Origin of the sequence: Thalassospira sp. UBA848, from assembly GCF_002295455.1 — a bacterium.
GTDB lineage: Bacteria > Pseudomonadota > Alphaproteobacteria > Rhodospirillales > Thalassospiraceae > Thalassospira.
The window spans coordinates 1-57,671 of sequence record NZ_DBGS01000079.1 but is presented as its reverse complement, the minus strand read 5'-3'; the positions used below and the strand labels follow the sequence as shown (position 1 = coordinate 57,671).

The following is a 57,671-nucleotide window of genomic DNA, read 5'->3' as shown; positions in this document are numbered from 1 at the left end:
TCAGGACCGCCTTTCAGCGTTACCCCATCACCATCCTTCAGGATTGCCAAATGATGGGTCGGTACATCTTTGCCGCCAACGACCGCATCTCCGACAAAGACGTAAACGACTGCCGTATGGCCCTCTGGCAGCGGAACCGTTAGTTCCGCACCGGCATCAAGTTTGGCATCGACAAAGACCGGGTCCGTGGAAATTCCGTTGATCGGGCCTGTTGCGCCATGCATCGAACCCGCCAGCAAACGCAGCTGCGCGCCCTCGACCGGCGAAACTTCCGGCAGTTCATCTGGCTCCATATTCTGGTAGCGCGGATCAATCATCTTGTCCTTGGCCGGCAGATTGATCCAAAGCTGGAAGCCCTGCAAAAGACCGTTTTCCTGTTCCGGCGTTTCGGAATGCACGATGCCGCTACCCGCGGTCATCCATTGTCCACCGCCTGAACGCAGAACCCCCTCATTACCCATGCTGTCCTTGTGGCGCATGGCACCTTCAACCATATAGGTCACGGTTTCAAAACCGCGATGGGGATGTTCCGGGAAGCCTGCGATATATTCGTCGGGATTGTCAGTCGAAAGCGAGTCCAGCATCAGAAACGGATCAAGCATATCAAGCTGCGGCGTCCCGATGGACCGGCGCAACGATACACCCGCACCATCAGACGTATCCATCGCGCGCAAGACCCGCTCGACACCACGTGCATTGCTAACGGTCTCAGACATTTCAAACCTCCTGCGCCTATCGGCAATACTGCCGGACAAAATTTCATGTCGGGCATGGTCGCACAAAACTGTCGCTAAACAAGATCCAATCAGGCACCTGATTGTTTCCAAAAACCTAACAAAGACCTTGCATTACACGTCAGGGTTGCTTTGATTGGCTGATACCGCGAGTATAGAGATATCTCTTGGCAAGTCGAAAACGCTCGGAAAACGATAAAAACAGGCCGACATCTTCAAAGGACAAACCCATGCCTGCTGTCAAATGCCTTCGCGCTGTGTTCGTAGTGGGACTTCTGATCACCGGCCTTGCGTTCATCAGCACTGCATCCCCCACCTACGCTCAGGATGTTTCACAACGCAAGGCCGACAAAATTCGCGAGCTGATCAAGCTGTCCAACGCTGACAAAATGATTGAGGCAATGATGCCCATGGTCACCGAACAGCTACAGATGAGCATCAAAGCAAACCTGCCCAACGCCCCACAAAAGCACATCGATGTTATGGTCGAGGCGATGAAAGAAGAAATGCGCAGCAGCACCGATATCTTCTTTGAGCTGATGATCCCGCAATATTCCTCGCTTCTGTCGGAGGAAACGATCGACGACACGATCACCTTTTACAAGACACCAAGTGGCCAGAAACTTGCCGAGGCGAACCCTCATTTCACAACGATCGGCTCAAAGGTAGGACAACAATGGGGGCTAATGATCGCCCCCAAGGCAGCGAAGAGAGCCATGAAAAAAGCGCGTGAACTTGGTTACGAGTTTTAGGGCCATCCGGCCAAAAAGAAAGGCAGCACGCGTTTAAGGTGCTGCCTTTTTTGTGAAAGCTGATGCGAAATCAGCCTGCAAGTTTCGCCGCAAGTTCTGCTACGTGCTTGCCCTGGAACTTGGCGATATCAAGTTCGTTCTGGGACGGCTGGCGAGAACCATCGGCACCGGCAAGCGTACCGGCACCATAGGGCGAACCACCGGTGATTTCGTCCATATTGGTCAGACCTGCACAGCTGTAAGGTACACCGGCAATCACCATCCCCTGATGGAGCAAGGTGGTATGGGTCGAGGTGATGGTGGTTTCATGACCGCCATGCTGGGTGCCGGTCGAGGTGAAGACTGAACCAACCTTGCCGATCAGTTTGCCTTCGGCCCAAAGACCACCGGTCTGATCAAGGAAGGTGCGCATCTGACCGGGCATGTTGCCAAAGCGGGTCGGTACACCAAAGATGATCGCGTCATATTCCGGAAGATCTGAAACCTCGGCAACCGGAGCAGCCTGATCAAGCTTGGCGCCAGCACCCTTTGCGACATCTTCGGGCATGGTTTCAGGAACGCGTTTGACATCAACATGCGTTCCGGCAACACCGCGTGCGCCTTCGGCCACGGCATTGGCCATGGTTTCGATATGACCATACATCGAATAATAAAGTACCAGTACTTTCGCCACGTCATCCTCCTTGGTTGAATTTCGTCGGCTTGCATAGTGACTTAAGAATGCACCCCTGATAACGCCCAGCTTGGAAACAGTCTGTTCGTTATCGGATGCGAACCCCATCAGGTATCGGAGTTACGCATCTGGATTACGCATCGGGATTCCGGGCCAGATACTGAACCACCTGATCGGGGAAATCGGTGAAAATGCCATCAATCCCGGCATCATCAAAAATCGCCTTGAGCGCGATCTGCATATCGCCCGCCCATTTCGGCAACTGATCGGCACGCAGGGTATAGGGATGGACCTTCAATTGCGCACGCTGGGCGGCAATCAGGGTCGGCGTCATGATCGCCGTGCCATTTTCGCTCAGGCCTTCGATGACCTGTGGCAACCACGGGCCAATCCCATCAACCACACGCGCCATTTCAACAACGCCTTCGTCGGATTTCAGGTAGTCATAGTCCGTGCCTTCTGGCGGACCCCAGCGGTTTTCGCCCAGAAGCTGCACCAGCTTGCCCTGATAGTTCAGCTCTTGGCGGATGCGCTTGGTTTCAGACCAGTCAAAGCACTGCACAAAGGCGTTTGAGCCGGGGTTGTTATACCCCCACTTCTCCATCACCGCGATCACGGTTTTGGTGATGTCCTGCCCTTCTGCGTGATGGAAGGCAGGGTCCTTGATTTCCGGATAGATGCCGACATTACGCCCGGTGGAGTGGTTCAAGCCACGGATCAGTTTGATTTCTTCTTCAAGGGTCGGGATCTTGAAGATGGCAAACTCAGCCGGAAAGCGATCGGCATAAACCTGCTTGCCGGTATCGGCCTTGAACCGTTCCGTCACGCTCAGTGTCTTGAGTTCGGCAAGGGTGAAATCAATCGCGTAATACCGTCCGTCTTCACGTTTGCGATCCGGGAATTTCTTTGCAACGTCGGTGGTGGTATCGATATGGATGTCATGCAGGATGACGGGCACACCGTCCCTGGACAGAACAACATCCTGTTCGATGTAATCTGCCCCCATGCCATAGGCCAATGCCTTGGCCGGCAGGGTATGTTCAGGCAAATACCCCGATGCGCCGCGATGGGCGATCACCACCATTTCCTGATCAAGCGCCTGAGCATGGGCCGAAGCGATTGAACCTGTTACAGGCATCAATGTGACTGCGGTAAGTCCGCAAACAGCCAGCAACGTCGACTTGATCATTTTGCGTATCAGCATCAAGGGTATCCTTATCCAGCGTCCTTTTAAGCAAAGGACTATAGGCGCGGATTGGCAGCACAAAAACGCGTCACCGCGTCTTGGATGCAATCTTCATGAAACTGTTACAGCAAAGAACGCGGACCTAGCGGTTTAGTTCCCCGGTCATGCGATCAAGCCCGTCAAGGGTCAGGGGAAACATCCGGCCTTCCATCAGCTTGTGCATGATCTGGATCGATTGATGGTGCCGCCACCAGTTTTCCGGTTGCGGATTGATCCAGGCGGCGTGTTCGAAATGATCGAGCAATCGCTGCATCCACACAACACCGGCCTCGGCATTCCAGTGTTCCACCGCACCGCCCGGATAGGTGATTTCATAGGGGCTCATGGTCGCATCGCCAACAATCACAAGCTTGTAATCCGCGCCATAGGTATTGATCACATCCCAGGTCGATACCTGTTCGTTCCAGCGCCGCGCGTTATCTTTCCAAAGCCCTTCATAGGGGCAATTGTGGAAGTAGTAATATTCAAGATGCTTGAATTCGGTTTTGACCGCGGAAAACAGCTCTTCACAGACCTTGATGTGATCATCCATCGATCCACCAACATCAAACAGCATCAAGACCTTGACCGCGTTGTGACGTTCCGGGCGCATCTGAACATCAAGCCAGCCTTGGCGTGCGGTTGATGTAATCGTGCCGGGCAGGTCAAGCTCGTCTGCCGCCCCGGTCCGCGCCCATTTGCGCAAACGTCGCAAGGCGACCTTGATATTGCGCGTGCCGATTTCGACACTGTCATCAAGGTTCTTGAATTCGCGCTTGTCCCAGACCTTGACCGCGCGGCGATGACGGGATTTATCCTGCCCGATCCGCACCCCTTCGGGGTTATAGCCATAAGCGCCAAACGGCGATGTCCCGGCCGTGCCAATCCATTTATTGCCGCCCTGATGACGGCCCTTTTGTTCTTCCAGACGCTGTTTCAGCGTCTCCATCAACTTTTCCCAACCGCCGAGCGCCTCGATCTCGGCCTTTTCTTCATCAGTCAGGAATTTCTCGGCTAGCTTTTTCAGCCACTCTTCGGGGATTTCGGTCTTCTCGACCTCGTCCACGCCGTCAGTCAGGTCGATCACGCCCTTGAAATGTTCGGAAAACACGCGATCAAACTTATCAAGATGGCGTTCATCCTTCACCAGCGCGGACCGCGCCAGATAATAGAAATCCTCAACCGAATAACCGGCCAGACCTTTTTCCACCGCCTCAAGCAATGTCAGGTATTCGCGCAGACTGACCGGCACGCGCGCATCTTTCAGCTTATAGAAAAAGCCGGTGAACATCGGGATTAACGTCCTTCACGCCGTGCCATAAAGGCTAGGCGTTCAAACAGATGCACGTCCTGCTCGTTTTTCAGAAGCGCCCCGTGCATCGGTGGTACGGCGGTTTTAGCACCCTTGGCGCGCAGGGCCTCGGGCGGCAGGTCTTCGGCCATCAAAAGCTTCAACCAGTCAAGAAGCTCTGAGGTCGATGGCTTTTTCTTCAGGCCCGACACGTCACGCATATCGTAAAACAGGTTCAATGCCTCGGCGACCAGACGTTTCTGGATGCCGGGGTAATGCACCTCGATGATCTCGGCCATGGTGTCTGCATCCGGGAAGCGGATGTAATGGAAGAAACAACGCCGCAGGAACGCGTCGGGCAGTTCCTTTTCGTTGTTCGATGTAATGATCACAATCGGGCGGTTGGTGGCTTTGACCATCTGCTGGGTCTCGTAAACGAAGAACTCCATGCGATCGAGTTCCTGAAGCAGGTCATTGGGGAACTCGATATCGGCCTTGTCGATCTCGTCAATCAGAAGGACGGGCGCATCACCATCTGCCTCGAACGCCTCCCACAGCTTGCCCTTAACGATGTAATTGCCGATGTCATGGACACGCTCGTCACCCAACTGACTGTCACGCAGGCGCGACACCGCGTCATATTCATAAAGGCCCTGCTGGGCGCGCGTCGTGGATTTGATCGACCAGGTGATCAGTTTCTTGCCAAGCGACTTGGCGATTTCTTCGGCCAGAACGGTCTTGCCGGTGCCCGGTTCGCCTTTGACCAAAAGCGGACGCTGCAACGTGATTGCAGCATTGACCGCCACCATCAGATCTTCAGTCGCGACGTAATTTTCCGTACCCTGAAACTTCATTTTTGCCCTGCAACATAAGTTGACGTTTGCGTTAACCTAGGGCGTCCAACCGATTTGAGCAAGGGCCCAAACACCACACAGTCTATGCGCTGTTGCGCTTGAGTGCCTGAGCCGGACTTTCGCCGTACCAGTCGCGATAGGACCGTGAAAAGTTGCTGACATGGTTAAAGCCAACCGCTACTGCGACCTGCTTGACAGTGAACTCGCGTGAGGCCAGCAACTCCCGGGCGTGCTCCATACGCCTGGAGCGGATAAAGTCCGCACAGCTTTTGCCCGTCTCATGCTTGAACAGGCTGTTAAGTCGGCTTTCCGTCATACCGCCCGCATCTGCCAACTGCGCAACCGAAACTGCGGATGCCAGATCGCGGGTAATTTTGGCAATCGCGTCTTCGATCACCGTCTTTTCAAGAACACTTGGTTCCGGCGTCTTTTCGCCATCGTGATGCAGCAGGCAATAGGCATCAATCATCTCGGCCAGAAACAGGGTTGATAAACCTTCAAGCTTGAACTTGCGCCCAACGCCGGTCGCTTGGGGGGAGAACATCGCGCTGACGATGCTTCTGATCTTGTTATTAAGGCCCAAAGGCCTGACTTCAATCACGCTTTGATCATCAGACAGATAGGGATCAAGTGCTGCTGGCAGATCATCGCCAAACTTGGCACGCAGCGCATCAAGCCCGATGGTAACCCCTGCATGGCGGATCACTTGTCCACCGGGCAGAAAATAGCGCGTCCCGGGCCGGTCGATGCGCATCATCAAACCGGTTTCGGCGGACATGGCGTGTTTGGCGCCATCGGGGCTATCAAAATCAAGCTCGCCGAGAATATTTGCAGACCCGGCAATCCAGCCCGGTGGCAAAGCGTTTTGAACATCAAATCTGGAATCCTCGCGGACATTCAATTCCGCACGGTGCAAACAGATACCGTTACCGAAATCGATCCGTTCCAGGCGCCCGGTCACACCGGGCAATTCAAACAGTTCACCATCAGCCAGCCTGAGCTCACCGATGCTGTCCACTTGATTACCACCGGACATCATGCCAAACGCATTTCCCGCGCCGTTCGCGGTATCGTCCATAATGTCTTTTTCCTGACAACTTGCTCGTACCAACCGCCGTCAGAACCTTGAACTGACGACCGTCAATCTGTCCTTGGCCTTTATGGCGCTTAAGCACGCCGGGCCTTTATTTATGCCAATTAACAATGGCTTATGTTGATATCAGTCTAAAACGTTGGCACTGATTGGGCAATGAATTCGGCCGATGAAAGCGCATATGTCGGCACATCGCCGACCTAGCGGTCGTGAATGCCCTTGCCCTCAAGAATGCGTGCCCGGTGCTTTTCAATTCGTGCAATCCGGGTCGCAGATTGCTTTGCCCCGCCGATATAAAGCCCATAGCCCCGCTGACGCCCCGGTGTCAGCGCGTCAAACGCGGCTTTCAGTTCCGCGTCCTGATCAAGGCGGTCACGCAACTCTTCGGGCAGTTCAATTACCGAGGGCTTTTTGATTTTTAATCCGGCCTGATTGACCTGAATGGCTGCCTTGACGAAGGCCGTGATCTGATCGGCATTGGCTGTAACCTCGTCGACAGAGCGAAACCGGATTTGCCGACCTGAATTGGAATTGGGTCCGGGCGGGACAAGGACGTCATCCGGGTCGTCAATCAACGCACCCTTGAAAAACATCAACGCCAGAAAATCCTTCATTTCCTGAATGATCGCGATGTTATGACCATCATGCATATAGCACGGCTTGCGCCATTTGATTGCTTCATCAAGACCGCAATCGCGCAAGATGGCACGCAAGCACGATGCTTCGTTTGGCCAGATCCGGCTGTTGGCAAAATAGCTGTCTGGTGACTTCGCCATGCGCTTTGCTCCGTTAAAGCCCACACGATTATATGGCGAGCACAAGATAGCAAAACACACGCAAAGAGGGCAATCAGGAATTGATGCCCTTGGCGGACATAGATCAGCCTGCCGACATCATCCAGACCAGTGGCTGGCTTTGGCGTTCGACTTCCTGTTTCAGGCCGTCAACATCCATGTCTTCGTCTTTGACAAACTCGATAAACATCATGTTCACGTTATTAAAGACAAGCTCACCCGTTGCCGTGCAGTCGATATCCTTGCGCACGACGCCACGCGATTGCAGGGCTTCAAAAAGGTCACAGACCTGTTTGGACAGCCGATGATCAAGTGCTGTGTAACGCTGGGAAAACGGTGTTTCAGGCTGCGCAATCGACAGTGACATCGCCGTGCGCCACATCTCCTTGGACAGATATGTCAGGGAATGATCGTAATATTTCCCGATCAGTTCGAACAAGGCCGTTGCGACATCTTCATGCTCGCGCGCGATAATGGCATCCCCCGCTGCCAGCACTTCCTCGACTTCCATCGAGACGGTGGCCATCAGCATATCGCCCTTGTTTTTGAAGTAGTTATAGAACGTCCCGACAGACACACCGGCCATTTCCGCAATGTCTTCGATGCGCGCACTGTCATATCCGACCTTGCGAAACAGCGTCGTCGCCGCCTCCAGAATACGGCGGTTTTTATCGGCTTTCTTTTGGGCGCGCAGTCCTGACATCGTCACTCCGGAAAAACTGAACGGGTTCAAAATTTACATTGACTCAAAAAATGAACGCGTTCAATATTTTTTCAACGGCGCCGAAACAGAGCACCGAAGAACCCAATTCAAGGGAGGCCTCAAATATGAAATCAGGGAGAGCCTATGTCTCGTCACGTCTCTACGGGGAAGACCCGCAACAAGTTTCTGAGTAGCACTGCGACCTTTATTCTGGGCGCCGTTGCCATGGCGCAAACGGCACAGGCGACCGAAGAGCTTAACGCCCTTGTCTGGTGCGACCACACCGATCCGGCCTTGATCGAGCCGTTCGAAGAAAAGTACGACGTCAAAGTCAATCTCAAGGAATATGAAGGTACAGGCGCCGGCCTTTCAATTATCGAGCAATCCCGTCCCGGTGACTGGGATGTATTCGTGATTGATGGTGTTGATGTCCATCGCGCGGTCGAAATGGGCGTTCTGGCCGAAATCCCCGCCGATGCCCTGCCGACATCCGATATTTTCCCCGAAGTCGTGATGGCCGAGAACAATGTGGTGGATGGCAAAACCTATGCCGTCACCGAGAAGTTCGGCTACAACACTATTTCGTTTGACAAGACCAAGGTCGATCCCAAGGACATGGAAGACATGTCGGTGATCTGGTCGGACAAATATGCCGGCCGCATCGCGGTTTATGACTATTACCTGCCGGTGATCGGCCTTGTTGGCCTGGGTCTTGGTATTGATACGGCTGATCTTGGCGCGGACGACATGCCCGCGATCAAGGAAAAGCTGTTTGCGATGAAAAAGGTCTCCAAACAGGTTGGTGAAGTTGTTTCTTCCCAAACGGCTCTCGCCACAGGTGAGGTCGACATCCTTGTAGGTGGTGGTGAATGGATCACGGCGGTTCTGTCCGAAGACAAACCGAACCTTGATTGGGTCATCCCGAAACAAGGCGGCCTGCGCTGGGCGCAGTCGATTGGTGTAATGAAGGATTCTGAAAAGCCTGACCTTGCGCTTAAATTCGTTCAATACATTATGAGCCCCGAAGGCCAGGCGCGTCTTGCGACCTCGTCTTGTTACTGGGGGATGCCCGCCAACGCCAAGGCTGGCGAAAACCTGACCGATGCCCAGAAAGCGGCCCTTCGCTGGGATGATCAGGAAGGCTACCTGAAGAACTCGCAGCTTTACCCGATCCCGGATGCCGATCTCGATGCCGAGATGCAGGATGCCTGGGTCGAGATGCTCCAGCAGTAAGCAATCCCTTGTCTACTGCCACCTGCCGATGTCCCGCTTTTTGCGGGGCATCGGTGCCAAACTTGCGGTAAGCTGACCCAACTGCGCCCACCATCCCAAGCGAGTTACAAGCAACCATCCCACCCATCCAGGCGGGCCGGTTTGCTAAAAGGATACCGTTATGGCCACTGCCAGCCTTGAAACACGCGAAAATCGCCGCGCATGGGGCTTTGTAACCCCGGCCTTGCTTTGGACCGTCGCGTTTTTCATTATTCCCTTTATCGTCATGGCCGCGATCAGCTTGGCGACCCGCAAGGGGCGCGAACTCGTCATGGCGTGGAATTTCGACAATTACATCGAGTTCTTTGAAAAGGCCCATCTGCTGAAGGGGCTTTTTGTCTCGCTTGAAATCACCTTCACGGTCACGATCATTTCCGTGATCCTTGCCTATCCGCTGGCCTGGATCATTGCCGAACGCGTACCGCAGAAATGGCAGCGTATGGCGCTGATCATGGCGATCCTGCCATTCTGGACAAGCTATGTGGTGCGGTCCTATTCCTGGCTTCTGGTGCTGGCGCAGAACGGGGTGATCAATAACACGCTGGTCTATTTGGGGGTGATATCCGAACCCCTCGAACTGGCCAGCACGCGAAGTGCGACCGTCATCGGCTTTGTGCATTTCTTTGTCATGCTGTTGACGCTCACGATCTATGCCAATCTGGTGCAGATGCCGCCGAACTATCGCAGGGCTGCGGCCGATCTTGGTGCAAACGGGTTTCAGGTGTTCTGGCATGTTGTGTTACCGCTCACATTGCCGGGCATTATGGTCGGTGCGTTCCTGACCTTTGTGCTGTGTATCGGTGATTACATCACCCCGCAGATCTTGGGCGGCAACAATGAACTCGCCCTGCCGCAAGTCATCATGCTCCAACTGGGCCGACGGGCGGATTTCCCGATGGCTGCCACCCTTTCGATCATTCTGATGGTGGTGGTAACGATGGCCTATATTGCCTGTGCCCGATGGCTCAAGATGGAGAGAACATAAAATGATCTCTTCACGCTTTTCCAAACTGCTGTCCTGGTCCTATCTGGCGGCACTTTATGGCTTTATATTTTTGCCCGTGGCGGTCCTTGTCCTGTTTTCATTTCAGGATGGCCGCCTGCCGGTCCCACCCTTTAACGGCGCGACCCTTAAATGGTATGGCGAGGTCTTTTCGGACAGTCGCCTGATGTCGGCCCTGACCAACTCCTTGATGGTCGCCATCGGCTCGGCCACGGTTGCCTGCGTACTTGGTTTCTGTGCGGCCTATGGGCTGGCGCGATTTGTCTTGCCAGCATCGCGTCTTCAGCGTGGCCTTCTGATTGCACCGATGACGGTCAGTTACCTGATCATTGCGCTTGGTTTGCTGACCACTTTTAACTGGCTCGGCGTTTCGCTGTCGCTTTGGACGGTCGGGATCGGGCATGTGGTGATCAATCTACCGCTGTGCTTTGCGATCATTTATGCCTCCATGGGGGACCATCAGAAAAATATCGAACGGGCCGCCCGCGATCTGGGTGCCGCCGAATGGCAGGTGATGACGCAGGTCTCCGCCCCGATGTTGATGCCCTCCATCCTTGCCGCCTTTTTCCTGTCGGTGACGTTTAGCTGGGATGAATTCATCATCGCATTCTTGCTGTCGCGCTTTGACGTCACCCTGCCAGTTGAAATCTGGAGCATGTTGCGTTCGGGCCTGAACCCGAAAACCAACGCGGTCGGAAGTGTGGTCTTCCTTGTATCGGTTGCGCTGCTGCTTATTCTTGAATTGATTGTCTTTAGAAGGACGGCAAAGAAATGACCGCCCCTGTCTCCATCCGCAACGCCACCAAGATCTTTGGCGACTTTACTGCCCTTGACGATGTCAGCCTTGAAATCGCGGCCGGCGAGTTCATCGTTCTTCTTGGCCCGTCGGGCTGTGGCAAAACCACCCTGCTGTCGCTTCTGGGCGGTTTCCTGTCGCCCACCAGTGGCTCGATTGAAATCAATGGCAAGGATATGGGCGATGTTGCCCCCGCCAAGCGCCCGACCACCACGATGTTTCAGGACTATGCCCTGTTCCCGCATATGAGCCTGCGCGACAATGTCGCCTTCGGGCTTAAGATGCGCAAGGTCGGCAAGGCCAAACGACATGCCAAGGCCGAAGAACTCCTTGATATGGTCGGGCTCAGGACATCGGCCAACAAGAAACCCCATGAACTCTCCGGCGGTCAGCGCCAGCGCGTTGCCCTTGCCCGTGCGCTAGCGGTTGAACCCGATGTCTTGTTGCTTGATGAACCGCTGGGTGCGCTTGACCTCAAGCTCCGTCGTCAAATGCAGGATGAGCTGAAAGCCATTCAGAAACGGGTTGGCACCACCTTTGTCCACGTCACCCACGATCAGGAAGAAGCCATGGCGATTGCCGATCGGATCGTGGTGATGAATGCTGGCAGGATCGAAGATGTCGGAAGCCCTGAAAGCATTTACATGCAGCCCAAAACACTGTTCTCGGCAAGCTTCATGGGCGAAGTCAATTTCATCCCCGGCACGCTCGAAAGTGCGCGCGAAAATGCGCTCACCATCAAGACGCCGCTCGGCACTGTTGAACTTCCGGCGTTTGACCATGCCGGCTTTACGCCCGATGCGCCGGTGACCCTTGCCATCCGCCCGGAACATTTCCGTGCCAGCACCGGGACCGGTCCGCGCGTTACCCTTGGCAAGGCCAAGGTCGAAGACGGTTCGTTCTTTGGCACCCATCATCGTGCGCATCTCAGCCCGCTTGATTACCCCAACATGACGATCACCGCCCACATGCCGCAATCGGCAATCATCGAACCGGGTGCCTGGGTTGAACTGACCCTTGATCCGACCTCGGTCGTGCTGTTGCCCGGCCATCCGAACCAGACTGCGCAGGAAGGTGTCACATCATGACGTCAGAAAACATGGAACGCGCCAAGCCCGAAGACTGGTACAGCCTGAAGACCGTTGGCGATGACGTGACCTATATCGGCGAACCGTTTATCGAGGAATTTTACCGCTGCAACATCTGGCATGTGCGTGGCCGCGATGGCGACATGCTGATTGATAGTGGCATGGGGGTGGTGTCCTTGACCCAATGGGTGCCGCTTGTGACCGAACGCGCCGTGCAAGCGGTTGCCAGCCACACCCACTTTGATCATATCGGCTGCCACCACGAATTTGAAAACCGGGTGTGTCATCGCTGCGAAGCCGACCTTCTGGCCGCACCAACCCGCAAAAACACGCTGGCCGACCCCTATGTGACCGACGAGATTTTCACAAAACTCCCGCCGCTGCCATATTCTTCAACCACTTATGCCGTCAAGGCCGCACCGGCCACCCGGATTGTCGAAGACGGCGATGTGATTGATCTGGGCGACCGACATTTCGAGGTCATTCACACACCGGGTCATTCGCCGGGCGGCATTGCGCTATGGGAAAAGGCGACCGGCATCCTGTTTTCCGGAGACATTGTTTATGATGGACCTTTGATCGAAGACACTTATCATGCAAATGCAACCGACTATGTTCGATCCATGGAACGGCTTTATGATTTGCCGGTCCGGGTCGTGCATGGCGGGCATTTTGCCAGCTATGGCGGCGAACGCCATCGCGAAATCATAAAAAGCTGGCTGAGGAAACGAACCTGAAACCGCGCCACCCATGCCGGGATTAACGCCCTGGCCCAACACAGAGAAACTCAGGAAGGCTTCCAATGAATAACGCAGGCAAATTTTACATCAACGGCAAATGGGTTGATCCGATTTCGTCAGAAAAGATGGACGTCATCAATCCGGCAACCGAAGAGGTCATCACCCAAATCACCCTGGCCAGCGAAGAAGATGTCGACCTTGCCGTCGCCGCGGCCAAGCGTGCATTTGAAAGCTACAGCCAGACAACCGTCGAACAGCGCCTTGGCTGGCTTGAAAATCTGCTTGCGATCTACAAGCGTCGGTACGCGGAAGTCGCCGATACCATCACAGCCGAACTTGGCGCCCCGACGACCATGTCGCATGAACAGCAGGCGGCAGCCGGTGTCGATCACCTTGAAGATTTCATCGTCGCGCTCAAAAAGCTCAAGACCGAAGAAACCCTTTATAACGGCGAACAGCTGTTGCGCGAACCCATCGGGGTTTGTGGCCTGATCACGCCGTGGAACTGGCCGATCAACCAGATCGTTCTCAAGGTTATTCCGGCCCTTGCCACCGGCTGCACCTGCGTGCTGAAACCATCCGAATTCACCCCGCTCAATGCCATGCTTTATGCCGAAATGATCCACGAGGCAGGCTTCCCGGCAGGCGCGTTTAACATGGTTCAGGGTGCGGGTCCGGTTGCCGGTGCAACCCTTTCGCGTCATCCCGACATCACCATGATGTCCTTTACCGGATCGACCCGTGCGGGCAAAGCTATTACCAAGGATGCGTCGGAAAACATCAAGCGCGTCACCCTGGAGCTCGGCGGTAAATCGCCCAACATCGTGTTTGATGATGTCGATATCGAAGACCGCATCGCCTGGAGTGTGAACGCCGTTTTCAACAACTCTGGCCAGACCTGCGATGCGCCCACCCGCATGCTGGTGCAACGTTCGATCTATGACGACGCCGTCAAGGTTGCCAAACGCGTTGGCGAAGAAGCATCGGTTGGCGATCCGACCAAAGAGGGCGACCACATCGGCCCGCTGGTCAGCCACATCCAGTTTGACCGTGTACAGACCCTTATTCAGGCTGGCATCGATGAAGGTGCGACCCTTCTTGTTGGCGGTGCGGGCAAACCCGATGGCACCAACGAGGGCTACTATACAAAGCCGACCATCTTTGCCGATGTGAACAACAATATGCGCATCGCGCGCGAGGAAATCTTTGGTCCGGTGGTCTCGATGATCCCGTTTGACACCGAAGAAGAAGCAATCGAGATCGCCAACGACACCCCCTATGGACTGGCCGCCTATGTCCAGACCCCGGATGCCAAAAAAGCAGACCGCGTCGCGCGCAAACTGCGCGCCGGCATGGTGTTGCTCAACGGCTCCTCCCCGCTCGCAGGCAGCCCGTTTGGCGGCTACAAACAATCGGGCAACGGTCGCGAAGGCGGCCTGTTCGGCCTGGAAGACTTCATGGAAATCAAAATGATCCACAAACTCTGATTCCATACCAAGACCATATTGCAAAGGCCCCGGCATGTGTCGGGGCCTTTCAGATTCCAGATACCGGTCCGTGCGAACCCTCTTTCCCAACAGATACTTTTGGCATCCATCCCTATCCGTTTGCGCAACAACCCATAACTTTGAATAGTTTACCCTTTCATCACAGACACTTAAAAATTGAAGTGACGTTGAGGAAAGGGACACAAATGATCAAAAAACTCGTCGCACTTGCAACTGCCGCCTTGCTGACGGGCTGTGTGACTGCCGCAGACAAATTTCAAACCGACATGCCTATCGGAACAGTCGTAACAGACAAGGTTTCAACGCCACAGGGAGACGTACTTCTCCCGCCTGGCAAGTGGACTGTTGTTGGCAAAGATCTATTTCGAAACAACAATTACCATCCATTTGGGCAAGTGGCCTTGGCGCAGATTTCTGTGACCAAAGAATTGGATGGTTTGGTCTTTTTCACGACACCACTTGAAAGCCATTTCGGTTATGGCTTCTATGCTACTGGTGCCTGTGATCGTAGGGAAGGCGACCTGTATCACAAAAAGTCATCCAATCAGGAACTAGGCGTTCAGGGATGCTTTTCGGTACGGGATCTAGGAGTTTCGCTCGACGACTCCGACGAAGCTCATCTGACCCAAGCAGATAGTTATCTAGATACCCATAACGTGTATCGGCATGATTCGATGCTATTCAGCGCGTATCGCGTGGTACGCGGGCATAAGCTGCTTGTTGTACAATACGGGTTCAACTATCGACAGCCTAATGGCAACGTAATTCCCGGCTATACCCCAGCGGAAAAGTTCAACTATGACAAGTCTTTCGGACGGGAACTCTGGAAAACGAACTTGGAAACTGTCATCGCTTGGTCAAAAGAGAAAGAAGACACCATTCGATCGACATTCCTGGACTAAGGCGAATACTAAATCCGTAAAGCAAAGGCCCCGGCACGCTCCGGGGCCTTTTCTGTTTCACCGTCACGCGCAGCCCATGAAAGGCGTCATGAAGTCGTTACCACATAGGGCTGGTAATGATCGGTTTGGTGACTATAATCCCATCGTTAATCGATAAATTTAGGGGTCCGGACAACGGATCATGACTGGATTGGGAGACCACCTATGAATGCAATGTCCTTTTCTGATATGGGGCTTGCGGCCTTGAAACAGCAGCAGTTTGATGCCGCGATCAATATGCTGCGTCAGGCACTTGGCGAAGACATGGATAATCTTGCGGCCCGTTTCGGGCTGGCACGTGCCCTTCATGAAAAAGGTTCGATCATCGAAGCAATCGGTGAATATCGCACGGTGCTGCAATCTGATGGGGGTCACGAAGCCTGCCTGCATCACATTGCACGCGCCCTGTTGCAAAATGGCGATGCACGCAGTGCCTTGAACCATGTTGATATTGTCCTGCGTGGCAAACCAACCGATCCGGAATTTCTGACCCTGCGTGCTCAGGCGCTGATCGCACTTGAACGCTATGAAGCTGCACTTTCCGCGCTGCAATCCGCCGGGCATCACAGCCCCGGCTCTGAAACCATTCACCGCCTGATCGCAAGCTGCTATCGCAGGAACGAGGATTTCGAAAACGAACGCCGTGCAGTCGAACAGTTGTTGCGCATCAACCCATCGTCGCTTAGCGCATCCAACGATCTCGGTGCGATCAACCTGCGTGAAGGTCACCTGATCGCAGCGTTCGAGGCATTCGAACAAATCCTTTCACAAGAACCGGAACACCCGCAGGCAACGCTTAATCGCGCCATCGCCCTGACCGTGATGGGCGGTATGGATCATGATGCGATCTGGAACCGGGTGATGGTGGTCTGCGACGCGATCGAGAATCTTGATGAAATCCGCACTGCTGCGGATCAACTGGCAAAGCTGCCTGACAATGCCCGCAAGGGCACGCCAGAGGCAGCGACCCTGATCAGCATGGCCGCCATCAAAGAGAATGATATCTGATCTGGCTCAGGTCCTTCTTCGAGCACTTCCCGAAATCATTCCTGCCCACAAAACAGACCGGGCGGGAACTGCATGCCTTGCCCGGCGTTTGATCGTATGATGTCGCTTGCGTTTTCCCTGATCCGGATGGCGCTATACTGTTTGATCTGCCTTTGGTTCAAAAAGGGGGCCTTACGTCATGGTTCAACGCCTGATCCGCGTCTGGGAATTTCTGGCCTATAGCCTGTGGGTCTCGCCCCTGCTTTTCGCATTGGGTGGGGCGGCAATTGCCGTTGGGGTAATGGCCCTCCCGCAAGAGGTCCTGCGCAATAGCCTGCCGGATCTTTTGCCGGGCTTCCGCGAAATCGAAACGGTCCGAAGCCTTCTTGAGACCTTGCTGGCCACCATCGTCACCATGACGACATTTGCCCTGTCGATCACAATGGTGGTGCTGACCCTTGCCGCCGGATCGCTGGGCCCGCGCATGATCCGCAACTTCATGGGCGATAACAAAACCCAGAACGCGCTTGGCATCTTTGTCGGCAGCATCCTGTTTCTGATCACATCGCTTGTGATGATGGGAAGCAATCCTGAAAGCGGACCGGTCCCGCATCTTGGCGCGACGGTCGGGATTGCGCTTTTTGTTATCAGCGTCTTTGTCCTGATCCTGTTTGTTCATCATCTTGGCCGGTCCATCGTTGCCGATGAAGTCATTCAGCATGTCGGCAGGAACCTTGAAGAAACCATTCAATCGGCCTGCACCACGTTGGCCGCGCCAATCAAGGCCGCTGAAAAGGCACAAACCACCCTGCCCGACCCGCAGGACATCACCAAGGATCAGGGCATTTGCATCGGCGCATCAGGGTATGTTCAGGGCATCGACTATGAAAAGGTCTGCGAAATCGCCAAGGAGACCGATACCCGCATTTCACTGGTCATCCGTGCCGGACACCATGTGCTGGCAGGTGACATCGTCGGGCAGATCGTGCCTCTGAAACCGGACGGTTCCGGCAAGCGTGTCGCCCAATGCCATGCCGATCTCCTTGAGGTAATCATGATCGGCACCCACCGGACTGCGATGCTTGATGTCGAATTTGCGCTGCGCCAGCTGGTCGAGGTTGCCTTGCGCGCCCTGTCACCTGGCATCAATGATCCGTTCACCGCCATTGCTGCGGTCTATCGCCTTGGCCGTGCGCTGCCCCATGCCATGGAATTCCGCTATCCGGTCGGCATCTGGATTGATGATCACGATGAGCTCCGCTTAAAAGCAAAGCTTTCGGATTTCGACGGAATGCTGGGTGCCGCCTTTGATCAGATCCGTCAGGCTGCAGGCAGCAAACCCGATATCTTGCTGCCGATGGCAGAGGTGCTGGAAAGTCTGATGCGACTGGCCAAGACCGACCAACAACGCGACACATTGCGCACACATGCCCGCATGATCGCAAGTGCCGCGGAACGCAACGTCCCCGAAGAAAACGACCGCAAAGCTGTGCTCAGGGCCGCAACCCGTGTTCTGCGCCATCAGCAACCGGCTGTAAACGCCGATGACGCCAAAGGCGCATAAACCGCAAGAATGGTCAGGCAATCCTTTTCAATTCCGGGCAGACTGATGCAATCAAACCGTCAACCAACTCCGTTGAAAAGCGATCCCGATGACAACCTGCCCGAATGATCACTTGCAAACCCGCTTTGCCCGCGTCATCGCCCACATTGATGCCCATGCAGACCGGCAGTTGGACTTGCCAGAACTGGCCGGGATTGCGGCTTTTTCGCCCTTTCATTTCCACCGCCAGTTCGCCGCCCTGTTTGGCATCACTGCAACCCGCTATATCCGATTGGTTCGGATGCGTCGTGCGGCCCACAGTCTTTTGTTTCGCAAAGATATCCCGATCACCGAAATCGCCTTTGACGCCGGGTATGAGAACGCGGAGTCCTTCTCGCGCGCGTTTCGCAAGCTCCATGATCAAAGCCCGTCAGACTTTCGCAGCCATCCCGACTGGGATAACTGGCAAGCCCCCTATGCCAAACTTCAACAGATTCGGAGGAACACGATGACCGGCACGGAATCTGATAACGTCACCATCATCGAATTCCCGGAAACCCGAACCGCCTGCATGGATCATATTGGCTCGCCGGCCCGGATTGGCGAGACCATCCAGCGCTTTATTGCCTGGCGCAAGATCCATCATCTGCATCCGTCAAAACACGCAACATTCAATATCCTCTGGTGCAACCCCGAAGACACTCCAGCCGATGAATTTCGCATGGGCCTTGCCGTTGCCACCGATCAGGTTTTGTCAGAGGAAGAAAACAAAAAGGGTTTCTATTGCGAAACCCTGCCCGCCGGACGCTATGCAAAACTGCGCCATATCGGCAACGACCAGACATTACGCGACAGTGCGCTTGCGCTTTATCGTGACTGGCTACCGCACAGCGGTGAAACACCGGGTGACTTTCCACTTATTTTCCAGCGGATCGCGTTTTATCCAGACGTCGCCGAACATGAGGCGATTACAGATATTCTTTTGCCACTGGCGTGACTGATAATCATCAGACAAAACAAAAGGGCCCCGTTTGGGGCCCTTTTTATTCTTCATACTTTTGTGGCTGAGATCGCTTATCCCGCGATATGCGCCTCGATCGCGGCCAGTGCGGCATCCGCTTGGGACGGATCAGAACCGCCGCCCTGGGCCATATCCGGACGACCACCGCCGCCCTTGCCGCCAAGCTTCTCAACACCGATGCGCACAAGGTCAACTGCGCTGTATTTGTCTTTAAGGTCTTCGGTCAAACCAACAACGATGGAGGCCTTACCACCGTCACCGGACACAAGTGCAACAATGCCCGACCCCATCTGTTCACGGAGTTCGTCGACCATGCCCTTGAGTTCCTTGGCCGGGATACCGTCAAGCGAACGCAGTGCCAGTTTGACACCATTGACTTCCTTGAAGGCATCGCCACCCGACGTCGCGCCCGAGCCAGCAGTCGCCAGCTTCTTGCGCAGATCAGAAACTTCGCGTTCCAGACGACGACGTTCTTCCTGCAGTGCCTTAACACGTGCCGGGACATCTTCCGGGACAGCTTTCAGATCCGCAGCAACAGTAGCCAGAACGTTTTCACGTGCCGACATGTAGTTGGCAGCATCGGCACCGGTCAGTGCTTCGATGCGGCGCACACCACTTGAAACAGCACCTTCGGAAACGATCTTGAACATGCCGATATCACCGGTGCGCTTCACATGCGTACCGCCGCAAAGTTCAAGCGAATAGGCATGTTCATTGGCAACAGGTTCGCCCATCGAAACAACACGGACTTCATCGCCGTATTTTTCGCCAAACAGCGCCATTGCACCGAGTTCAATCGCCTCGTCCGGGGTCATCAGGCGGGTGGTGACTTCGCTGTTTTCGCGGATCAGGCTGTTCACATCGGCTTCGATCACGGCTGCTTCCTCGGCCGTGACGGCCTTGGGATGCGAGATGTCGAAACGCAGACGATCAGCCGCGACCAGGGATCCCTTCTGGGTCACGTGATCGCCAAGATGCTTGCGCAGAACTGCATGCAAAAGATGGGTGGCCGAGTGGTTGGCACGAAGGCTTGAGCGGCGGGCATGATCGACGCGGAATTCCGCAGCATCGCCCACCTTGACGTCGCCCTCGGTCACCTTGCCAAGATGCACATGCAAGGCACCAAGCTTTTTCTGGGTGTCGGTGATTTCAATGATCGCACCGTTTTCGGTTTTGATCACACCGGCATCGCCCTGCTGACCACCGGACTCCCCAAAGAAGGTGGTCTGGTTGGCAAGAACGGCAACTTCATCACCCGCAGATGCGGATTTGACTTCGGCACCGTCCTTGATCAGTGCGGTAACAACACCCTCGGCGGTTTCGGTTTCATAGCCGAGGAACTCGGTCGCGCCATCACGGTCATTGATGTCAAACCAGACTTCCTCGGTCGCAGCTTCGCCCGAACCGGACCAGGCGGCACGTGCCTTGGCTTTCTGTTCTTCCATGGCGGACGTGAAACCGTCTTCATCAATGCCGATTTTGCGTTCTTTAAGCGCATCAGCCGTCAGATCAAGCGGGAAGCCATAGGTGTCATAAAGCTTGAAGGCGACTTCACCCGAAAGGGTCGCGCCAGCATCCATGCCATCGGTGGCGTCATCAAGCATCTTGAGACCGCGATCAAGCATGGTTTTAAAGCCCTGCTCTTCGAGCTTGAGCGTTTCTTCGATCAGTGCCTGTGCACGGACCAGCTCCGGGAAGGCACCGCCCATTTTGCGGACCAGCGACGGGACCAGTTCATACATCACCGGGTCCTGGGTTCCGATCATGTGCAGGTGACGCATCGCGCGGCGCATGATACGGCGCAGAACGTTCCCGCGACCGGCATTGGACGGCAGAACGCCATCGGCAATCAGGAAGCTGGTGGAACGCAGATGGTCGGCAACCACGCGGTGCGACACATTATGCGGGCCATCCGGATCGGTATTGGTGGCGTCTGCCGATGCTTCGATCAGCGCGCGCATCAAATCGATGTCATAGTTGTCGTGTTTGCCCTGCAGAACAGCCGCAATGCGTTCCAGGCCCATGCCGGTATCGATGGACGGCTTTGGCAGATCGACACGATCACCATTTGCCATCTGCTCGTACTGCATGAAGACGAGGTTCCAGATTTCAATGAAACGGTCACCGTCTTCTTCCGGGCTCCCCGGAGGGCCACCCCAGATGTGATCGCCATGGTCAAAGAAGATTTCCGAGCACGGACCACACGGACCAGTATCACCCATCGACCAGAAGTTATCCGAGGTCGGGATACGGATGATACGATCATCGGTCAGACCGGCGATCTTTTTCCAAAGAGCATGTGCCTCGTCATCGGTGTGATAGACCGTGACCAGCAGCTTGTCGGCCGGAAGACCGTATTCCTTGGTGATCAGGTTCCAGGCAAACTCAATCGCGTTTTCCTTGAAATAGTCGCCAAACGAGAAGTTGCCGAGCATTTCAAAGAAGGTGTGATGGCGTGCGGTATGACCGACATTTTCAAGGTCGTTATGCTTGCCCCCGGCGCGCACGCATTTCTGCGAGGTCGCGGCACGCGAATAATCGCGGTGTTCCTGACCGGTGAAAACGTTCTTGAACTGAACCATCCCGGCGTTGGTGAACATCAGGGTAGGGTCATTGCGCGGCACCAGCGGGCTGGAGGAAACGACTTCGTGGCCGTTCTTGCGGAAGAACTCCAGAAACGTGGTGCGGATATCGTTAACGGTCTGCATATCTCTCCAACCCGGAAAACGCGGAACAACTGCGTCCGCCATGCTGGCGAACGGACTGCCCTATTTAGCGGCTCGGCCCTGCCCTGTCCAGTCAGGCGAAAGGAGTCCGGGGCATTTGCCGCAAGTTTTCCAGAAATTGGCGATCAGATGGCTTTTAAACTGCTTTTGCCGACCCGAAATTCACCACCCTCAAGGCAGAAATGTGAATCGGTCGCGGTTCATTGCCGCAACAAACCCGGCCGGTTCAAACCCAAGCCCCAGCAGCAGTTTGCGCGATGCGGTGTTTTCGGGATGGGCAAAGGCCGTTAACTCCTTGATTGGCGTCATGTCACGCGCATGTTCAAGTGCGGCCATCGCCAGTTCCCGACCAAATCCCTGACCCCACGCCGCCGGGGCCAGGTAATAGCCAAGTTCCGGTCCCCAGCCAGGGTCAAACGGATCGGTATAAAGCCCGCCCCAGCCGATGATACGGCCCGTCTTGCGCAGCCGCACAACCCATGGTGCAAAACCGTCGCGGCGCCGGAACCATTCATGCACCAATACACGCTTGCGACAGGCCGCAAAGCTTTCATCGCACTGGGTGAAGCGCATGGCTGTACTGTCACCAAGGAAGGCATAAAGATCGGGGATGTCAGCCAGCCGCACGCCAGAGAGCTCAAGACGTTCTGTATAAAGCGGGACTGCAGGAATGTGTGCCGTTTTCGGACTAGTCGTTTGCACTGTCCTGGATCGTCTTGCCAAGGTTTTCCATATCGCGCCCGAACCCTTCGGCGGTTTCACAGGCACCAAGGGCAAGACCAAAACCAAGAACCATCAGGATGGCGAGAAGACGCTTTGTGATCGTTTCCATCTTTGCTGAATGCTCCATTCAAGTCCGAATATCGGGCATTGTGCCCGCCTTGTTATTTATTGCAATAGTTTGGCGCGCCATGCATGCGCGTGCAACTGTTATCGCGACGATCAGGTTTGGCCCAAATGCAGAAAGGACGCCATTTTGGCGTCCTTTTTCCAAAGCGTTGCTCGTATCGCAGATTTGTAAATGTCTCAATCAGATGGCTTGATCAAACGGGCGGACGACGGCCGCGGAATGCGTTGACCACAAGGGAAATCACAAACAGCACGATAAAGACGAAGAACAATATCTTGGCAAAGCCAACGAAGGCCCCGGCAAGTCCGCCAAAGCCGAGAACGGCTGCGATCAGTGCCAAAACCAAGCAGAATAGTGCCCAACCTAACATATTCTTATCTCCTTTTTCGGTGTTCGCTGACACACCATTGGCGCAACCTGTTCAGGTGCAGCCAAACGGTCTGTCAGCAACACAAGCAAGGACCGATCTATCAATTAGCTTCTTCCTGAATGGCTTCGCCAGCATCTTCGACGTCTTCGCCGAAACCTTCGGCGGTTTCACAGGCAGCAAGGCCAAGGCCCATGCCTGAAATCATCAGGACTGCGAAAAGCTTTTTCATCGTGTTCGACATGATCTTTCTCCTGTTTGCTCTTGTTGATGCTCACAGGATTTCAAACGACAACAACCGGGAATTGTTCCGGTGACAGTTTTTCAATGTATTCTTTTTATCAACACACCCCATTGGAAAGGCGTATTTTTCCGGGGTATTTTCCCAATCGTGATCATTTTGGGGCAGGTGCAAATGGGGAGACCAATATTGATCCCCCCGCGCCCATCTTGGTGTTGACCGGTCACTTCACGATGCACCGGGATCAAGCGAAAGAAAGCGACTGATTTCATCGATAATCTGGCGATGGATCAGGACGCGGTCCGTGCCTTCGGGGTCTGAACAGATCGGATCATCTTCCATCTTTGCCAAAAATTCGGCCGCCCCCGGATTGCATTCACCAAGGAAGGTCAGATGATCGGCCGGGGCAAAAACCGCATAGGACGGGTTATCCAACTTTCCCAAAAGGTTGCTGCCGGTCTCTGTAATATCTGCTGCCTTCCAGCCATTTTCGCGCCCGAGACGGATAAACAGCAAATCCGGATCAACATCCTCAAGACTGGCGTCATTAACCGCAAATGTCATGCCCGGCTCGATCGCAATGAATTTGGATATGCGGGGGTCTTTTGATCCAGCTTCAAAATCCGCGGGCAGTTGATCAAGACGCACGCCGCCCTTTTGCAGGAAGGCGCAATCCTGAACCGTCGCGCCAAACCGTTGGCAGTATTCGCGATAGGCATCCCGATCAAAACGCATCCCGGCAAGGTTGAGCACCGTCGCCCCGCCAAGCGAAAAGCCCACCGCCGCGATGCGATCAGGATCGATATATGGTTCGAACTCCGGGTGTGAGAGAAGCTGATCAAGGGCGGCATGAAGGTCCATCGCACGCGGGCCAAGCTCTGGCTGGCGGCGCGGCGATGAGTCACCCGATGTGCTGCCGGGGTGATTGACCGCAAGCACCATGGCCCCGCGAAGCGCCAGTTCCGACGATAACCAGCCAATCGCGTCCATATTCCCGCCCGAACCGTGCGACAGCAAAATCAGGGGATGTTTGCCAGGCGCAACAGCCGCGCCGATATAGGCATCCGTGCTTTTCCAGATCGCGCTTTGATTGACCGGGGCGCGATAGATGAATGTATCGGCAGGATACCAGATGGATGCCGCAACCGGACGCGAACGATGGGCAGCATCAACATCAAATCGATCATATCCTGCCAGATCACCACCAGCATGAGCCGGCATGGACCCGAGGGTTGCGAGAATGCCAACGGCAACGACAGGTGCGGAAGTTACGTGTTTCATGATTTCAATCCGTGTTCTAAGTTTCACGGACATCAAATTGCACCTGCCTTGCGGTTTGTGGCGTCCTCGAACCGGTTTCAGGACGTGCAAAACCGGTTTTGGGACATGATCGTCTGGATAGTGCCGCCACCATGATTGCCTTACCCGTTCCCTTGATTGTTGCCCTGCTGCTGGTTTTCCTGTTTGTCCGCTCTGTGCTGTTTGAAAAAACCACACCGTTGCTGGGGGCTCTTTTGCTGGCCTGTGCGGTTCAAAGTGTCGTCGTTTCCATCGTTCACTATTACGGCGTGACGGAATTGCGCCTTGTTCAGCCGATCACCGCATCCGTAATCCCGGCTTTGGCATGGGTCGCGTTTCTTGAAGGCGGCGTGCACCAGCGTTTTCAGCGCAGCGATATCTGGCATCTTGCCACCCCGATCGTGATGGCCGGGGTGGTGACGATCGCGCCAATGCTGATTGATGCGCTGCTGGGGGGATTGTTTGTCGGGTACGGGCTTGCAATTCTTCTGGTCTTGCACCGTCAACGCAATGAACTGGCCCACACGCGTCTGGCATCCGGTCCGGTCCCGGCCTTGATCTGGCGGGTGATTGCCATTGCCCTGATCATCTCGGCAGCAAGTGACGCCCTGATTTCTGCGACCCTGCAACTGGGTGCAAGGGACGCACCGGGCATTATCCTGAGCATCTTCTCGTCGCTGGCCTTGCTCGCCATCGGCTTTTTGGCCCTGTCACCCGCGATTGCGCTTGCGCAGGATGATGATCAGCAAGGACAGACCGAGCCGGACACCGCCAATCATGATCCCGACATTCCGGTTGCAGAAATCATGGAACAGCTGGAAGAACTGGTCAGCCGCGAGAAGCTTTATCTTGATCCCGATCTGACCCTGGCGCGCATCGCACGGCGTTTGGGATATCCGCTTAAACAGGTTTCAACGGCGATCAACGCGGTTACGGGCGAAAATGTGTCGCGCTATATCAACAAATACCGGATCGACCATGCCTGTCGCGCACTTGATGCCGGCGAGAATGTCAGCAACACCATGCTGGCAAGCGGCTTTAACACCAAGTCGAACTTCAATCGCGAGTTCCTGCGGATTACCGGCAAAACACCAAGCCAGTGGCAGCAAAAATCGTCCCCATAGTCCCACATGTGGGCAACGCGACCTGTTGGCGTAAATGAACAAAGAAAAAGGCGGGACCAATGTTGATCCCGCCTTTCTGCAATCCGTTCGAAAGATCAATCAGATCAATCGTCGTTGACCGGATCATCCTCGCTCATGTTGGTCATGGCTTCGGCGATCAGACCGGCGCTCTCGCGAATGCTGGTTTCGATCTCCTTGGTCATTTCCGGATTTTCGCGCAGGAAGTTCTTGGCGTTCTCGCGGCCCTGACCGATACGGGTCGAGTTATAAGAGAACCAGGAACCGGATTTCTCGACGATGCCTGCCTTGACACCAAGATCAAGGATTTCACCCATCTTGGAAACGCCTTCGCCATACATGATGTCGAATTCGACCTGCTTGAATGGCGGCGCCATCTTGTTTTTGACGACCTTGACGCGCGTCTGGTTGCCCACGACCTCGTCACGGTCCTTGATCTGACCAATACGGCGAATATCAAGACGGACAGAGGCATAGAATTTCAGCGCGTTACCACCGGTGGTGGTTTCCGGGCTGCCAAACATCACACCGATCTTCATACGGATCTGGTTGATGAAGATGACCATGCAGTTCGACCGCGAAACAGAACTGGTCAGTTTACGCAGCGCCTGGCTCATCAGGCGGGCCTGCAGACCCACGTGGGTGTCGCCCATCTCACCTTCGAGTTCAGCACGCGGCACAAGGGCCGCAACCGAATCGACGACCAGAACATCAATCGCACCCGAACGTACCAGCGTGTCGGCAATTTCAAGCGCCTGCTCGCCAGCGTCGGGCTGGGAAATCAGCAGCTCATCGGTGTTTACCCCCAGCTTGCGCGCATAGCTTGGATCAAGTGCGTGTTCGGCATCGACAAAGGCACAGGTCCCGCCAAGCTTCTGGGCTTCGGCGATGGTATGGAGTGCAAGCGTGGTTTTACCGGAACTTTCCGGGCCATAAATTTCGACGATACGGCCACGCGGCAGACCGCCAATGCCCAACCCGATATCAAGACCGAGCGAACCGGTTGAAATTGCGGAGATATCAACGGCGCTTTCCCGCTGACCCAGCTTCATAATCGAACCTTTGCCAAATGCCCGTTCGATCTGCCCAAGGGCGGCTTCGAGTGCCTTCTGCTTATCCATAGTATCCTTATCCACCAAATGCAGCGCGGTCTGAATCATTGCTCGAACTCTCTTATTCCACAGGGCCGGGTTGGATGCAACGCAGGCGGTTCCCCGGACCTAGATGCGGAACGCCACCGCTAGACTGTCTTGCCTGTTGCCGCGGCCTGCCACCGCGTTCTCATCAACAAAACAACTGAGAACATAATGCGAACATTCTCACAAAACTTCGGATGTTGCAAGTTTGTTCTCATTTATCTGTTTATCAAGCAGGAAAGTCGACGCCGTTTGCATTCCCAAGAGCTGTCGCGTCCGGGGAAAATCCTGCACAAACAGGGATTGGGCAGCCGTTTAACCAGATCATGGCAATGGCACCGGCACCTCCGACAGGGCAGGCTGAACAATCGACGTCGCAAGAATTGGACGCCATGCACATTTATTTGGATTCTCAGCACATTGTATTCCGGCAGGCAGGCAGTATGCTTCTCGCATCGCGTCCCAAACGCGTATCCCTCAGGGGATGGGAGGTGCAGTTGTCAAATGCCTTGCGGTTTTAGAGCCATCGCACGGCGTCCTCAGACAGCGCCCTCCCGGCCACTGGGTGCTGCCACGCCCGAAAATCAGGTCGAAATTTTCAGATGTTCGTGCTTGTGCGGGTGACCTTCGTGATCACCGCCATGGTGATGGGTCTCGACATGAAGCTCTCCCGGCACGGAATAAAGTTGTCCATGCCGGACACCGGGTTGCGCCAATACCTTGTCTGCAAACGCACGAATTTCGGAAAGGCGTCCGCGCAAGGTCACGCTTTCAAGACAGGTATCATGATCAATGTGGAAGTGAACCGTGGAGACGGTCAGATTGTGGTGTTCGTGCTGGGTGCTCATTAAACGCGATGCCAGCATGCGTTCTTCGTGATCATAAACATAGTTCAGAACCGCAATCCCGACCCCGTCGGCATTTTCTTCCAACTTGGTGTTTTGAAGTTTTTCACGAATCAGATCCCGAAACCCTTCGGACCGATTGGTGTACCCCCGATGATCCAAAAAAGCGTCAAACGCCTCCATCAGATCGTCTTCAATCGATACGGTCACGCGGGTCATATTGACTACCTTTCAAAATCAACGGCTTGACGAGTATGATCTTTTTTGAAAAATTCATACCCGACATTGTTCTCCCATAAAACCAATTTCCCAAAGGATCGCAAATGTTTCAATCAAAGTTCGCAGCCAGCATGGCGATTGGCGCGGCAACATTCCTGATCGGCATGTCGGCAAGCGCCCATGAATTCATCGCAAGCCACACCCCTGCGAACGCAAAACCGGGCGAGAATGCGACACTTGTTCTTGATTCGACCCATCAGTTTGGTCTTCCCGAAGAAGCAGAAGGCGTGAATGATGTTCGCGCCACATTGATTGCGACAGACACCACCAAAGAACTTGCGATCTCCGTTAACGAACATGCCCCCAACCTGATCGGCAGTTTTGATATTCCCAAAGCAGCCAGCTGGATTGCCGCGCATCGTCTGGGTGTTGTCTGGTCACAAACCCCTGATGGCTGGCAGGCTGGTGGTGCTGACGAGCACCCGGACGCCATTGCATCGACCCGCTATGAAAAGTTTGCCAAACTTCTGGTTGGCGGCGAAAGCACTTCTGATTTTGTCACCAAACCGATTGGCGACATGCTTGAGATCGTCCCGCTCAGCGACCCGCGTGACACCAAGGTTGGCGAGGATGCAGAATTCCGGATTCTGCTAAACGGCCACCCGTTGACGACATCGGTGCTGGCAACCTATGCCGGATTTACCGAAACACCGTCCTCCTGGGCTTACGCAACCGAAACACTCAGCACTGAAGATGGCAGCGGCATTGCCAAGATCCGGGTTTCTGCCCCGGGTTTGTGGATTGTGCGTGTCGCGGCCGATATGCCCGATGCCGAGGAAGGCGTTGGCAACCATAACCTCCGCGCGACTCTTTCCTTTGCCGTTGAAGAATGATGATGGCACGGATCGCCGTTTATCGCCTTTTGGTTCTGATGGCCCTGCTGATTGCGGGGCCATTGGCGGCTTCGACATCGGCCCATGCCCATGGTGCTGGTTGGCAGGTCGAAGACAGCGCCCAAACAAAGACCTATGGTTTCCGATATACTGACGGATCCCCGATGGCCTTTGCCGAGGTTGTTGTCACAACCAAGGACGGCAAGGTCTGGCAAAAGGCGCGTACGGACCGGATCGGCCAGTTCTCCCTTGGGCTTGGCAACACATCAACACAAGATGCGCCAAGTGAACTCCACCTCAAGGTGGCCGATGGCATGGGGCATGTTGTGCAATTGACCTATCAGCCAACCGATACCACTGCCGTTCCGGCGGGCGGCCAGAAAGCTGCTGGCGCGTCGGCAATGACCGCAACGACCATCCAGGGCACACCCGCCCTCTTTGATTTGCCGCTTTGGGCAAGCATCCTGTTTGGCTGCAGCATCCTCGCCAACCTGTTTGGCGGGCTTTTGCTTTGGCAGCGTCGCCAGATCGCCCGGAAACCGTCGGACTGATCAGGGCATAAACAGCAAGGCAACCCCGCCAAACGCAAGGCACGTTCCCGCCACTGCCTGAAACCCGACAGGCTTGCGCAGGATCAAGCCTTCATAGACGATCAGAATAACCGGCGGCAGCGCCATCAGGGTTGAGGCAATCCCGACATTGGCATTCTGAACCGCCAGCATCGAAAGCCATACGCCGATGGCAGGCCCGACAAGGGCGCCTAGCAACAGCCATTTGCCAACATCCGGCGCGATACAGGCCGTAACAGTCCGACGCACCCGGCCAAGGATGACCGCCAGTCCCCACATGGCAATTACCGCGACCAGTGTTCTGATCCAGGTCGCGGAAAGCGCGGAATAACCATCGATCAAAGCATATTTCGCGGTGATCAGATTTGCGACCTGCCCGACCGCACCACCAAGACCAAACAAAATGCCAATGACGTAATTGCGCCCCTCAAGCCCGATCGGCCGGCCCTTTTTGCCAAGAATGACAATCAAGACCCCGCCCACACCGCATGCAATTCCGGTGATTTCAATCGGTCGAAGTGTCTCATCAAACAGGACCCAGGCCAGAATCGCGCCCATGATTGGAACTGTCGACATCAACAACATCGACAGTCGCGCCCCAATCAGAACAAAGGCCTGAAACAGCATGGCATCACCAATCACCAGCCCCAGCACCGAAGAAAGCGACAACCAGCCAAGCTGTTCCCAGGTGACGGCGTTTGGCCATGGCTGCCCTTCAAGGATCCAGTGCAAGAAGGTCAGACAAAAGATCGAACATGCCAGACGTCCACGGTTGACGGTTTGTGCACCGGCCTTGCCGCCAACATTGGAAAAGATCATGCTCGATGTCGCCCAACAGAGTGCAGCAGTTAGGGCGGCAGCTTCGCCAAACAGGGGCATCATGGGGCGTTTCCAAAAAATGGTTTATCTATCCGGCTTTAATGCCGGTTATGAGTGCAGGCCGTGGTGACGCATACCTGCCTCTGTCATACAGCGAAGTTTTAAATCATTTGCAATGGATTTTATTACCCGGCAAAGACGCAAGCCTCCATTGGCCAACATGTCTTAGGCCGCATAACGGAAAATAGACTGGTCAGATGATGGTCTTGATGAAGGTCTTGAGGGCGCGACACCGCGGCCAGACGGTGTTTGATGTTCATCGATCGTAGATATCAAGAGCCTGAAAATCAGATTGGTTCAGCACACGCGTGATTTCTGGCAGATATTTTTCATTCTTTTTTGCGAGCCAAAGATAGGCGCGGCCGTGTCTGACCAGGGTTCTGGTCGCAAAAACCAATTGCGCCTCATACTGTTTCAGATTGTCGCTTTCGATCAGAAACGCATCCAGACGACCTCTTAGAAACATATCAACGACGATGTCATATGATGGCAAGAATATCCGGTTGATATGCGCGCCAGAGGCCTCCAACGACCATTTCGTGCCACGCCGAAGCCCCAACGTCACGGCACCAAGATCATCAATGGATGTGATGGTGGGGTCAGAGGTTACCAACATCCCATCATCGGATATCAGCGGGACCGGAACCATTACTGCCTTGCCGCCGACATAAGGCGCAAACTCTGGCAACCTTGGAAAATCTCCGTCAATCTGACCACTCAGAAGCATCGCCTCTGAACGACTTGCAGGCATATATTGCACTGAAAGGCAGGGCTCATGACCTGCAAAGATATGTTCGAGCTTTTCACCGACTTCTCTGCCGATGGCATCTTCAAGACCAGCCAGTTGCAAACACGGTTGTGCTCTTACTGAAATTGGCTGCCCGATGAGAATCACAAGGGCAATCAACACACTAGCGGTACCGAACAACCGCATAAAGCGGACTCCAAGCCTGATCTGAAACATTAGATAAGATGATACAATTTCAACTTATCAGATCAGGTCTGGAGATTCACGACTTTGTTTCGGTTCCCGTTTCCGGTTCCAGCGAAGCTCGGAAAAGGTATGTTCCGCGATTGAATTGCGGCAACAGGGCCTCGTATTCCTTACGAAGCCAGCTGTATGTCGTATGGGCTTCGAGCTCGATCGTGCGATAGCCCTCAGGCACACCTGAACTTTGATTAAGGGAGAAATCGTCAATCAACAGTCCGTCCAGCCGCCCAAGGTGCAACATTCGCAACATCATGTCCGCCCCACCTGGAACCATCACGATATCGGCAAGGCCAACCAGTTCCTGTTTGCCACGATCATCACCAAGCCATACCCCGATCTCCTTGTCCTTAAGATCGCTTAGGGCATGGATCGTTGTATCTGCGGTGATCAGCACGTTTTTGGGACGCCCGACCACGACTGCACCGGCGACAAGCGGCACGCCGGCGGATTGTTGAATGGTATCCCCGCTGGCAAACACGCCATCAATTTCACCGCGCTTCAGCGAAACCGCCGTCCGCTTGTTGGGCAGCCAAACCGGCTGAACACACAAGCCCGCCTCCGCCATTGCCGCACGATACCGTTCGGCGGAACGGTCATGGTCCGCCATTTCTGGCAGGGCAATCTTAAGACAGACTTCCTCGTCTGCACGTGCCGACGGCAAAAGTTCAAATGAAAGGAAAAGCGCTGTCAGAAGAATGACAGCAAACATCCACGAGCGAACGATCGCATTTGGCTTGCGAAGCGCCATGTTAATACCCCCAAGGCAACATCAATCCCAATCGTTGTGGGACAGGTTGCTTTACCTTCCTGATTGCCCGCCGTCATTTAAATGCGGTCGGGTCATTATCATTGATATTCAGGTTCGGCTTTTGCCGTTATGGGAAAAACTATAAGCGCAATCCAAAAGCCCCTGCAAGCTCCTGTTTATCTCCAGGATAAGGCAAACGTATAGGTTTTGATGATCATCTAAGTCGCGCACGTTTCCACACGACAAGCGCCCGACCATACCGATATTTACGAGTTCCAAATTGACGGGCAAATGCGCACATCAAAGGCCAACGTCATTACTGATGACTGAAGCGTATCAGACGCCCTATTGGCCAAGCGCGGCAAGAAAGGCGCTGGTAGCCCGGTCGAACTGCGGCTTGAGTTGGGCATACTCTGCTTTTAGCCAGCTATGAACTTCGAAGTGATCAACTGTGATGGCCTTGTACCCGTCCGGTATGCCCCCGGAGGTCCCGAGCGAATAGGCATCAAGCAGCATGGCATCTATTCGCCCTTCGGCCAGCATTTCCTGCAACATTGATGCGCCGCGTGGAACTTTGACAACATTCGGATAGTTTCCCAACAGCTTGTCACACCATGTCGCGCCAAGCGGCACGCCGAGCACCTCGTCACCAAGGTCTTCGATACCTTTGACGGGACCATCGCGCACAATCAGATAGCCGTTTAGCGCCCCCAACAGGACGTCCCCGCGCACCATCGCGACATTTGCCTCACGGGGCAAATCATCCCGTGCAGCGAAAACACCATCAATCCTGCCAAGGCGCAGAGCATAAACAGCCCGGACCTGAGGATACATACGGGGATGAACGCAAAGCCCCTCATCCTTCATAACCTGATGATAAATATCGAGTTTCCATTGATCGGCAAGGATTTCCGGCATCGCGATCCGAAGGCATCTTTGCTCGGCACTGGCAGAAGGCAAAAGCCCAAAGGACAACAGCAGGGCAACAAAGCCAATTGTTGCGAGCACGCAAATTTTGACAAAACGATACTTTGAATTGCGCACCATACAGCCCCCACGGCAGTTTCATTATTCTTGTTATGCCGCCCCCCCGAAGTTTCTTGATTTAATCTTATCGGGATAAATTTTTTCGGGTCAGTTGCCCTTTTGACAAGACGATACGTGGGAATATTTGGTTTGACCAGCACGAAACACGCCGGTTGGCCAAACCCGCCGAAATGCCCCGGCCCGACAAGGATCAGGTACCGAATTCCCTGGATTGAGAAAAGACCCGCGAACGTGAATTGCCAACCACGAGCATTGCGTTGGCAAACAAAACCCGATGCCAAGGGAACAAGCAAGCCTGCCAGTAGTTACATCATCAAGCCTTATCTGATTGTGGAAAGTCGTATATGCCCTTTGACCTTGGCCAGCAGTCGCTTGGCATGATTGTGCTGACCTTTGCAGTTTGCACGCTGATCATCGGTTTTGCCGGAACCCGCCTTGCGGGGGTGGCGGTTAAGTTGGCCGAACGCACGGGCATGGGGCAAATCATCGCCGGGGCGCTGTTTGTTGGCATGTCGACCAGTCTTCCGGGCAGTGTCCTTTCGGTCACCACCGCCTGGCAGGGGCATACCGATCTTGCCATTGGCAATGCGCTTGGCGGGATTGCGGCCCAAACGACGTTTTTGGCGATTGCCGACCTGTTTTACCGCAAGGGCAATCTTGAACATGCCGCTGCCAGCGCAACCGGCCTTGCGCAAACGACACTACTTGTCAGCATGCTTTCCGTGCCGGTTCTGGCCTATGCCGGACCGGACTGGACGTTCTTGCATATTCATCCGGCATCCATCCTGTTGTTCATTATTTACGGGTTTGGCCTGAGTCTGTTGTCGGAGATCCGCGACGAGCCGATGTGGCATCCCAAGAAAACCGATCTGACCGAAGAAGACGCCAAACAGGATGGACATGACAGTCACCCGGAAACCAGCGCAAGACTGTGGGCCGAATTCCTTGCCTTTGCGCTGCTAACGGCAGTTGCCGGTCACATTATCGGTCAAGCTGGCCTTGCCATTGTTGCCAAAACAGGGATCAGTGAGACCGCAGTTGGAACTTTCCTGACAGCGATTTCAACGTCCTTCCCTGAATTTGTCTCGGCCATTGCGGCGGTACGCATTGGTGCTGTTAATCTGGCAGTCGGGGACATTATCGGCGGCAACGCCTTTGATGTGCTGTTTCTGGCGGCATCTGACATCGCCTATCGCGAAGGGTCAATCTATGCCGCCTTTAGCAATCAGCACCTGTTCACCATTGCATTGGTTATCCTGATGAGCGGCGTGTTGCTGTTGGGCATGCTTAACCGCGAGAGACGCGGCATGGGCAATATCGGCTGGGAAAGTGTGGCGATGCTGGCCCTTTATGGGGCGTCGATCTTTTATCTGGCAGGCTAAACGTTACAACCTTGACCGGCCGGTTCTCATCGCCTTGTGACCACGCAGAAATATTTGCATTCCAAATGCGCATTTTTATCTGTAGAATGAATTCATGCAGTTAAACCGTTTCACTGACTATGCCCTTCGCGTCATGATGCACTTGGCCGCCGCCAACGGACGCCTCATGTCGACACGCGAAATAGCCGACTTGCATGAGGCCAAATACAACCATCTCGCCAAGGTCACGCAGTGGCTGGCCAATGAAGGTTATATTGAGACAATCCGGGGACGCAGCGGCGGGATCGCCCTGGCAAAACAGCCTGATCAAATTTGCATCGGCACACTCGTCCGCAAACTTGAAAGCCAGACTGCCCTTGTCGAATGCATGCGTGAAGATCGCGGCAATTGTCGGCTGTCGGTTGCCTGTGGTCTGGCGGTTGTCCTGAAAGATGCAGAAGAATCGTTTTTCAGAACCCTGGATCAGGTCACGCTGGCGGATGTTTTGAAACGTCAGAGCGGCATGTTTGATCTTTTGATCAGCATGAACGCCAAATAAGTCACTTCATATCAAATCACTAGACTGCAACCGCTCAGTTTGAAATGCGATGTCATAAAATTGGTATTTACAATGCATATTTATAGCTATATATGCATTTAGAATACTTATTAAGAGGTCGCCATGAAACATGTTGATGAGTTCCCCCCGCAAAGGATCACAGAACTGTTGTCGGTATTCTACGGACGCGTGCGCAAGGACCCCGAACTTGGGCCGGTCTTTGACGACATTGTTGAAGATTGGGACGAACACCTCGCCCGCCTCGAAGACTTCTGGTCGTCACTGATGCTGGCATCCGGGCGTTACAAAGGAAATCCGCTTGTGATGCATACGCTGCATTCCGACCGGATTACCCCGAACATGTTTGATCGCTGGCTTGAAATATGGACAGCCACCACCGACGAATTGCTGTCCCCGGAAGTGGCCATGATCATGCAGACCAAGGCCCGGCGCATCTCGTCTCGCCTAAAGGCGGTCATGTATGAACCGTGTCACGGACACCAGCATGCCGATATTCATCCCTGACACAAAACCGGATCAGCGTCTTCAAGACGCCTGACTGAGCTTGCCTCCGTCACGTTTTCGCATCGTGACCGGCACTTCGTCCGAAGTGCCGAACCGTTACCCTTGTCTTTAACCGAAGCCTGAAAAGAGATTTTGCAATGTCAAACCCCCTTTCTCCACGCACCATCGAACTGGTAAAATCAACCGTCCCGGCCCTCTCCGCGCGGGGAAGCGACATCACAACGGTGATGTATGGAAAACTGTTTCAGGATGACCATATCCGGGCGCTTTTTAATCACTCCAACCAGGGTGATAACGGATCACAGGTTCATGCCCTGTCAGGCGCGCTCATTGCCTATGCACAGAATATCGACAAACTTGATGCGCTGGTTCCGGTCGTTGAACGCATTGCCCACAAACATATCGGCTATCATATTCTGCCCGAACATTATGACTATGTAGCCCGCGCACTTCTTGCTGCCATTGAAGAAGTCCTTGCACCCGATATCACGCAAGAGGTTCTTGAGGCTTGGGGAGAAGCATATTGGTTTCTTGCCGATATCCTGATCAATCGTGAAGCCGACATCCGCACAACGCTTGAAAACAGCAAAGGCGGCTGGAACGGATGGCGCAAATTCAAGATAACGGCAAAGCAGCCAGAAAGTGACGTTATCACATCCTTTACGCTGTCACCGGTCGATGGGTTACCTGTTCTGGCCCATCGTCCCGGACAATATCTGACGCTGCGCCTTAAGCTCGAAGATGGACGTACGATCAAGCGGAACTACTCAATATCCTGTGCACCAAATAATGATCACTATCGGATTTCCGTCAAGCTGGAGCCAAACGGCCAAGGCGGGTCGCGCTTCTTGCATGAAACTGCACAGATTGGTGATGTTATTGAATTGACACCCCCAACTGGCGATTTCTTCCTGCCCGATGAACCCGAACGCCCTGTAGTATTGTTGTCAGCGGGTGTCGGCCTGACGCCGATGGTCAGTATGGCAGAAACTATCGGTGCACATTACCCTGATATTGAAACGTACTATGTCCACGGCGCGCTCAACAGCCGGACACATGCGATGGACAAACATGTCCGCCAAGTCGCAAAGCAGCACGGAAAGATGTTTGTCGCGACGTTCTATAGTGACCCGACGAACGATGATCTCTGCGGGAAAACGCATGATCAGGACGGATATATTTCACCAGACTGGCTATCGGCCAACACGCCGTTTCACAATGCCGACTTTTTCCTGTGTGGTCCAAAACCGTTCTTGCGCACAATGGTATATGCACTTGCAAAACGTGGTGTCAAAACCGATCGCATTCACTACGAATTTTTCGGCCCGACTGATGAAAACATCGCCGCATGAACCAAAAAAACAAGGCGTCTGAAAACCAGACGCCTTGTTCATTTCTGTTCGGTCAGTTTACGCCAAAGCGCCTAAAGCACTTCCTTGACCTTGGTTGCCAGATCTTTAAGCGAGAACGGCTTGGGCAGGAAGTGAACGCCGTTTTCTTCGTCCAGTTCGTCGCGGTAGGTATCTTCGGCGTAGCCCGATATAAAGATGACTTTGAGTTCCGGCTTTTGTTCGCGCAGCATGCGAATAAGTGTCGGGCCATCAATGCCCGGCATCACAACATCCGAAATCACCAGATCGATTGTCTTGTCCGTATTGTTCAGGACTTCAAGCGCGTTGTCGCCGTTATTGGCTTCAAGCACCTCATATCCCTTGCTGCGCAGCGCCCGGGCGCCAAATGTGCGCACCGCGTCTTCGTCCTCGACCAACAGGATCGCACCGGTTCCGGTCAGGTCGCGTGACGGGGTTTCTTCGATCACGGCCTGCGTTTCGGCAAGCTCTTGCTCGGATGCCTCATAGCGCGGCAGATAAATGGTGAAGGTCGTGCCCTTGCCTTCTTCGCTGTTGACCGCGATGAAACCACCGGTCTGCTTGACGATCCCATAAACCGTCGAAAGCCCAAGCCCGGTGCCCTCGCCACGCTGCTTGGTCGAGAAGAAGGGTTCAAAGATGCGCGTCAGGTTTTCCTTGGGAATGCCAATACCGGTATCGGTCACCTTGATGCCAATATAATCCCCCGGCGGGATGATCTCGGTACCGGTCGCGGTCGGCTCGTCAATGATTTCGGGGCTGGTTTGCACCGTAAGCGTTCCGCCCTCGCCTGCCATGGCATCACGCGCATTGACGACAAGGTTGATGATCACCTGATCAAGCTGTCCCGGATCGACCTTGACCAATCCGATGTCACGCCCATGACTGACCTTAAGGTCGATCTTCTCGCCAATCAGGCGGCGCAGAAGATTGGACATTTCGGCCAGCGCATCGGTGATATTGATGATCTTCGGCTGCAATGTCTGACGCCGCGAGAACGCCAAAAGCTGCCTGACAAGGTTGGCCGCACGGTTGGCGTTCTGTTTGATCTGCATGATGTCGGCAAAGCTCGGATCGCCCGGCCCATGGCGGGACAACAAAAGATCGCAGAAACCGATCATCGCCGTCAGAAGGTTATTGAAGTCATGTGCCACCCCACCGGCAAGCTGGCCAACAGCCTGCATTTTCTGGGACTGGGCAAATTGTTCCTCAAGGTTCTTCTGTTCAGTCGTATCAAGGAAGTTCAAAAGCAGCGCACCGGCTTCGCCAGAACGGCCTGCGACGCGTTGCAGATAAATCTGTGCGGCAACACCGCGCGCACCGGCAAGGCGGGCCTCAATCTGGCCGCCCTTGCCCATCCCCATCACAGCCTTGGACAGATAGCGCGCCACTTCGTCGCGATCTTCGGGAACGATCAGCTCCAGGATCGAACGCCCGACGACCTTGTCATGTGTCTGACCGGCAGTGACAATAAAGGCACGGTTGGCATCGGTTACCGTGCCCGACATATCCGCCAGAACAATGGAAAGCGGGCTTTCATCAAAGAACCAGCGCACGCGACGTTCGGTTTCGGCAAGCGCATGTTCCCATTCGTGGGCCGGCATCGGATCCGGGAAGACCACGGCCTGACTGCGCACAGGCCCTGTGCCCGGCGCATTGATTGAATGGGTCACAAAGCAGCGAATGGGCTCGCCACCGGCCACCTTGAATTTGACTTCACCATTCACACCGTCCCCAACGATCAGGTCGGCGAGTTCAACCGTGCCGTCATTGAAGTCTTCAGGCTCTCCGCCCAGCCAGCTTGCAAGGCGGCGGTTAAGGTAAATAATGCGCCCGTCTTCATCGAGCCCGCACACCCCGACCGGCAGGCGTTCGATCATCTGATCAGCATGTTCAAAACCACCTTGGGCCGCAGCAACCGGCAGGTTGGCGGCCATTTCAGGTGCCTGTGGCGCAGAAAGGGCAAAGCTTTGCTGTGGCTCGTCTGACGGCAGAAGCACGGACGCGTCGCGATCAGCCAAGACCGTTTGATCAACCCCGTCAACAGTCCAGAGCATTTGACCCGCACGTGCATTGGCCGCCGTAACAGCAATCCTCAGACAAGCACCGTTGGCGGATGTCTTTGTATTCTCGGTGCGGTCGTCTTCGTTGTCCTCGCCGGGTTCTTCGGAACCTTCGTCTTCAGAAGCACCTGTATCATCGGCAAATTTGTCAGAGCGCGACAGATCAACAAACATCTGGCCGCCCTCGCCGCGCATCGCCCGTGTGCGAAGTTCGGCAAGTTCGTCACCGCCGATCCCCAGGAACGACAGACGGGCCTCAAGCGCGGACAACATGTCCGAACCGGCATCAATACCAAGCTTGGACGAAAAGGCCGGGTTGGCATAGATCGTCTTGCCATAGGCATCAATCAGCGCCACGCCAATGTCGGATTTGGCAAAACCGGAAATCAGCGGCGCGAGACCGTCATGCCCTCCATTGCGAAGCTTTGCCGACAGGGAAAGCGACGCCACCGCCACCACAGCCACACCGGTGACCATCGCACCGATAATCCACATCAGACGCGCGTCAAGCCCTGCCTTTGCCAAGACGTCCATCAGGACGAAGACAAACGCAACGAATGCGACACTTACAGCAAGGATAAGCCCCCGAAACAGCACGCGACCGCCTTTAACGACAATAACTTAACAAAATAGTCTATACTTTTAGCTGCTTATGGCCCGACTGGCTACCGACAAGTTTACCGCCCATCGGATGGCCCTGCAATCAACAGCATCACATCATTTCGCTGTGAGATGCGCAAAAGGCAGGAACCGGAATTGGTCCTGCCTTTCACAAAACAAATCTCAGTAGGGTCGCACCGCCCTGACGGGCGCGACGGTCCCTAGCGGCTCAGACGTTTGATCTGAGCGTCATCAAGCTTGGTGCCCTCGAACTCGACGCTGATGCCATCATCACTGACATTGCGCACGATGGCGCGCACCGGGCTATTGATGCCGGGTAGTTCAACCTCAATCTTGGTGCCCGACGCGATGTTGTCACTGCTGACAAGCATCGCTCCGCGTTCCGAGATGTTTTCAAGACGTGCTTTTGACGCCTTGCCACCAAACCGGATGGAAACTTCCTGCGAAGACGGGTGACGTTTTGAAGTCCGGCGATCCACATCAGCGGTCGAGGTTCTGACAACCTCCACCAGCACGCTTCGCAGATCGTGCACAGCACGCGCAACATGCTCCGACAGGCTTCCGACTTCAGCCGCGAGCTGCCCGGTGCCCGACGCTTCAGAAGAAACCTCGTTAATCCGGGCAGAAACCTCACGCGATGCCTGGGCCGTTTCGTTGACGTTGCGCGCGATTTCAGAGGTTGCGGCACTTTGTTCTTCGACAGCTGCTGCAATCGCGGTCGAAACTTCGTCCATCTCGTGGATTTTCTCGGCAATGGTTGCCACCGCACTCACCGCAGAATCCGTTACCGCCTGGATTTCTGCGATCTGACGGGTGATTTCATCGGTTGACCGGCTGGTCTGGGTGGCGAGGTTTTTGACTTCCTGGGCCACAACCGCAAAACCCTTGCCGGCGTCACCCGCACGGGCGGCCTCGATGGTTGCGTTCAAGGCCAGAAGGTTAGTCTGTTCGGCAATGCCTGAAATCAGCTCAACCACTTCGCCGATACCACGCACACTGTCAGCCAGCTGCGAAACGGTGGTTTCCGTCGAACGGCTGGCTTCAACGGCATCCTCACTGACGCGGTTGGCGCGCGAGATCTGATTATTGATCTCACCGAGCGACGAATTCAGCTCTTCGCCAGCACCGGCAACCGCTTCGACCGTTGCCAAAGCCTGCTCGGAGGCCGAAGCCACGGTTTGCGAGTTGCCCTGAACAAGATCGGCAGAGCTCGACATGCGCTGCGCAGCCTCGGCCAGCTCGCCGGTCTGACCGGAAATGGTATCAACAACACGACGGGTTTCGCTTTCAACCCGCTCGGCCATTTCGCGCAGCGACTTGCGGCGCTGCTCTTCGGATGCAAGGCGATCAGCTTCCTGCTGCTCGCGCATCTTGAGATTGTTCAAGCCTGTTTCACGGAAGACATGCATAACCCGAACCAGGTCGCCGACTTCGTCGTTGCGCTTGGTCTCGGTCAGTTTGACGTCATATTTGCCATCGGCCAGTTGCGCCAGTGTCGTGACGCTTTCAGCAACCGGTGCAGAAATACGACGATGCATGACCCAGGCAATCAATGCACACACAATGATTGATGCAATGGTCACCACCGTTGTCAGAACAAAGACAGACTCCACATTGCGCTCAAGCCCGGTAAGCTTCGCAACCAGCTCATCTTCGATCGATTTGCTATAGGTTTCCGTGTGTTCGACCGCAATTTCAAGTGCCGAGGCAAGGTTTGCCGCTGCATCATCGAAGTTTGCCATCATCTTGTTGCCGACTTCCGGACCGCCATCGATATAGCCCTGCGCCATCTCCTTGCCAGCGGCATAATACGCCGGGAACGCCGCCTCGACCTTGTCAAGCGAGGCAAGCAGTTCACTTTGACCGAGCTTTTCAGCCAGTCCTTTCGCCACCGTAAGGTTTTCAGCAAGTCCTTGTGCTGCGGCTTCTGCCTCGTCGAACCCGTCATTGAGACCATCAAGCGCGCGCGTGGCAGAGATATCAGTCAACCACTGCTGAACCTGAATAACATTGTAGCGCGCGCCCTCAATTGCCTTGATCAGGTTCGGGACATCCGTACTGACAACCACGCCAATCTCGGCGGCGTCATAAGTCGCCCGACGGCTCTCGGAATTCACAATACCTATACCAACGGCTACTGCGATCAACATGATGACAATGATCGCGTTCGAAAGGGCAATCTGACCGGCAATCCTCAACTTCATCAAGGTCTTCCTATTAACAACGGCAAAATATTTGCGACTTATCCAAGCCTATTTGGTCATACGTATAGTATTCGAACCAGACAATTGGAACCATTAATTCACAATTACCACCAAAGCCGTAATTGTGAATTGATCCAGATCGTTGCGATCAAAAATTATTTGAATGTTATGCTGAGAGATTTACCGACGGGCCGATGGCAAACGATAAGAATACTTAGCCCAGCTTCTTGCCGCGCTGACGGAACACGAACGAGATGATCTCGGCGACGGCCTTGTAATGTTCTGGCGGGATTTCCTGATCGATTTCGACTGTGGCAAACAATGCCCGGGCGACCGGCGGGTTTTCCATGATCGTGATGTTGTGTTCTTCGGCGACTTCACGGATCTTGAGCGCAACATTGTCCTGCCCCTTGGCGATACACATCGGTGCCCCCATGGTGTCGATGTCATATTGCAGGGCGACGGCAAAGTGCGTCGGGTTGGTGATGACAACGTCGGCCTTTGGCACGTTTGACATCATGCGCTGCTGGGCGCGTTCCATCCTGATCTGACGGACCTTTGCCTTGATCTCGGGGCTACCTTCGGTCTGTTTGAATTCGTCCTTGATCTCCTGCTTGGACATCTTCATCTGCTGATTGAACTCGTACTTCTGATAGGCAAAGTCGAGCCCGGCAATCACAGCAGTCAAGGAAACCGTCGCGATCAACAGGATGATGATCATGTCATAAAGGCGTTCAAGCGTCAGACCGAGTGACAGCTGCGGATACAGTTCGACATCCACCAGTTCGGGCATGATCACCAGTGCAAGGACCACACCGACCAATATGATCTTGCTGACGTTCTTGGCGAACTCGACTAGGCTTTTCATCGAAAAGAGGTTCTTGAGGCCCTTTAGCGGATTAAGCTTCTCGGGCTTGGGCTCGATACGGTCAACCGCGACGACAATCCCGTTCTGAACGATATGCCCGGCCACGGCGAAGAATACCAAAAGCACAAACGGGATGCCCATCACCCACAGCATGCCAAGTATGACGTCTTCAAACAGACCGGGGACACCCGCCTGGGTCACATCAATCATATGCGGGTGTTCAATAAAACCGAAAGCCAGATCGCGCACGCCAGCCGCCATGGTCGGGCCGAGCATGGTCATGACAAGACCACCGCCGAACAGGATCATGAAGTTCCCGACTTCCTTGGAAACCGCTACCTGACCTTTTTTTCGCGCGTCCTCAAGCTTTTTACTTGTGGGGTCTTCTGTTTTTTGGCTGTCGTCTTCTTCTGCCATTGGCACACCCATGCTTGGCAAAACGGGGCAAAACGCCGCCCGTCACGGCTTATACCAAGGAGCAGAAATACTCATCAATAGAGATCGTGCAAACGAGCTATTGGCTAGGAAGAACAGTGCAGGCGATGCGGGGCATCGTCAAGCTGATCTGACGCCAGCCGGTAGTTTGTTTGCGCGACCGGGACGGGACCTTATCACGCCCTCCGGATCGCGTCGTAGCCCACTTCCGATGCTCCGCATCGCCGCGCGAGCCTCTCCTAACCAGAGAACCCGATAAGGTGTCTCTACAGGTGACTATTTCTACTCCTTGGTATTATGGATTGAGAAACGCCTCAAGCCCGGTCTCGAAATATGCAAGAAAGACCATCATCATGGATGGCAGGGCCAAGGTCAACAAAAGCAGCGCAATCGCGATCTGAACCGGCATGGCAACAAAGAACACGGGCAATTGCGGCATCAGCTTGTTCAGCAAGCCCAGCGCAATTTGCAAACAAATCGCCACGACCAGAAACGGTGCAGACATTTGCATTGCGATGACGAAACTGTCATTGAGCGCATTGGCAAAAAATTCGCTCATATCCCCGACGGGCAAAACACCACCGGGCGGGAACAAGGTATAACTTTCAAACACGGCCTGAATCATCAAATGATCCATCCCGGTCGCGAACAAAAGCACAAGCGCGACTTGCATCAACAAGTTACCCGTCACCGCACTTTGCGCGCCTGACAACGGGTCGGCGGTAAAGGCGTTCGCCATCGAAGACAGATAGGCAATAATTGACCCGGCCGTCTGTATGCCCGCCAACATGACCTGGGCAAACAGGGCGAAAAACAGGCCAACCGTAACTTCATATCCGATTCCGACAAGAAGCGACGGCGCATCAGCCGGTTGAGGTGGGAATAACGGCCCGGCCAGCGGCGAGATCACAACCGCCACCCAAAAGGCAAACAAAAGCCGGGCGCGTGCAGGCACGGCACGGGATCCGATTCCGGGCATAAAGGCAAAAGCCGCCCCCACCCTGGCGAAAGTCATCAGGACGACGTAAACATTCAGCGTAAGAAGTTCTTGAAGATCCATGTCGTCTTCGACTGCCTTACATATTCACGCTGGCGTGCGGCGGAGTTAACGCTAGTTTGGCAACCCGATAAAGTGGTCAACCATTCGGCCCATGAATTCGATCATCTCGGTCATCATCCACGGCAGCAAAACCAGAAGCGCGACAAAGATCACCAGAATCTTGGGGACAAAGGTCAGTGTCATTTCCTGGATCTGGGTCAGGGCCTGAAACAGGGCGATGATCAAACCGACACCAAGGGCAATCAGCATCAGCGGCGTGGTGACTTTCAGCAGTGTCCACACCGCGTCATAGGCCACGTCCATGATTTCAGCTTGATCCATTGGGTCTTCCTGTCTCGCCGTCTTGTCTTGCGCGCCGCGTCGGGCCTTTATCCTTCATACAGGATTTATCACGGGTATTGCCATGATTTCCTGTCTTATCAAATGCTTCGTTGTGGATCGTTCCAAAAGAACAAAAAACCGCACGAATAATCGCGCGGTTTTGTCAGTCACGTCTGCGAATGCCGATCAGACCGGCATATTCAGGATGCTCTGATACGCTTCGACGGCTTTGTCGCGAACTGAAACCACGGTACGCAAGGTAACCTCGGCTGCGGAAACGGCGGTGACAACTTCGTGCAGTTCCGCATCACCGGTGACGGCTTTCTGGGTCATTTGCTCGCTCATCGCCATGGTGTCGCGGGCATCATATGCCGCGCCCTTCACCATGTCGGCAAAACTTTCCCCCGGGTTTACGGACTGGCCCGTACCGGTCACGGTTTCCGTAACGGTATTGGTCTTGCCTGCGGCCGCATTGCGGTAGGCAGAAATGGCATCGTTGAAGCTTCCGACCATCGGTCTCAATCCTTAAACGTGTTCGTACCCGGCTATATCGGCTGCTTATTGCAGAATATCAAGGGTCTTGAGCAACATGCTACGCGATGACTGGATCACATTGAGGTTTGCCTCGTAGGACCGCTGTGCTTCGCGCATATCCATCATTTCGACCAGCGTTTCGACATTCGGGGTCTGGACATAACCCTGATCGTTGGCCGCCGGATGGCTTGGTTCGTACTTCATACCAAAATCAGAGCGGTCCGGCATCACCTTATTGACCTTGACCATTTCCACACCGACTTCGCGGTCCATAACGTTCTTGAACGTCAGGAGCTTGCGGCGATACGGATCCTGATTGGGCGCGGTCGGCAAGCTGTCTGCGTTGGCAACGTTTTCTGCCGCAATCCGAAGACGGGTCCCCTGCGCGCGCATGCCGGCAGCAGAGATTTTAAAAGCCTTGTAGAGTTCCATGGTTTCTTACTCTCTGATTACCGGTTAGCGGCCAAGTGCCGAAATGAACATTGTTTTCTGTTTGGCGTACAAACGGGTCATGGTCTGATAATCGACCTGGTTCTCGTTCATCTTGACCATCTGTTCTTCAAGGATGACGGCGTTTTTGCCCGGTGCGACTTCGTAGTTCTTGCGCACTTCCTCGTCCTTGAAGTTCTGCGGTTTGTTAAGACCCTGACTATGGCCCGGCGTAGTCGCCTGCATCGCAAGGATGAACTGGCGGTCGCGGCCGATATTTTTCGGGTCGAATTCCTTGAGATCGTTGGCGCGGTAGTTTGGCGTATCGGAGTTGGCAATATTCTGCGCGATGACTTCCTGACGCTGTGTCAGCCAGTCCATCTTCTCCTTGAGATTGGCGAACATGCCAAGTTTGCCGATATCCATTTCCTGCTCCTTGTCTGCGCGTCGTTCAGTATTGAGTGCGCGGGTAAAGCCGAAGTTAACGTGACGCCCTGATCGGGCCGGGATTTTCCGAAAGGCCGTTTTTGCCGCCCCGTTAAATCCTGCCAACACAAATGCACGTTGTGTGCCAAAACCAAAAACAGCGTTGAATTCACCCAAGAATAGTTCTAATCACTGCGAGTACTAGACCCCGCCTATGAAACCGGGCATATTGGGCTCATCTGACGAATTAAGTTTGTCACCTATCTATCGAAACCGGGACACTGCATGCTCTATCTCACACGAAAAGTTGGCGACTCCGTTGTCATTGATGACAATATTGAAGTCACCGTCGTTGAGGTGCGTGGCAAAACCGTGAAGCTTGGCTTCACCTTCCCCGAAGATGTTCAGGTCCTGCGCCGCGAACTCTATGACCGCATTCAGGAAGAAAACCGTTCTGCAGCTGTCAGCGAGGACCTTATTCGTCACCTTGGCAATGTCGACCCGTCTGACAAAGCCGCTTCCAAGAAAAAAGCCGATGCTGAGTCGACCGAAAGCTCCAGCGACGACTAGCACCCTTGCGCCGGTCACTCAGAGTTCGGACCGGTAACAAATCCCGACAATTTGTCCTACCATCAACAGCATGCCGGCCTAGTGGCCAGTATGGTTTTGCCTGTATTGCCGATCTGATGATCACAAGATTTGGGTCGACATTCAGGTCGACAACGTTTTGTTGACCATCTTGGGTCTATGGTCGACGCTGTTAGCGGTGCCGGCCACTGGCAAAAATGGCAAACCGTCCTGAATTGAAGGACCGTATGAGCGGGAAAAAGCCGACCTATGACATTACCGACACACCGGCGAGCAAGACAGAAGACCTTGCCGCACCGGGGGCGCCTGACCAAAAGGCGGTCGCGCTAAGGTACAAGCATGGGCGGGACAATGCCCCGACACTGAGTGCCAAAGGCGAAGGCAGCGTTGCGGAACAGATATTGCAGGTCGCCTTTGCCAACGGGATCAAGGTCCGCAAGGACAGTGATCTTGCCGAGATTTTGATGGCTGTGGACGTTGAAAGTGAAATACCGCTTGAAGCCTTTGCAGCCGTCGCCGAGATATTGAACTATATATACCGGATCAATCGCATTTATGGCGGTCCGTCGCGCAGCCAGTCCGATCCAGAAGATCAGATCCTGGCAACACCAACAGATGACGTAAACGGGGAAGGCCCATCATGAGCCCAGAGCAATACAAGCCCGATCAGTTCAAAAACGACCTGAAGCGCGTCCTGTCATTGATCCGCACCGGACAACGATATCTCGAAGACGGCAAGGTCGTTGAACTGTCAGCCCTTGAAAGCCGCATTGCCGACCTGTGCGAACAGGCCCGCACCCTTGCCCCGGAGCAACGCCAGGAAGTCGCGCCGCTGCTTGCATCACTGACCGAGGAACTGGGGCAATTCGAAACCCGGATGCAGCAGGAATACAGTGACATTCAGCGCCAGCTTCGTGGCATCAGCAACACCGCGCAGGCAACAAATGCCTATGCACAGGCTGCACGCACCAAATAGCAAAGCCCCCTAAGGCGCTGTTTTGAAAACGGCTATCGTAAAGGCGGGGTTTGGATGTCATCTTGCTTGGCCTTGCACGGCACGGTAAACAAGGACATGAAGACGGTGATCGCAAGTGCGATGGTAATGCTGCCAACAGATGATCACGGGTTGTTGACGGGGAAAGCTGCCTGATGGAACTAAGCGCCTATTTCCGGTTTGTTGCCGCCCTGCTTTTTGTGCTGGGGATTATTGGCGTGTTTGCCCTTTTGGCGCGGCGATTTGTTCCGGGCGCGCGCAACATCAATCGCCGTGGCGTGAAAAGACGCCTGTCGGTCGTCGAAGTCGTTCCTGTCGACACCAAACGCCGTCTGGTTTTACTCAGACGCGACGATACCGAACATCTTGTCATGCTTGGACCACATGGCGACACCGTGGTCGAACGCAATATCGGCACCCATTTCAGCGAAATACTTGGCAATCAGACCCCGTCAGACGAGACCCTGTCGCCTGAAACCACCGAAATTGCCATTGATGCCACAAAAGACGCTGCTCCGACTGACAGGAATACGCCTGCATGAACCGTGATATCCCATCAGCCCGCACCGAGGATGAAAAACCGGCAAAAGCCGGGTGGCGTGCGCCGCGCTGGCTAACCCTGTGTGCGATCTGGTCACTGATCCCGATGATTGCCATTTTGGCGGGCGGCGACACGGTTCAGGCGCAGTCTTTCAATTTTGATCTGGGTGACGGTCCGGGCGTGACATCATCTGGCCGCCTTATTCAGCTGATCGGCCTGATCACGGTTCTGAGTATTGCGCCGGCCATCCTTATGATGGTGACGTCCTTTACCCGTATCATCGTGGTGCTCAGCCTGCTGCGAACTGCACTTGGTATTCAGCAGTCACCACCGAACCAGGTCCTGATCAGTCTGGCGATGTTCCTGACCCTGTTTATCATGATGCCAACCCTTGAACGGGTTTGGGACGAGGGCCTGGAACCGATGATCAACGGCAATATTGACGAATTCGAAGGGTTCGAACGCTCCGTCCAGCCGGTACATGACTTCATGATGACCCAGGTGCGCGAACGCGACCTTCAGCTTTTCGTCAATCTGGCTGGTATTGAGGAAGTCACCGCGCCCGAGGATATCCCGCTGCGTTCCCTGATCCCGGCCTTCATGATCAGTGAACTGCGCCGCGCGTTCGAGATCGGCTTTTTGCTGTTCATCCCGTTCCTGATCATCGACATGGTGGTTGCCAGTATCCTGATGTCGATGGGCATGATGATGCTGCCGCCGGTTATTATTTCCCTGCCATTCAAACTGATCTTCTTTGTGATGGTCGATGGCTGGTATCTGATCGCCGGATCGCTGGTCGAGAGTTTCGGTGGGTAGGCCGGCGGGCCGAAAACGTTCCATTCCAGACGAACAAAAAACAGCTCATCTTAGCGTTCGAGATGATCGCGCAGTCGATAATACCAGATCGCCATCGTGGCATAGGCACGGTGCAGATCATGGGCAAATAACGGTTTGATGTCGCTAAAACGCAGCGGCAGCGGCATATCCGGTCTCAGAAGGTTATCGGCAATTGCCTTGCCCAGTGACGTCGACAGGGCCACGCCGCGCCCGTTATAGCCAACCGCCATGGTCATATTCTCCAGCGGTCGGTGCAGATGCGGGAAATGGTCATAGGTCATGGCAAGCGTGCCCGACCAGCAAAATTCAATCGGCACAGATTTGACCTGCGGGTAATAGGCATGCAGCTCCGAGATAATTTCCCTGAAAGCATCACGGCCAACCGGATCAGCAAACGTCCCGCGTCCGCCCATCATCAACCGCCCACCCGGTCCAATCCGAAAATAATTACCAATGCGCCGACTGTCCGAAACAGGCGTTTTGTTTGGTAGAACAGTGGCAAGTTGTTCCGCGCCAAGCGGGGCGGTCGCAACCTGGAAACTGTTTGCCGGAATCAGGCTTCTGCGCAATTTCGGGAACAGGTCACCGGAATACCCGTTTGTTGCGACTACCACATGGTCACTTCTGATCGTTGCCATGCCCTCGGCAATCTTGCCATGCCATTTTCCGGAAATGCAGTTCATGCTGCGAACTGGCGCGGGGGCAAACACCTGACACCCCGCCGCCTGCGCAGCACGGGTCAAACCACGGATGTATTTAAGCGAATGAAGTTGACCTGCGCGGTTATCAAGCCAGCCACCAACAAGGCGTTTACTGCCTGAAATCGCCTGAACTTCAGCCGCATCAAGCATGCCTACATCCGCGCCGCGCGATTGCCATTCCCGCATACGGGTTTCAAGCAAGTCAAGGTGATCACGCTTGATCGTGCCCTGTATCCAGCCACTTGGCGTGGCGTCGCAATCGATATTGTGTTCCGCGATCAGATCAAATGTGGTTTTGGCGGTATTCCCCGCAAACTCGGTCGAGAACGCACCATAGAGCCGGTCAATCGTTTCGGGGTCATGTTTCAACCCGGGAATAACCTGCCCGCCATTTCGGCCCGAGGCCCCGAACCCCGGCCGCACAGCATCGACTACAATGACCGATGCGCCACCCTTGGCCAGTCGAAGCGCACAGGACATGCCCGTAAAGCCAGCGCCAACAATCATGACATCGCAATCATATTCGCCTTCGGGCTTTTCGGTCTTGGGGGCGTCATTGGCAGTCGCCTCCCACAGCGATGTCAGTTCATCTTTCATGCGGACCTCGGTGGCAGGGCATTTCGCCTCAAGACCAGAATACGTGAAGTAACAGTTTGATTTAAAACCCTAACTCAAGTTCCAATTATATCAATACATTCCGTTGAGCTGATCGGTCCAACACCGCAACAGCACAGCCAACAATATCTGACAGGACAAATAAAAAAGCCGCCTGCATTGCATGGCGGCTTTTGGTCTTCCCTAGACCTGGGCATTGATGCCCCACAGATATCCGGTTTAGCCTTTTTGGCGACCGGATTTAAAAACATCCTGTTCAAGCGGCTTGAGGCCAAAACTGCCCCGACGCGGACCGGGATTTTCGGTCACATATTTCTCGGCCACCTGGCGTTCCCTTTCGCTCATGCGGGCGTAAATCGCCCCCATTTCACGCTGCGCCTGACTGTCTTCTGTCGGTGCGGACATTTTCAGCCAGTAATAGGCAAGAACATTGTCCTGTTCGACACCGCTGCCAATCGCATAGAGGCGTCCAAGTGCTGCCTGACCGTTTGCTGACCCTTTGCGGGCCGCGCGTTCATACCAGGTCGCCGCACGTACCATATCAACAGGCACGCCAAGACCGTGTTCGTACATCACACCGATCAGATGATATCCGCCCGGATGACTGAGCTCCGCCAGATCCATCGCCAGATCAAGCGCATTGGCATAATCCGGTTCGCGATGTGGCACACCGAAAATTTGGATCTGGGTCATCTGATATTTCGCAGATGCATCCCCCTGATCTACCGCATGGCTCAACATCTTCCAGCCGCGATTAAACAATTTCAGATCAGAAGAATGGCAGAAATACATCGCAAGATTGGCCTGCGCATAGGCGTCCCCCTCGCTCGCGGCGAGTTCAAACCAGCTGATGCTTTCGGCAATATTGCGTTCTGCGCCCAACCCGACACCCAGCGCGTAGCCAAGGGCTGATGCCGCTTCGACACTACCGGCGCGTGCTGCGCGCATGTTGAATTCAAATGACTTGGATGGATCGCGACGCACCCCGCGCCCTTCAAGATAAAGGTACGCCAGAACACTGGCAGCGGACGGGTCGTTCAGTTCGCTTGCGCGTTCGAAATAGGACACAGCCTTTTCGTCATCCTGTGGCACGCCCCATCCGTTGAGATAACAGACACCAAGGTTATAGAGGGCCGCGACCGATCCGAATTCGATTGCTTCTTCAAACCAGTGTGCAGCGGTTTCGGCATTTTCCTGAACGCCAAGCCCCTTGGCATAGAGATATCCAAGATTGTTGGCCGATACCGGGCCGCCAGCGGTGGCTTCTTCGTTAAACCAATAGGCCGCCTCGCGGTACCATTGCTGACCTTCACCAAGGTCTTCGGCAACGCCGAGTCCCTTGCTGCGCATATATCCATAGCAAACAGCAGCAAACGCACGGCTTTGGCGGTGAATCTGGTCAAGGATACGGCGGGTCGCGGATTCGTCACGCGGCATCCCGTCGCCCTGATAGTGTTTTTGGGCAAGCGAAAGCTGGGCAAAAATGTCCTTTTCGACATTTGCCTCATCGTAATAGACCATTTTAAGTGCACGATCCATCACAGCTCTACACTCATTACCGTTCAAAAAATCCAACAGAATCATAGCGCTCACACCCGCAAAGGGCGAATTCGGCACCACGATATATTTATTGAACGTTAATTTATAGCACTAAGCTGAGACTTTTCCAACTGGTCTCGATAGGTTGCAAGGAAACCTTGGAAGTCTTCTACTTCGTCAACCCGATCCGCAAGGGTGCGATAATCAATCAACCCCTGGGTCGGCGATGATGTAATCAGGCTGAATGCCTCTGCATACGGGCTTTGGGCCATGACCTCGCCGTAGCGGCGCTTGAGCATGTTAAGCGTCCGTTCCTGACCGGCCATTGCCAGATTGACCGCCCAGTTGAGCATGTAGCGTCCGCGCTCGTCAGAGATCCCGTCCTCGTCAAACGGCTCTTCGCCCACCAGACGCTGGAATGTCTCGGCTGCGGACATGTAATCACGGGTGCTGCGATAATGATCAATCCGCAGCAGTTCCGCATTACGTGAATAGTCACCCTCAAGCGATGCAACGGCCTCGGCACCGCGGTCCGTATCAAGCAGTGCACGCGCGCGAAGATGGCGACGCTGCGTTGCAAGTTCTTCGGAAAGATCGGGTACTTCCGTTTCCTCGATAACGCGAATGGTGTCTTCGGGCTTGCTATCCAGAAGATAAACCAGCGCCAATCGCGCCCCGACCCGGGCTTTTTCAACACCGGACAGGCGGAAGTCTACCTGATGTTCCAGAAGATCCTCGGCACGCTCGAAAAGTTCGACATCGACCATCCGGTCGGCAAGGCGACGGATCAGTTCATCGCCCTTTTCACCGGCGGGCGTCAATTCGCGGAATTCGTCATACAGCGCAACGGCCTTGATCGCCGAGATGTTGTTAATCTCGTCACCCAGATACAGATTTTCGAAGGTTTCATGCATCATGTCGGTTGCTTCTTTGGCCACCGGCATATTGGGGAAGAAGATCGCCACCTGTCGCAGCGTATTCAGCCCTTCACGAAAATCCTTGTTCTCGATCTGCAGTTCGCCAATGCGCTTGAGCAAAGCCATCTCGAATGCATCACCGCGCCAGGCAAATCGAAGCTTTTGAAGCTGCTCAATCGCATCTTCGACCGTCAGACGTTCCAGACGCATCAAAAGTTCTGTTCGATCAAAGATTGCATGGGCGCGCGCCTTGCGGTTCTCGCCCTCGGCAACCTGATCCCAGGTCGCGACCGCTTGCTCCAGCTCGCCCGCCTCTTCCTCAAAGACCCCCTTGAGGTACTGGATATCCATTATCTTGCTTTCGGACAGTCCCGGCGTCACCAGCATCTTCTCGATCATGTCCATACCCGCTTCCGGGTTGCCGACAATAAGCGCCTGCTCGGTTGCAATCGGCACGATGCGCGACAACAGTTCCGGCGGGTAGTAGTCAAGAATATGAACGCTTTCCAAAAGATCGCGCGCACCTTCGTTCGGGCGACCGCGCGCGGCAAGTGTCACCGCGCGCCACAACTGCATTTCGGGGATTTCACGCAAACGTTCGTCTTCAAGCAGGCGTTCGGCTTCCTGGTAATCGCGGTTCAGAAACTTTACCGCCGCCTTGAGCGCCCGGAATTGCAGGCGCTGTGCGATCAATGGATCATCGTGTTCCATTGTCGAAATGACAGCATCGGCTTCTGGGCCCAGTCCATTGGCCAGATAGTACTGCGCCAGGTCCAGACGGGCCTTGTTGCGATGTTCGTCACCGCTATCAGCAATACCCTGACGAAGATCGCGGATCGTCCTGTTGTAGTTATCAAGCCCGCCACGACGCCATTCTTCGAGCTCAAAAATCAGTCCTTCGCGGCCATCGCCGGTTCCTGCCCGCACGCCAGTTGCCGATGCCAACAAACGCGCCCCTTCTGGCGAGATGTTCAAACCATCTTCGGCCGTGACGATCACACCCCGACCGTCATCACGCCCCGCGACCTGAACGCTGTCATTCATCGGGGCAACAACAACACCCTGAACAGATGGCAAAACCTCAAATTCGGGATAGCGCAAAGAAACCTCGATGCCATACCCGCTTTGGGTTGTTGTGGTGACACGCAACGTGTCACCGACCTCTGGATCATCAATCGGGATAATCGGCCCAACATCATCCAGCGGCACGATCAGGCGTGCGCGGGTTTGCTCATCAAGTTCAATTGACGGGCCCAGCTTCTCAACCGGCTGCATTATCCCCTGCTGCATGGTGACACGCCAGTCACCGGCATCAGTTTGGGTCGTGTAAAGGCCGATACCCGGTGGGATCGTCATGCGCACGATCGTGGCATAGGGGCTTTCGACCTGTTCAACCACCCCGATGATCTGGGCAGCTTCTTGCCGCACAGTATCAAGGTTGAGATTGGCTCGGACATCAAAGGCCAGCCACAAGAACCCTGCGCGCGACCAGACAGCGGCACCGCCCGGCTGCCCGAACGGGAAACCAAGCGAAAGTTCCGTCGCAGTCTGTTCGACCGTGACCACAAGATCGCCAATGCTTTCGCGCTCGACTGGTGCCTGCCCGTTTGTACGAACGGTGTTTTCCGCGTTCTGGGCCGCCTGCGCCAGCGCTTCTGGCGAATTCGGGTCAAGTTCCGCGCCCTCGGCATTAACCGCGGCATCGCCAGAGTCTTCGGCGCTGCCATTTGCGGGGGTGTCGTCGGATTGGGCTGCGGTTTCAGTCGCGGGTGCCGCAGGTGCAGGTGGTGTCGGGGCGGTTGTTGCTGGATCCGTGGTTCCTGCGGTGCGGTTTTGCGCTTGGGTCGTTGCCGGTGCACGCTGCACCCCCATGATATCGACCACCACTTTGTTACCGGACCGGAAATGGCGCAATTGCCGTGCCGGTGTGGTTTCGATAGCCACATCAAGCGGGTTGGTGCCATCCTGACGCACCCGTACACCTTGAGGCAGGCGACGGGAAACATCTGTTGCATCAATCCGGGCAGGCGCACCAAAGGCAATGGTTTGTGATCCTTGTGCACCTTCAAGCGCATAGTCAGTCAGGCTCGGCCAATCAAAAACCAGTCGATAGAATGTCGGGTGACGCCCGACGCGGACATCAAGTTCGGGCAGTGTCGCACCGTCATCAGCGACTGTCTCAACCGGCGTCGTTGGGGCCGGGGTTATTTCAGGGGTCTGATTCTGATCCTGCTGTGCGGGGCGCACAGGCGGCGTCGGGACCGATGCCGGTGGAGGTGTCGGTTCAGCTTCGGGCTTATCGAGAATATCAAGCACCACGTTGCTGCCAACGTTGAAGGCGCGGACCTCGTAGTCATCGCTCAAGACAAAGGCGATAGTCCGCCCGTCAGGATCAAAGAAAGCATCGGAAACATAGCGCGAAACGGGCGCAAGAACGCCACGCAAAGAGGCAACCAACCGCTCATCGAAACGCACAACCAACTGATCGCCGATAATTTCGGCGGTGTAATTGACCGGTTCGTTCCATTGCAGAACAATTCGTCCATAACCGTTATGAAGCCCAGAGCGAATAATAACAGGGTCCGCCACCTGGGCTATTGCAGGGCGCATACCGCTTAAGGGCAAAACCATTGCCGTGGTGGTCGCAACAACAACCGCCAGCAGGATGCGCACGGCAAGTTTCGCCATACTTACGTGCCTCCGATCCCGCTTCCCCCATGAGGCTCGATTACAATGTCGACCCGGCGCGCCATCTCAAATCGCGCCTCCTCATCCAACAATTTGGGAAGCTGGTCGTATCTTGATGCCGCAAATCCGTAAATATTTATGTAATCTGTGTAACCAGATTGCTTTAACTCGTTGGCAACTGAACCGGCACGGGCAAGGGAAAGCTCCCAGTTGGATGCATATTGCCCACGACCACTTAGCGGACGCGGGTCGGTATGCCCCTGAACACCAATACGGTTGCCGATATTTCGCAACACCCCGCCCAGCACAAACAAAGCCTGCCTTGCCTTTGGCGTCATTTCCGAGCTTCCAGCAAAAAACAAAAGATCACCCGGCAGTGAAATCACCAGCTTGTCAGCTTCGCGCGACATCCGGGCATCCCCCAGAACCGCGTTGTCATCAATGGCGTCATCGATCACGGCGCTCAGATAATCAAGGTTCATCGCCGGTTTACGATAGACACGCGGGATGTTCATATTTGCCATCGGCTCGTCGGTATCTTCGACCGGCGAGGGTTTGATAGACTGCGACAAGGCGTCGACCACCTCGTCCCAACGGTCGATCTTGACCTTGGACATAGCAAACAACATCACAAAGAATGTCAGCAGCAGCGAAATCAAGTCCGCGAGACTGAGCATCCAGGGCGGCGGCCCCTTGTGTTCTTCCTTGCGCGGTGCGTCGTCGCTCATCCGCCACCTCCCGATGCTTGCGGCCCAAGCGGGATTGGCTGGGAAATGGCTGGCTGGCCAGTGCCCGTTGCCGGCGGAATCATGAACTGCTGAGGTGCAATTGCGCCGGTTTGCCCGGAACTTCCCCCACCGTTGCCATCCGTGCCCGGTGATGTGGCGTCAGGCGTTACATCAGGCGTATTACCATTCCCGTTGCGCTCGATGGGTTCTGGCGGTTCCTTGGGTCCGAAATTCCAGAAGAACCGGAACGTCACGATGAACGGGTCAGCGCCCGGGTCAATGCCCACAAAGAAATGGTCTTCCGGGGCGCCAACATCAATCAGCTCACGCGCAAACGATCCTGCCTGCGCGATCTGAAGGTTGTTTTCGATCTGGATCGTGCCCTTGTCTTCGATCTGGCTACCCATCACCATTTCCATCTCGTAGGAGGCATAGCCTTCTTCATCTGCGAGCACTTCGGCAAGCTGACGCATGAAGTCGGCCTGACGTTCGCGGACCAGGATGGAGTTGGTATCAAACAGCTGATCGACATGCATGATAACTTCCATCAGCTTGCCCGGCTGAATGACTTCAACCCGGACCACCTTGATGGCAGTTTCAAAAAGATGTCCCAGCTTGTCCTGGGTTTCCTGCGCAGAGACCGTTGGCCCTTCAATCGAGGTCACGGTCTGCAGACTGGTCGTCGGCGGGAGAATGGCCGCGAATGCCGAGGAAAGGCTTTCCTGCACTTCACGGGTTTTGACCTCTTCAAAGGTCGAGATGGTGTTCAGCAGAATAAAGAAGGCAAGCAGAAGAAGATAGAGGGCCAGAAACAACGCCACGGCCCCGTTCGCCGGGGGGGATGGTGGTGTTGGTCCGTCTTCCTCTATCTCCGCCATGATAACGCCACTTAGTTAAACATCGCGTCGATGTCGGCCTGCGTTACGCCTTTTCCTTCAAGCTGCGGACCGTTCAGCAAGGCATCCTCGCCTTCGGCTTCTTTTTTCTGACGCGGATTAGCCGCTGCGTATTTGGCAATCTCGTCGCCAAATGCCGTGACCAGCCCTTCAACACGTTCTTCGATGGATTTCAGGGCCTTGATCACTTTGGTCGTGCGCTGCCCGGTAATATCCTGGAAGTTACAGGCCTCGTAAACGCGCATGGTTGCACCCGTCACGATTTCTGCCTGTTCCGGCGGCAAGGTTGTCGCGAACTCCTCAAGCGCGTCCATGGCATCAAGGATTTCGTGGGTTGCCCCCGCCGTCGCATCGACAATTGCGTCGAGCTCGTCGGTTGCGTTGGGGATATATTCAGCCTTGATGTCATCCGGACGGAGCGAGGCAATCTCCGACTTCATCTTGCGGATGATCCCCGACAGTTCGTCAAGCTCGCCAAACAGCCGTTGCTGGTCCTCGGACGGCTTGTCGCCCATGAAGCGCGAAAGCTGATCCATCAGCTCTGACAATTGCTCAACCTTAAGGTCATCACCATCAAGGCGCGCCCGAAGATCATTCAACAATTGCCGTAGTTCGTCCTTGGACGCCTTAGACATAGCGGTATCGCGGGACAAAAGCCCCGCGCTCCTGATCAGAAATCACCAATGACAGTCTTCATCTTGCCCTTCAACGTCTCTGCGTTGAACGGCTTCACGATGTAGTTGGAAACGCCTGCCTTTTTCGCCATGACAACGTTTTCGGTCTTGGCTTCAGCGGTGATCATAATGAAGGGCATATCCTTCAGTTTGGCGTCTGCGCGCACTTCTTTCAGAAGCTGGAGACCGGTCATCGGCTCCATGTTC

58 protein-coding genes (1 of these 58 running past the window's edge) are annotated in these 57,671 nt (G+C 54.7%); 23 read left to right on the top strand and 35 right to left on the bottom strand.

Going from position 1 to position 57,671, the window contains the following annotated elements; all coding sequences use genetic code 11:
- Positions 1-716, bottom strand: the 5' portion of a protein-coding gene (locus B2R48_RS11135; RefSeq protein ID WP_062955528.1) for a pirin family protein. 148 nt of this gene lie to the left of the window's left edge; the window shows 716 of its 864 coding nt (coding positions 1-716); it begins with the start codon at positions 714-716; its stop codon lies off the left edge, out of view.
- Between the two features lie 248 nt (positions 717-964).
- Between B2R48_RS11135 and B2R48_RS11130 the strand changes: the two genes are divergently transcribed.
- Complete coding sequence (locus B2R48_RS11130) at positions 965-1,486, top strand: DUF2059 domain-containing protein (RefSeq protein ID WP_297000228.1); 522 nt, start codon at positions 965-967, stop codon at positions 1,484-1,486.
- Between the two features lie 70 nt (positions 1,487-1,556).
- Here the strand turns inward: B2R48_RS11130 and wrbA are convergent, their stop codons facing one another.
- From wrbA to B2R48_RS11095, 7 genes are all read right to left on the bottom strand, one after another.
- Positions 1,557-2,159 carry an NAD(P)H:quinone oxidoreductase gene (gene wrbA / locus B2R48_RS11125; protein ID WP_062955526.1) on the bottom strand — a complete coding sequence of 201 codons (603 nt, stop codon included), beginning with the start codon at positions 2,157-2,159 and terminating at the stop codon, positions 1,557-1,559.
- 133 nt (positions 2,160-2,292) lie between these two features.
- Entirely contained in the window at positions 2,293-3,363 is a 1,071-nt protein-coding gene (gene glpQ / locus B2R48_RS11120) for a glycerophosphodiester phosphodiesterase (RefSeq protein WP_297000223.1), read from the bottom strand.
- A gap of 124 nt (positions 3,364-3,487) precedes the next feature.
- Positions 3,488-4,675: a vWA domain-containing protein gene (locus B2R48_RS11115; RefSeq protein ID WP_297000221.1), complete on the bottom strand. Its 1,188-nt coding sequence runs from the start codon at positions 4,673-4,675 to the stop codon at positions 3,488-3,490.
- 5 nt (positions 4,676-4,680) lie between these two features.
- A complete protein-coding gene (locus B2R48_RS11110; protein WP_297000219.1) occupies positions 4,681-5,529 on the bottom strand; it encodes an AAA family ATPase in 849 nt (282 codons plus the stop codon).
- A gap of 82 nt (positions 5,530-5,611) precedes the next feature.
- Positions 5,612-6,607, bottom strand: coding sequence for a helix-turn-helix transcriptional regulator (locus tag B2R48_RS11105; RefSeq protein WP_297000216.1), 996 nt, complete (start codon positions 6,605-6,607; stop codon positions 5,612-5,614).
- Between the two features lie 215 nt (positions 6,608-6,822).
- Positions 6,823-7,398 carry a YdeI/OmpD-associated family protein gene (locus tag B2R48_RS11100; protein WP_297000213.1) on the bottom strand — a complete coding sequence of 192 codons (576 nt, stop codon included), beginning with the start codon at positions 7,396-7,398 and terminating at the stop codon, positions 6,823-6,825.
- 103 nt (positions 7,399-7,501) lie between these two features.
- Positions 7,502-8,119: a TetR/AcrR family transcriptional regulator gene (locus tag B2R48_RS11095; protein WP_213474616.1), complete on the bottom strand. Its 618-nt coding sequence runs from the start codon at positions 8,117-8,119 to the stop codon at positions 7,502-7,504.
- A gap of 144 nt (positions 8,120-8,263) precedes the next feature.
- On the opposite strand from B2R48_RS11095, the gene B2R48_RS11090 reads away from it, so the two are divergent.
- The 10 genes from B2R48_RS11090 (at position 8,264) to B2R48_RS11040 (ending at position 18,994) form a co-directional block, all read left to right on the top strand.
- Positions 8,264-9,352 (top strand): ABC transporter substrate-binding protein, encoded by a 1,089-nt coding sequence (locus tag B2R48_RS11090; RefSeq protein WP_297000208.1) that lies wholly within the window; start codon positions 8,264-8,266, stop codon positions 9,350-9,352.
- 160 nt (positions 9,353-9,512) lie between these two features.
- A complete protein-coding gene (locus tag B2R48_RS11085; protein WP_297000205.1) occupies positions 9,513-10,376 on the top strand; it encodes an ABC transporter permease in 864 nt (287 codons plus the stop codon).
- Position 10,377: 1 nt separating this feature from the next.
- Positions 10,378-11,169 (top strand): ABC transporter permease, encoded by a 792-nt coding sequence (locus B2R48_RS11080; RefSeq protein ID WP_062955517.1) that lies wholly within the window; start codon positions 10,378-10,380, stop codon positions 11,167-11,169.
- A complete protein-coding gene (locus tag B2R48_RS20325) occupies positions 11,166-12,278 on the top strand; it encodes an ABC transporter ATP-binding protein (RefSeq protein WP_348657845.1) in 1,113 nt (370 codons plus the stop codon). The genes B2R48_RS11080 and B2R48_RS20325 overlap by 4 nt, the downstream gene beginning before the upstream one ends.
- Positions 12,275-13,015, top strand: a complete 741-nt coding sequence (locus B2R48_RS11065; protein ID WP_297000200.1) for an MBL fold metallo-hydrolase — start codon at positions 12,275-12,277, stop codon at positions 13,013-13,015. The genes B2R48_RS20325 and B2R48_RS11065 overlap by 4 nt, the downstream gene beginning before the upstream one ends.
- 65 nt (positions 13,016-13,080) lie before the next feature.
- Positions 13,081-14,505 (top strand): aldehyde dehydrogenase family protein, encoded by a 1,425-nt coding sequence (locus B2R48_RS11060; RefSeq protein WP_297000199.1) that lies wholly within the window; start codon positions 13,081-13,083, stop codon positions 14,503-14,505.
- Positions 14,506-14,711: 206 nt separating this feature from the next.
- A complete protein-coding gene (locus B2R48_RS11055; RefSeq protein WP_297000197.1) occupies positions 14,712-15,428 on the top strand; it encodes a hypothetical protein in 717 nt (238 codons plus the stop codon).
- A 204-nt stretch (positions 15,429-15,632) separates the two neighbouring features.
- Positions 15,633-16,475 carry a tetratricopeptide repeat protein gene (locus B2R48_RS11050; RefSeq protein ID WP_297000196.1) on the top strand — a complete coding sequence of 281 codons (843 nt, stop codon included), beginning with the start codon at positions 15,633-15,635 and terminating at the stop codon, positions 16,473-16,475.
- 178 nt (positions 16,476-16,653) lie between these two features.
- A complete protein-coding gene (locus B2R48_RS11045; RefSeq protein ID WP_297000194.1) occupies positions 16,654-18,018 on the top strand; it encodes a DUF2254 domain-containing protein in 1,365 nt (454 codons plus the stop codon).
- Positions 18,019-18,106: 88 nt separating this feature from the next.
- The gene (locus B2R48_RS11040; protein ID WP_297000192.1) at positions 18,107-18,994 is read left to right on the top strand and encodes an AraC family transcriptional regulator; all 888 of its coding nucleotides are present in this window, start codon (positions 18,107-18,109) and stop codon (positions 18,992-18,994) included.
- Between the two features lie 77 nt (positions 18,995-19,071).
- Here B2R48_RS11040 and alaS read toward each other — a convergent pair whose 3' ends face one another.
- The 6 genes from alaS to B2R48_RS11010 form a co-directional block, all read right to left on the bottom strand.
- Positions 19,072-21,726 (bottom strand): alanine--tRNA ligase, encoded by a 2,655-nt coding sequence (gene alaS / locus B2R48_RS11035; RefSeq protein ID WP_297000191.1) that lies wholly within the window; start codon positions 21,724-21,726, stop codon positions 19,072-19,074.
- Positions 21,727-21,915: 189 nt separating this feature from the next.
- Positions 21,916-22,446, bottom strand: a complete 531-nt coding sequence (locus tag B2R48_RS11030) for a GNAT family N-acetyltransferase (protein WP_297000189.1) — start codon at positions 22,444-22,446, stop codon at positions 21,916-21,918.
- Positions 22,433-22,576: an entericidin A/B family lipoprotein gene (locus B2R48_RS11025; protein ID WP_213474605.1), complete on the bottom strand. Its 144-nt coding sequence runs from the start codon at positions 22,574-22,576 to the stop codon at positions 22,433-22,435. Before B2R48_RS11025 ends, B2R48_RS11030 begins: the two co-directional genes overlap by 14 nt.
- Positions 22,577-22,787: 211 nt before the next feature.
- Entirely contained in the window at positions 22,788-22,964 is a 177-nt protein-coding gene (locus tag B2R48_RS11020; protein WP_084272025.1) for a DUF1328 domain-containing protein, read from the bottom strand.
- A gap of 100 nt (positions 22,965-23,064) precedes the next feature.
- Positions 23,065-23,205 (bottom strand): entericidin A/B family lipoprotein, encoded by a 141-nt coding sequence (locus tag B2R48_RS11015; RefSeq protein WP_297000182.1) that lies wholly within the window; start codon positions 23,203-23,205, stop codon positions 23,065-23,067.
- Positions 23,206-23,430: 225 nt separating this feature from the next.
- A complete protein-coding gene (locus B2R48_RS11010) occupies positions 23,431-24,483 on the bottom strand; it encodes an alpha/beta hydrolase family protein (protein ID WP_297000180.1) in 1,053 nt (350 codons plus the stop codon).
- 131 nt (positions 24,484-24,614) lie between these two features.
- Between B2R48_RS11010 and B2R48_RS11005 the strand changes: the two genes are divergently transcribed.
- On the top strand, positions 24,615-25,625 hold the full coding sequence (locus B2R48_RS11005) for a helix-turn-helix domain-containing protein (protein ID WP_297000176.1): 1,011 nt from the start codon (positions 24,615-24,617) through the stop codon (positions 25,623-25,625).
- Between the two features lie 104 nt (positions 25,626-25,729).
- Here B2R48_RS11005 and recA read toward each other — a convergent pair whose 3' ends face one another.
- Both recA and nikR read right to left on the bottom strand, forming a co-directional pair.
- The gene (recA, locus tag B2R48_RS11000; RefSeq protein ID WP_062955504.1) at positions 25,730-26,803 is read right to left on the bottom strand and encodes a recombinase RecA; all 1,074 of its coding nucleotides are present in this window, start codon (positions 26,801-26,803) and stop codon (positions 25,730-25,732) included.
- A gap of 560 nt (positions 26,804-27,363) precedes the next feature.
- A complete protein-coding gene (nikR, locus tag B2R48_RS10995) occupies positions 27,364-27,843 on the bottom strand; it encodes a nickel-responsive transcriptional regulator NikR (RefSeq protein WP_062955502.1) in 480 nt (159 codons plus the stop codon).
- 104 nt (positions 27,844-27,947) lie between these two features.
- Here nikR and B2R48_RS10990 point away from each other — a divergent pair, with 104 nt between their 5' ends.
- Together B2R48_RS10990 and B2R48_RS10985 are read left to right on the top strand one after the other, a co-directional pair.
- A complete protein-coding gene (locus tag B2R48_RS10990; protein WP_297000171.1) occupies positions 27,948-28,736 on the top strand; it encodes a DUF4198 domain-containing protein in 789 nt (262 codons plus the stop codon).
- Between the two features lie 2 nt (positions 28,737-28,738).
- Positions 28,739-29,287, top strand: coding sequence for a hypothetical protein (locus B2R48_RS10985; protein WP_297000169.1), 549 nt, complete (start codon positions 28,739-28,741; stop codon positions 29,285-29,287).
- Here the strand turns inward: B2R48_RS10985 and B2R48_RS10980 are convergent, their stop codons facing one another.
- From B2R48_RS10980 to B2R48_RS10965, 4 genes are all read right to left on the bottom strand, one after another.
- Positions 29,288-30,187 carry a DMT family transporter gene (locus B2R48_RS10980; RefSeq protein WP_297000166.1) on the bottom strand — a complete coding sequence of 300 codons (900 nt, stop codon included), beginning with the start codon at positions 30,185-30,187 and terminating at the stop codon, positions 29,288-29,290. It abuts the gene before it with no gap.
- A gap of 253 nt (positions 30,188-30,440) precedes the next feature.
- Positions 30,441-31,118: a hypothetical protein gene (locus tag B2R48_RS10975; protein ID WP_297000163.1), complete on the bottom strand. Its 678-nt coding sequence runs from the start codon at positions 31,116-31,118 to the stop codon at positions 30,441-30,443.
- A 76-nt stretch (positions 31,119-31,194) separates the two neighbouring features.
- The gene (locus B2R48_RS10970; RefSeq protein ID WP_297000160.1) at positions 31,195-31,923 is read right to left on the bottom strand and encodes a hypothetical protein; all 729 of its coding nucleotides are present in this window, start codon (positions 31,921-31,923) and stop codon (positions 31,195-31,197) included.
- A 345-nt stretch (positions 31,924-32,268) separates the two neighbouring features.
- On the bottom strand, positions 32,269-32,970 hold the full coding sequence (locus B2R48_RS10965) for a hypothetical protein (RefSeq protein ID WP_297000156.1): 702 nt from the start codon (positions 32,968-32,970) through the stop codon (positions 32,269-32,271).
- Between the two features lie 344 nt (positions 32,971-33,314).
- On the opposite strand from B2R48_RS10965, the gene B2R48_RS10960 reads away from it, so the two are divergent.
- From B2R48_RS10960 to hmpA, 4 genes are all read left to right on the top strand, one after another.
- Positions 33,315-34,352, top strand: a complete 1,038-nt coding sequence (locus B2R48_RS10960; protein WP_297000153.1) for a sodium:calcium antiporter — start codon at positions 33,315-33,317, stop codon at positions 34,350-34,352.
- A gap of 94 nt (positions 34,353-34,446) precedes the next feature.
- Positions 34,447-34,890 carry an RrF2 family transcriptional regulator gene (locus tag B2R48_RS10955; RefSeq protein WP_297000149.1) on the top strand — a complete coding sequence of 148 codons (444 nt, stop codon included), beginning with the start codon at positions 34,447-34,449 and terminating at the stop codon, positions 34,888-34,890.
- 123 nt (positions 34,891-35,013) lie between these two features.
- Positions 35,014-35,415, top strand: coding sequence for a group III truncated hemoglobin (locus tag B2R48_RS10950; protein WP_297000147.1), 402 nt, complete (start codon positions 35,014-35,016; stop codon positions 35,413-35,415).
- A gap of 137 nt (positions 35,416-35,552) precedes the next feature.
- Positions 35,553-36,767 carry an NO-inducible flavohemoprotein gene (gene hmpA / locus B2R48_RS10945; protein ID WP_297000145.1) on the top strand — a complete coding sequence of 405 codons (1,215 nt, stop codon included), beginning with the start codon at positions 35,553-35,555 and terminating at the stop codon, positions 36,765-36,767.
- A gap of 71 nt (positions 36,768-36,838) precedes the next feature.
- Here the strand turns inward: hmpA and B2R48_RS10940 are convergent, their stop codons facing one another.
- The 8 genes from B2R48_RS10940 to B2R48_RS10905 all read right to left on the bottom strand — a co-directional run bounded on the left by B2R48_RS10940 (position 36,839) and on the right by B2R48_RS10905 (position 45,923).
- Positions 36,839-39,445, bottom strand: a complete 2,607-nt coding sequence (locus tag B2R48_RS10940; protein WP_297000141.1) for a hybrid sensor histidine kinase/response regulator — start codon at positions 39,443-39,445, stop codon at positions 36,839-36,841.
- A 224-nt stretch (positions 39,446-39,669) separates the two neighbouring features.
- Positions 39,670-41,673 carry a methyl-accepting chemotaxis protein gene (locus tag B2R48_RS10935; protein WP_297000138.1) on the bottom strand — a complete coding sequence of 668 codons (2,004 nt, stop codon included), beginning with the start codon at positions 41,671-41,673 and terminating at the stop codon, positions 39,670-39,672.
- Between the two features lie 214 nt (positions 41,674-41,887).
- Positions 41,888-42,958 (bottom strand): flagellar biosynthesis protein FlhB, encoded by a 1,071-nt coding sequence (gene flhB / locus B2R48_RS10930; RefSeq protein ID WP_062955489.1) that lies wholly within the window; start codon positions 42,956-42,958, stop codon positions 41,888-41,890.
- A gap of 313 nt (positions 42,959-43,271) precedes the next feature.
- Positions 43,272-44,036 (bottom strand): flagellar biosynthetic protein FliR, encoded by a 765-nt coding sequence (fliR, locus tag B2R48_RS10925; protein WP_062955488.1) that lies wholly within the window; start codon positions 44,034-44,036, stop codon positions 43,272-43,274.
- A gap of 51 nt (positions 44,037-44,087) precedes the next feature.
- A complete protein-coding gene (gene fliQ / locus B2R48_RS10920) occupies positions 44,088-44,357 on the bottom strand; it encodes a flagellar biosynthesis protein FliQ (RefSeq protein ID WP_062955487.1) in 270 nt (89 codons plus the stop codon).
- Positions 44,358-44,543: 186 nt separating this feature from the next.
- Entirely contained in the window at positions 44,544-44,870 is a 327-nt protein-coding gene (gene fliE / locus B2R48_RS10915; RefSeq protein ID WP_062955486.1) for a flagellar hook-basal body complex protein FliE, read from the bottom strand.
- Between the two features lie 45 nt (positions 44,871-44,915).
- The gene (gene flgC / locus B2R48_RS10910) at positions 44,916-45,323 is read right to left on the bottom strand and encodes a flagellar basal body rod protein FlgC (RefSeq protein WP_033068901.1); all 408 of its coding nucleotides are present in this window, start codon (positions 45,321-45,323) and stop codon (positions 44,916-44,918) included.
- A gap of 24 nt (positions 45,324-45,347) precedes the next feature.
- Entirely contained in the window at positions 45,348-45,923 is a 576-nt protein-coding gene (locus B2R48_RS10905; protein WP_297000127.1) for a flagellar basal body protein, read from the bottom strand.
- A 108-nt stretch (positions 45,924-46,031) separates the two neighbouring features.
- Between B2R48_RS10905 and csrA the strand changes: the two genes are divergently transcribed.
- From csrA to fliP, 5 genes are all read left to right on the top strand, one after another.
- The gene (gene csrA, locus B2R48_RS10900; protein ID WP_062955485.1) at positions 46,032-46,316 is read left to right on the top strand and encodes a carbon storage regulator CsrA; all 285 of its coding nucleotides are present in this window, start codon (positions 46,032-46,034) and stop codon (positions 46,314-46,316) included.
- Positions 46,317-46,531: 215 nt separating this feature from the next.
- Positions 46,532-46,978, top strand: a complete 447-nt coding sequence (locus B2R48_RS10895; RefSeq protein ID WP_414716185.1) for an EscU/YscU/HrcU family type III secretion system export apparatus switch protein — start codon at positions 46,532-46,534, stop codon at positions 46,976-46,978.
- Positions 46,975-47,310 (top strand): hypothetical protein, encoded by a 336-nt coding sequence (locus B2R48_RS10890; RefSeq protein ID WP_062955484.1) that lies wholly within the window; start codon positions 46,975-46,977, stop codon positions 47,308-47,310. The genes B2R48_RS10895 and B2R48_RS10890 overlap by 4 nt, the downstream gene beginning before the upstream one ends.
- A gap of 173 nt (positions 47,311-47,483) precedes the next feature.
- Positions 47,484-47,870 carry a FliO/MopB family protein gene (locus B2R48_RS10885; protein ID WP_249742172.1) on the top strand — a complete coding sequence of 129 codons (387 nt, stop codon included), beginning with the start codon at positions 47,484-47,486 and terminating at the stop codon, positions 47,868-47,870.
- Positions 47,867-48,685 carry a flagellar type III secretion system pore protein FliP gene (gene fliP / locus B2R48_RS10880; protein WP_181838561.1) on the top strand — a complete coding sequence of 273 codons (819 nt, stop codon included), beginning with the start codon at positions 47,867-47,869 and terminating at the stop codon, positions 48,683-48,685. The genes B2R48_RS10885 and fliP overlap by 4 nt, the downstream gene beginning before the upstream one ends.
- Before the next feature lie 50 nt (positions 48,686-48,735).
- Here fliP and B2R48_RS10875 read toward each other — a convergent pair whose 3' ends face one another.
- From B2R48_RS10875 to B2R48_RS10845, 7 genes are all read right to left on the bottom strand, one after another.
- A complete protein-coding gene (locus B2R48_RS10875) occupies positions 48,736-50,004 on the bottom strand; it encodes an NAD(P)/FAD-dependent oxidoreductase (RefSeq protein WP_297000118.1) in 1,269 nt (422 codons plus the stop codon).
- 237 nt (positions 50,005-50,241) lie between these two features.
- Entirely contained in the window at positions 50,242-51,561 is a 1,320-nt protein-coding gene (locus tag B2R48_RS10870) for a tetratricopeptide repeat protein (RefSeq protein WP_297000115.1), read from the bottom strand.
- A 98-nt stretch (positions 51,562-51,659) separates the two neighbouring features.
- Positions 51,660-55,166, bottom strand: coding sequence for a tetratricopeptide repeat protein (locus B2R48_RS10865; RefSeq protein WP_297000112.1), 3,507 nt, complete (start codon positions 55,164-55,166; stop codon positions 51,660-51,662).
- 2 nt (positions 55,167-55,168) lie between these two features.
- Positions 55,169-55,894 (bottom strand): OmpA/MotB family protein, encoded by a 726-nt coding sequence (locus B2R48_RS10860; RefSeq protein ID WP_062955479.1) that lies wholly within the window; start codon positions 55,892-55,894, stop codon positions 55,169-55,171.
- Positions 55,891-56,772: a flagellar motor protein MotB gene (locus B2R48_RS10855; RefSeq protein WP_297000109.1), complete on the bottom strand. Its 882-nt coding sequence runs from the start codon at positions 56,770-56,772 to the stop codon at positions 55,891-55,893. Before B2R48_RS10855 ends, B2R48_RS10860 begins: the two co-directional genes overlap by 4 nt.
- An 11-nt stretch (positions 56,773-56,783) precedes the next feature.
- Positions 56,784-57,425, bottom strand: coding sequence for a protein phosphatase CheZ (locus B2R48_RS10850; protein ID WP_062955478.1), 642 nt, complete (start codon positions 57,423-57,425; stop codon positions 56,784-56,786).
- Between the two features lie 35 nt (positions 57,426-57,460).
- A partial coding sequence (locus B2R48_RS10845) for a response regulator (RefSeq protein WP_297000102.1) occupies positions 57,461-57,671 on the bottom strand: 211 nt, incomplete at its 5' end.

Bases quoted from the DNA above. Each gene is read 5' to 3' on its own strand.
- B2R48_RS11130 (WP_297000228.1), top strand. From the start codon at position 965: ATGCCTGCTGTCAAATGCCTTCGCGCTGTGTTCGTAGTGGGACTTCTG.
- glpQ (WP_297000223.1), bottom strand. From the start codon at position 3,363: ATGCTGATACGCAAAATGATCAAGTCGACGTTGCTGGCTGTTTGCGGA.
- B2R48_RS11115 (WP_297000221.1), bottom strand. From the start codon at position 4,675: ATGTTCACCGGCTTTTTCTATAAGCTGAAAGATGCGCGCGTGCCGGTC.
- B2R48_RS11110 (WP_297000219.1), bottom strand. From the start codon at position 5,529: ATGAAGTTTCAGGGTACGGAAAATTACGTCGCGACTGAAGATCTGATG.
- B2R48_RS11105 (WP_297000216.1), bottom strand. From the start codon at position 6,607: ATGGACGATACCGCGAACGGCGCGGGAAATGCGTTTGGCATGATGTCC.
- B2R48_RS11100 (WP_297000213.1), bottom strand. From the start codon at position 7,398: ATGGCGAAGTCACCAGACAGCTATTTTGCCAACAGCCGGATCTGGCCA.
- B2R48_RS11095 (WP_213474616.1), bottom strand. From the start codon at position 8,119: ATGTCAGGACTGCGCGCCCAAAAGAAAGCCGATAAAAACCGCCGTATT.
- B2R48_RS11090 (WP_297000208.1), top strand. From the start codon at position 8,264: ATGTCTCGTCACGTCTCTACGGGGAAGACCCGCAACAAGTTTCTGAGT.
- B2R48_RS11085 (WP_297000205.1), top strand. From the start codon at position 9,513: ATGGCCACTGCCAGCCTTGAAACACGCGAAAATCGCCGCGCATGGGGC.
- B2R48_RS11080 (WP_062955517.1), top strand. From the start codon at position 10,378: ATGATCTCTTCACGCTTTTCCAAACTGCTGTCCTGGTCCTATCTGGCG.
- B2R48_RS20325 (WP_348657845.1), top strand. From the start codon at position 11,166: ATGACCGCCCCTGTCTCCATCCGCAACGCCACCAAGATCTTTGGCGAC.
- B2R48_RS11065 (WP_297000200.1), top strand. From the start codon at position 12,275: ATGACGTCAGAAAACATGGAACGCGCCAAGCCCGAAGACTGGTACAGC.
- B2R48_RS11060 (WP_297000199.1), top strand. From the start codon at position 13,081: ATGAATAACGCAGGCAAATTTTACATCAACGGCAAATGGGTTGATCCG.
- B2R48_RS11055 (WP_297000197.1), top strand. From the start codon at position 14,712: ATGATCAAAAAACTCGTCGCACTTGCAACTGCCGCCTTGCTGACGGGC.
- B2R48_RS11050 (WP_297000196.1), top strand. From the start codon at position 15,633: ATGAATGCAATGTCCTTTTCTGATATGGGGCTTGCGGCCTTGAAACAG.
- B2R48_RS11045 (WP_297000194.1), top strand. From the start codon at position 16,654: ATGGTTCAACGCCTGATCCGCGTCTGGGAATTTCTGGCCTATAGCCTG.
- B2R48_RS11040 (WP_297000192.1), top strand. From the start codon at position 18,107: ATGACAACCTGCCCGAATGATCACTTGCAAACCCGCTTTGCCCGCGTC.
- alaS (WP_297000191.1), bottom strand. From the start codon at position 21,726: ATGCAGACCGTTAACGATATCCGCACCACGTTTCTGGAGTTCTTCCGC.
- B2R48_RS11025 (WP_213474605.1), bottom strand. From the start codon at position 22,576: ATGGAAACGATCACAAAGCGTCTTCTCGCCATCCTGATGGTTCTTGGT.
- B2R48_RS11020 (WP_084272025.1), bottom strand. From the start codon at position 22,964: ATGTTAGGTTGGGCACTATTCTGCTTGGTTTTGGCACTGATCGCAGCC.
- B2R48_RS11015 (WP_297000182.1), bottom strand. From the start codon at position 23,205: ATGTCGAACACGATGAAAAAGCTTTTCGCAGTCCTGATGATTTCAGGC.
- B2R48_RS11010 (WP_297000180.1), bottom strand. From the start codon at position 24,483: ATGAAACACGTAACTTCCGCACCTGTCGTTGCCGTTGGCATTCTCGCA.
- B2R48_RS11005 (WP_297000176.1), top strand. From the start codon at position 24,615: ATGATTGCCTTACCCGTTCCCTTGATTGTTGCCCTGCTGCTGGTTTTC.
- recA (WP_062955504.1), bottom strand. From the start codon at position 26,803: ATGATTCAGACCGCGCTGCATTTGGTGGATAAGGATACTATGGATAAG.
- nikR (WP_062955502.1), bottom strand. From the start codon at position 27,843: ATGACCCGCGTGACCGTATCGATTGAAGACGATCTGATGGAGGCGTTT.
- B2R48_RS10990 (WP_297000171.1), top strand. From the start codon at position 27,948: ATGTTTCAATCAAAGTTCGCAGCCAGCATGGCGATTGGCGCGGCAACA.
- B2R48_RS10985 (WP_297000169.1), top strand. From the start codon at position 28,739: ATGGCACGGATCGCCGTTTATCGCCTTTTGGTTCTGATGGCCCTGCTG.
- B2R48_RS10980 (WP_297000166.1), bottom strand. From the start codon at position 30,187: ATGATGCCCCTGTTTGGCGAAGCTGCCGCCCTAACTGCTGCACTCTGT.
- B2R48_RS10975 (WP_297000163.1), bottom strand. From the start codon at position 31,118: ATGCGGTTGTTCGGTACCGCTAGTGTGTTGATTGCCCTTGTGATTCTC.
- B2R48_RS10970 (WP_297000160.1), bottom strand. From the start codon at position 31,923: ATGGCGCTTCGCAAGCCAAATGCGATCGTTCGCTCGTGGATGTTTGCT.
- B2R48_RS10965 (WP_297000156.1), bottom strand. From the start codon at position 32,970: ATGGTGCGCAATTCAAAGTATCGTTTTGTCAAAATTTGCGTGCTCGCA.
- B2R48_RS10960 (WP_297000153.1), top strand. From the start codon at position 33,315: ATGCCCTTTGACCTTGGCCAGCAGTCGCTTGGCATGATTGTGCTGACC.
- B2R48_RS10955 (WP_297000149.1), top strand. From the start codon at position 34,447: ATGCAGTTAAACCGTTTCACTGACTATGCCCTTCGCGTCATGATGCAC.
- B2R48_RS10950 (WP_297000147.1), top strand. From the start codon at position 35,014: ATGAAACATGTTGATGAGTTCCCCCCGCAAAGGATCACAGAACTGTTG.
- hmpA (WP_297000145.1), top strand. From the start codon at position 35,553: ATGTCAAACCCCCTTTCTCCACGCACCATCGAACTGGTAAAATCAACC.
- B2R48_RS10935 (WP_297000138.1), bottom strand. From the start codon at position 41,673: ATGAAGTTGAGGATTGCCGGTCAGATTGCCCTTTCGAACGCGATCATT.
- flhB (WP_062955489.1), bottom strand. From the start codon at position 42,958: ATGGCAGAAGAAGACGACAGCCAAAAAACAGAAGACCCCACAAGTAAA.
- fliR (WP_062955488.1), bottom strand. From the start codon at position 44,036: ATGGATCTTCAAGAACTTCTTACGCTGAATGTTTACGTCGTCCTGATG.
- fliQ (WP_062955487.1), bottom strand. From the start codon at position 44,357: ATGGATCAAGCTGAAATCATGGACGTGGCCTATGACGCGGTGTGGACA.
- fliE (WP_062955486.1), bottom strand. From the start codon at position 44,870: ATGGTCGGAAGCTTCAACGATGCCATTTCTGCCTACCGCAATGCGGCC.
- flgC (WP_033068901.1), bottom strand. From the start codon at position 45,323: ATGGAACTCTACAAGGCTTTTAAAATCTCTGCTGCCGGCATGCGCGCG.
- csrA (WP_062955485.1), top strand. From the start codon at position 46,032: ATGCTCTATCTCACACGAAAAGTTGGCGACTCCGTTGTCATTGATGAC.
- B2R48_RS10895 (WP_414716185.1), top strand. From the start codon at position 46,532: ATGGCAAACCGTCCTGAATTGAAGGACCGTATGAGCGGGAAAAAGCCG.
- B2R48_RS10890 (WP_062955484.1), top strand. From the start codon at position 46,975: ATGAGCCCAGAGCAATACAAGCCCGATCAGTTCAAAAACGACCTGAAG.
- B2R48_RS10885 (WP_249742172.1), top strand. From the start codon at position 47,484: ATGGAACTAAGCGCCTATTTCCGGTTTGTTGCCGCCCTGCTTTTTGTG.
- fliP (WP_181838561.1), top strand. From the start codon at position 47,867: ATGAACCGTGATATCCCATCAGCCCGCACCGAGGATGAAAAACCGGCA.
- B2R48_RS10875 (WP_297000118.1), bottom strand. From the start codon at position 50,004: ATGAAAGATGAACTGACATCGCTGTGGGAGGCGACTGCCAATGACGCC.
- B2R48_RS10870 (WP_297000115.1), bottom strand. From the start codon at position 51,561: ATGGATCGTGCACTTAAAATGGTCTATTACGATGAGGCAAATGTCGAA.
- B2R48_RS10865 (WP_297000112.1), bottom strand. From the start codon at position 55,166: ATGGCGAAACTTGCCGTGCGCATCCTGCTGGCGGTTGTTGTTGCGACC.
- B2R48_RS10860 (WP_062955479.1), bottom strand. From the start codon at position 55,894: ATGAGCGACGACGCACCGCGCAAGGAAGAACACAAGGGGCCGCCGCCC.
- B2R48_RS10855 (WP_297000109.1), bottom strand. From the start codon at position 56,772: ATGGCGGAGATAGAGGAAGACGGACCAACACCACCATCCCCCCCGGCG.
- B2R48_RS10850 (WP_062955478.1), bottom strand. From the start codon at position 57,425: ATGTCTAAGGCGTCCAAGGACGAACTACGGCAATTGTTGAATGATCTT.